General features: G+C 68.9%; 52 protein-coding genes and 2 pseudogenes (1 of these 54 running past the window's edge). 29 read left to right on the top strand and 25 right to left on the bottom strand.

Annotation, left to right across the window (positions count from 1 at the left end; translation table 11 throughout):
• Positions 1-207: 207 nt before the first annotated feature.
• Together ACH34W_RS09150 and ACH34W_RS09145 are read right to left on the bottom strand one after the other, a co-directional pair.
• Entirely contained in the window at positions 208-360 is a 153-nt protein-coding gene (locus ACH34W_RS09150; protein ID WP_395960314.1) for a hypothetical protein, read from the bottom strand.
• Positions 361-454: 94 nt separating this feature from the next.
• Positions 455-1324, bottom strand: coding sequence for a hypothetical protein (locus tag ACH34W_RS09145; RefSeq protein WP_395960313.1), 870 nt, complete (start codon positions 1322-1324; stop codon positions 455-457).
• 308 nt (positions 1325-1632) lie between these two features.
• On the opposite strand from ACH34W_RS09145, the gene ACH34W_RS09140 reads away from it, so the two are divergent.
• From ACH34W_RS09140 to ACH34W_RS09120, 5 genes are all read left to right on the top strand, one after another.
• Positions 1633-3219, top strand: a complete 1587-nt coding sequence (locus ACH34W_RS09140) for an amino acid adenylation domain-containing protein (RefSeq protein WP_395960312.1) — start codon at positions 1633-1635, stop codon at positions 3217-3219.
• Positions 3216-4544, top strand: coding sequence for a hypothetical protein (locus ACH34W_RS09135; RefSeq protein WP_395960311.1), 1329 nt, complete (start codon positions 3216-3218; stop codon positions 4542-4544). Before ACH34W_RS09140 ends, ACH34W_RS09135 begins: the two co-directional genes overlap by 4 nt.
• Before the next feature lie 17 nt (positions 4545-4561).
• The gene (locus tag ACH34W_RS09130) at positions 4562-5326 is read left to right on the top strand and encodes an enoyl-CoA hydratase-related protein (protein WP_395960310.1); all 765 of its coding nucleotides are present in this window, start codon (positions 4562-4564) and stop codon (positions 5324-5326) included.
• A gap of 116 nt (positions 5327-5442) precedes the next feature.
• Positions 5443-7332, top strand: coding sequence for a rhamnogalacturonan lyase (locus ACH34W_RS09125; RefSeq protein WP_395960309.1), 1890 nt, complete (start codon positions 5443-5445; stop codon positions 7330-7332).
• 46 nt (positions 7333-7378) lie between these two features.
• Positions 7379-8371, top strand: a complete 993-nt coding sequence (locus ACH34W_RS09120) for a polysaccharide lyase family 1 protein (protein ID WP_395960308.1) — start codon at positions 7379-7381, stop codon at positions 8369-8371.
• Between the two features lie 111 nt (positions 8372-8482).
• On the opposite strand, the gene ACH34W_RS09115 is transcribed toward ACH34W_RS09120, so the two are convergent.
• Positions 8483-8986: a winged helix-turn-helix transcriptional regulator gene (locus ACH34W_RS09115; protein ID WP_395960307.1), complete on the bottom strand. Its 504-nt coding sequence runs from the start codon at positions 8984-8986 to the stop codon at positions 8483-8485.
• Positions 8987-9075: 89 nt separating this feature from the next.
• On the opposite strand from ACH34W_RS09115, the gene ACH34W_RS09110 reads away from it, so the two are divergent.
• Positions 9076-10137, top strand: a complete 1062-nt coding sequence (locus tag ACH34W_RS09110) for an epoxyqueuosine reductase (protein WP_395960306.1) — start codon at positions 9076-9078, stop codon at positions 10135-10137.
• Between the two features lie 272 nt (positions 10138-10409).
• On the opposite strand, the gene ACH34W_RS09105 is transcribed toward ACH34W_RS09110, so the two are convergent.
• The 6 genes from ACH34W_RS09105 to ACH34W_RS09080 form a co-directional block, all read right to left on the bottom strand.
• On the bottom strand, positions 10410-11669 hold the full coding sequence (locus tag ACH34W_RS09105) for a phosphatidylserine/phosphatidylglycerophosphate/cardiolipin synthase family protein (protein ID WP_395960305.1): 1260 nt from the start codon (positions 11667-11669) through the stop codon (positions 10410-10412).
• A 262-nt stretch (positions 11670-11931) separates the two neighbouring features.
• Positions 11932-12624 carry a hypothetical protein gene (locus ACH34W_RS09100; RefSeq protein ID WP_395960304.1) on the bottom strand — a complete coding sequence of 231 codons (693 nt, stop codon included), beginning with the start codon at positions 12622-12624 and terminating at the stop codon, positions 11932-11934.
• 213 nt (positions 12625-12837) lie between these two features.
• Entirely contained in the window at positions 12838-13749 is a 912-nt protein-coding gene (locus ACH34W_RS09095; RefSeq protein ID WP_395960303.1) for an alpha/beta hydrolase, read from the bottom strand.
• A gap of 201 nt (positions 13750-13950) precedes the next feature.
• The gene (locus tag ACH34W_RS09090) at positions 13951-14859 is read right to left on the bottom strand and encodes an endo alpha-1,4 polygalactosaminidase (RefSeq protein ID WP_395960302.1); all 909 of its coding nucleotides are present in this window, start codon (positions 14857-14859) and stop codon (positions 13951-13953) included.
• A 284-nt stretch (positions 14860-15143) separates the two neighbouring features.
• Entirely contained in the window at positions 15144-16352 is a 1209-nt protein-coding gene (locus ACH34W_RS09085) for a hypothetical protein (RefSeq protein WP_395960301.1), read from the bottom strand.
• 227 nt (positions 16353-16579) lie between these two features.
• Positions 16580-17014: a TIGR03618 family F420-dependent PPOX class oxidoreductase gene (locus ACH34W_RS09080; protein ID WP_395960300.1), complete on the bottom strand. Its 435-nt coding sequence runs from the start codon at positions 17012-17014 to the stop codon at positions 16580-16582.
• A 50-nt stretch (positions 17015-17064) separates the two neighbouring features.
• Between ACH34W_RS09080 and ACH34W_RS09075 the strand changes: the two genes are divergently transcribed.
• On the top strand, positions 17065-17421 hold the full coding sequence (locus tag ACH34W_RS09075) for a winged helix-turn-helix transcriptional regulator (RefSeq protein WP_395960299.1): 357 nt from the start codon (positions 17065-17067) through the stop codon (positions 17419-17421).
• 117 nt (positions 17422-17538) lie between these two features.
• On the opposite strand, the gene ACH34W_RS09070 is transcribed toward ACH34W_RS09075, so the two are convergent.
• Positions 17539-17691, bottom strand: a complete 153-nt coding sequence (locus tag ACH34W_RS09070; RefSeq protein WP_395960298.1) for a winged helix-turn-helix transcriptional regulator — start codon at positions 17689-17691, stop codon at positions 17539-17541.
• A gap of 53 nt (positions 17692-17744) precedes the next feature.
• On the opposite strand from ACH34W_RS09070, the gene ACH34W_RS09065 reads away from it, so the two are divergent.
• A complete protein-coding gene (locus ACH34W_RS09065; protein WP_395960297.1) occupies positions 17745-17873 on the top strand; it encodes a hypothetical protein in 129 nt (42 codons plus the stop codon).
• A 141-nt stretch (positions 17874-18014) separates the two neighbouring features.
• Here ACH34W_RS09065 and ACH34W_RS09060 read toward each other — a convergent pair whose 3' ends face one another.
• Positions 18015-18848, bottom strand: coding sequence for an NAD(P)H-binding protein (locus ACH34W_RS09060; RefSeq protein WP_395960296.1), 834 nt, complete (start codon positions 18846-18848; stop codon positions 18015-18017).
• A 104-nt stretch (positions 18849-18952) separates the two neighbouring features.
• Between ACH34W_RS09060 and ACH34W_RS09055 the strand changes: the two genes are divergently transcribed.
• Positions 18953-19906: an AraC family transcriptional regulator gene (locus ACH34W_RS09055; protein WP_395960295.1), complete on the top strand. Its 954-nt coding sequence runs from the start codon at positions 18953-18955 to the stop codon at positions 19904-19906.
• A gap of 119 nt (positions 19907-20025) precedes the next feature.
• On the opposite strand, the pseudogene ACH34W_RS09050 reads toward ACH34W_RS09055, so the two are convergent.
• Together ACH34W_RS09050 and ACH34W_RS09045 are read right to left on the bottom strand one after the other, a co-directional pair.
• A pseudogene (locus tag ACH34W_RS09050) lies at positions 20026-20280 on the bottom strand (hypothetical protein); the annotation flags it as partial.
• A 114-nt stretch (positions 20281-20394) separates the two neighbouring features.
• On the bottom strand, positions 20395-20862 hold the full coding sequence (locus ACH34W_RS09045) for a CBS domain-containing protein (protein ID WP_395960294.1): 468 nt from the start codon (positions 20860-20862) through the stop codon (positions 20395-20397).
• Between the two features lie 125 nt (positions 20863-20987).
• On the opposite strand from ACH34W_RS09045, the gene ACH34W_RS09040 reads away from it, so the two are divergent.
• Positions 20988-22265: an ArsB/NhaD family transporter gene (locus tag ACH34W_RS09040; RefSeq protein WP_395960293.1), complete on the top strand. Its 1278-nt coding sequence runs from the start codon at positions 20988-20990 to the stop codon at positions 22263-22265.
• Positions 22266-22660: 395 nt separating this feature from the next.
• On the opposite strand, the gene ACH34W_RS09035 is transcribed toward ACH34W_RS09040, so the two are convergent.
• Genes ACH34W_RS09035 through ACH34W_RS09025 form a run of 3 tightly spaced genes read right to left on the bottom strand, consistent with a single transcriptional unit; the run spans position 22661 to position 24120 of the window.
• Complete coding sequence (locus ACH34W_RS09035) at positions 22661-23281, bottom strand: dihydrofolate reductase family protein (RefSeq protein ID WP_395960292.1); 621 nt, start codon at positions 23279-23281, stop codon at positions 22661-22663.
• Positions 23281-23775: an SRPBCC family protein gene (locus ACH34W_RS09030; protein ID WP_395960291.1), complete on the bottom strand. Its 495-nt coding sequence runs from the start codon at positions 23773-23775 to the stop codon at positions 23281-23283. The genes ACH34W_RS09035 and ACH34W_RS09030 overlap by 1 nt, the downstream gene beginning before the upstream one ends.
• A 3-nt stretch (positions 23776-23778) precedes the next feature.
• Complete coding sequence (locus ACH34W_RS09025; protein WP_395960290.1) at positions 23779-24120, bottom strand: ArsR/SmtB family transcription factor; 342 nt, start codon at positions 24118-24120, stop codon at positions 23779-23781.
• Between the two features lie 177 nt (positions 24121-24297).
• Here ACH34W_RS09025 and ACH34W_RS09020 point away from each other — a divergent pair, with 177 nt between their 5' ends.
• Positions 24298-25029 (top strand): DUF899 domain-containing protein, encoded by a 732-nt coding sequence (locus ACH34W_RS09020; protein ID WP_395960289.1) that lies wholly within the window; start codon positions 24298-24300, stop codon positions 25027-25029.
• Positions 25030-25154: 125 nt separating this feature from the next.
• Here the strand turns inward: ACH34W_RS09020 and ACH34W_RS09015 are convergent, their stop codons facing one another.
• Positions 25155-25667: a 2,4'-dihydroxyacetophenone dioxygenase family protein gene (locus ACH34W_RS09015; RefSeq protein WP_395960288.1), complete on the bottom strand. Its 513-nt coding sequence runs from the start codon at positions 25665-25667 to the stop codon at positions 25155-25157.
• Positions 25668-25797: 130 nt separating this feature from the next.
• On the opposite strand from ACH34W_RS09015, the gene ACH34W_RS09010 reads away from it, so the two are divergent.
• The 3 genes and pseudogenes from ACH34W_RS09010 to ACH34W_RS09000 all read left to right on the top strand — a co-directional run.
• Positions 25798-26889 (top strand): helix-turn-helix domain-containing protein, encoded by a 1092-nt coding sequence (locus tag ACH34W_RS09010; RefSeq protein ID WP_395960287.1) that lies wholly within the window; start codon positions 25798-25800, stop codon positions 26887-26889.
• Positions 26890-27031: 142 nt separating this feature from the next.
• Positions 27032-28414 (top strand): protein kinase, encoded by a 1383-nt coding sequence (locus ACH34W_RS09005; protein WP_395960286.1) that lies wholly within the window; start codon positions 27032-27034, stop codon positions 28412-28414.
• A 121-nt stretch (positions 28415-28535) separates the two neighbouring features.
• Positions 28536-28670 (top strand): annotated as a pseudogene (locus ACH34W_RS09000) (transposase); the annotation flags it as partial.
• Between the two features lie 305 nt (positions 28671-28975).
• On the opposite strand, the gene ACH34W_RS08995 reads toward ACH34W_RS09000, so the two are convergent.
• The gene (locus ACH34W_RS08995; protein WP_395960285.1) at positions 28976-29761 is read right to left on the bottom strand and encodes an expansin EXLX1 family cellulose-binding protein; all 786 of its coding nucleotides are present in this window, start codon (positions 29759-29761) and stop codon (positions 28976-28978) included.
• A 683-nt stretch (positions 29762-30444) separates the two neighbouring features.
• Between ACH34W_RS08995 and ACH34W_RS08990 the strand changes: the two genes are divergently transcribed.
• The 5 genes from ACH34W_RS08990 to ACH34W_RS08970 all read left to right on the top strand — a co-directional run bounded on the left by ACH34W_RS08990 (position 30445) and on the right by ACH34W_RS08970 (position 36105).
• A complete protein-coding gene (locus tag ACH34W_RS08990) occupies positions 30445-31269 on the top strand; it encodes an SAM-dependent methyltransferase (protein WP_395960284.1) in 825 nt (274 codons plus the stop codon).
• A gap of 898 nt (positions 31270-32167) precedes the next feature.
• A complete protein-coding gene (locus tag ACH34W_RS08985; RefSeq protein WP_395960283.1) occupies positions 32168-33211 on the top strand; it encodes a glycoside hydrolase family 6 protein in 1044 nt (347 codons plus the stop codon).
• Positions 33212-33465: 254 nt separating this feature from the next.
• Positions 33466-33975 (top strand): hypothetical protein, encoded by a 510-nt coding sequence (locus tag ACH34W_RS08980; protein ID WP_395960282.1) that lies wholly within the window; start codon positions 33466-33468, stop codon positions 33973-33975.
• 525 nt (positions 33976-34500) lie between these two features.
• A complete protein-coding gene (locus tag ACH34W_RS08975) occupies positions 34501-35097 on the top strand; it encodes a hypothetical protein (protein WP_395960281.1) in 597 nt (198 codons plus the stop codon).
• A 333-nt stretch (positions 35098-35430) separates the two neighbouring features.
• The gene (locus ACH34W_RS08970) at positions 35431-36105 is read left to right on the top strand and encodes an SUKH-4 family immunity protein (protein ID WP_395960280.1); all 675 of its coding nucleotides are present in this window, start codon (positions 35431-35433) and stop codon (positions 36103-36105) included.
• Between the two features lie 250 nt (positions 36106-36355).
• Here the strand turns inward: ACH34W_RS08970 and ACH34W_RS08965 are convergent, their stop codons facing one another.
• The 3 genes from ACH34W_RS08965 to ACH34W_RS08955 form a co-directional block, all read right to left on the bottom strand.
• Positions 36356-36511 (bottom strand): hypothetical protein, encoded by a 156-nt coding sequence (locus ACH34W_RS08965; RefSeq protein WP_395960279.1) that lies wholly within the window; start codon positions 36509-36511, stop codon positions 36356-36358.
• Between the two features lie 352 nt (positions 36512-36863).
• Positions 36864-37940, bottom strand: a complete 1077-nt coding sequence (locus ACH34W_RS08960; protein WP_395960278.1) for a phosphopantetheine-binding protein — start codon at positions 37938-37940, stop codon at positions 36864-36866.
• Between the two features lie 353 nt (positions 37941-38293).
• A complete protein-coding gene (locus ACH34W_RS08955; RefSeq protein ID WP_395960277.1) occupies positions 38294-39313 on the bottom strand; it encodes an ArsR/SmtB family transcription factor in 1020 nt (339 codons plus the stop codon).
• A gap of 354 nt (positions 39314-39667) precedes the next feature.
• On the opposite strand from ACH34W_RS08955, the gene ACH34W_RS08950 reads away from it, so the two are divergent.
• The 9 genes from ACH34W_RS08950 (at position 39668) to ACH34W_RS08910 (ending at position 51583) form a co-directional block, all read left to right on the top strand.
• Entirely contained in the window at positions 39668-42043 is a 2376-nt protein-coding gene (locus ACH34W_RS08950) for an ATP-binding protein (protein WP_395960276.1), read from the top strand.
• Positions 41974-42663, top strand: a complete 690-nt coding sequence (locus ACH34W_RS08945; RefSeq protein ID WP_395960275.1) for a response regulator — start codon at positions 41974-41976, stop codon at positions 42661-42663. The genes ACH34W_RS08950 and ACH34W_RS08945 overlap by 70 nt, the downstream gene beginning before the upstream one ends.
• Before the next feature lie 174 nt (positions 42664-42837).
• Positions 42838-42948, top strand: coding sequence for a keywimysin-related RiPP (locus tag ACH34W_RS08940; protein ID WP_395960274.1), 111 nt, complete (start codon positions 42838-42840; stop codon positions 42946-42948).
• A gap of 294 nt (positions 42949-43242) precedes the next feature.
• On the top strand, positions 43243-44937 hold the full coding sequence (locus ACH34W_RS08935; protein WP_395960273.1) for an asparagine synthase-related protein: 1695 nt from the start codon (positions 43243-43245) through the stop codon (positions 44935-44937).
• On the top strand, positions 44934-45368 hold the full coding sequence (locus ACH34W_RS08930; RefSeq protein ID WP_395960272.1) for a lasso peptide biosynthesis B2 protein: 435 nt from the start codon (positions 44934-44936) through the stop codon (positions 45366-45368). Before ACH34W_RS08935 ends, ACH34W_RS08930 begins: the two co-directional genes overlap by 4 nt.
• Positions 45365-46633 (top strand): cytochrome P450, encoded by a 1269-nt coding sequence (locus ACH34W_RS08925; protein WP_395960271.1) that lies wholly within the window; start codon positions 45365-45367, stop codon positions 46631-46633. The genes ACH34W_RS08930 and ACH34W_RS08925 overlap by 4 nt, the downstream gene beginning before the upstream one ends.
• Positions 46633-47532 carry a hypothetical protein gene (locus ACH34W_RS08920; protein ID WP_395960270.1) on the top strand — a complete coding sequence of 300 codons (900 nt, stop codon included), beginning with the start codon at positions 46633-46635 and terminating at the stop codon, positions 47530-47532. The genes ACH34W_RS08925 and ACH34W_RS08920 overlap by 1 nt, the downstream gene beginning before the upstream one ends.
• 45 nt (positions 47533-47577) lie before the next feature.
• Positions 47578-47838 carry a lasso peptide biosynthesis PqqD family chaperone gene (locus ACH34W_RS08915; RefSeq protein ID WP_395960269.1) on the top strand — a complete coding sequence of 87 codons (261 nt, stop codon included), beginning with the start codon at positions 47578-47580 and terminating at the stop codon, positions 47836-47838.
• Positions 47839-47848: 10 nt separating this feature from the next.
• Positions 47849-51583 (top strand): ABC transporter ATP-binding protein, encoded by a 3735-nt coding sequence (locus tag ACH34W_RS08910; protein ID WP_395960268.1) that lies wholly within the window; start codon positions 47849-47851, stop codon positions 51581-51583.
• A 13-nt stretch (positions 51584-51596) separates the two neighbouring features.
• Here the strand turns inward: ACH34W_RS08910 and ACH34W_RS08905 are convergent, their stop codons facing one another.
• From ACH34W_RS08905 to ACH34W_RS08890, 4 genes are read right to left on the bottom strand one after another with little or no spacing between them, the layout of a single operon-like run.
• Positions 51597-51881: a hypothetical protein gene (locus ACH34W_RS08905; RefSeq protein ID WP_395960267.1), complete on the bottom strand. Its 285-nt coding sequence runs from the start codon at positions 51879-51881 to the stop codon at positions 51597-51599.
• A gap of 59 nt (positions 51882-51940) precedes the next feature.
• Entirely contained in the window at positions 51941-53401 is a 1461-nt protein-coding gene (locus ACH34W_RS08900) for an AMP-binding protein (protein WP_395960266.1), read from the bottom strand.
• Positions 53398-55638 (bottom strand): CoA transferase, encoded by a 2241-nt coding sequence (locus tag ACH34W_RS08895; RefSeq protein ID WP_395960265.1) that lies wholly within the window; start codon positions 55636-55638, stop codon positions 53398-53400. The genes ACH34W_RS08900 and ACH34W_RS08895 overlap by 4 nt, the downstream gene beginning before the upstream one ends.
• Positions 55635-56501 (bottom strand): alpha/beta fold hydrolase, encoded by an 867-nt coding sequence (locus ACH34W_RS08890; protein ID WP_395960264.1) that lies wholly within the window; start codon positions 56499-56501, stop codon positions 55635-55637. Before ACH34W_RS08890 ends, ACH34W_RS08895 begins: the two co-directional genes overlap by 4 nt.
• Positions 56502-56628: 127 nt before the next feature.
• Here ACH34W_RS08890 and ACH34W_RS08885 point away from each other — a divergent pair, with 127 nt between their 5' ends.
• A protein-coding gene (locus ACH34W_RS08885; protein WP_395960263.1) for a class II aldolase/adducin family protein crosses the window boundary here: on the top strand, positions 56629-56643 show its 5' end (the start). 786 nt of this gene lie beyond the right edge of the window; the window shows 15 of its 801 coding nt (coding positions 1-15); its start codon is at positions 56629-56631; the stop codon falls past the right edge of the window.

Below are 56643 nucleotides of genomic sequence, written 5' to 3'. Positions count from 1 at the left end.
GACACCGCCGGTGAAAGGGACCACGGGCAACGTCATCCGCCACCATCCAGGAGTCGGTGGGCACGTGCCCGCCTTCGCTCGAATTGTGGCATGTGCCGATCGGTCCGGCGGGTCCGTGATGCCGTGCCTCTCTCCTGAGCAGGGGTATCTGAGGCGCGCTGTCCGCCTCCGGTCAGGAAGCCGACGAGGCGATCGAGTGCCGCCGGGTCACAGGGGCCGTTTTTCCAGCTCGATCTCGTCCCGAATCGGGATGCCGTAGGACCCGGTCAGGGGGATCTCGGGCTTCAGCCGCGTCCGTGCGTCGCTGACGGCGCCGGGGTGATGCCGAGAGCCGGGGCGGCGCGATGCCACCCCGGCCATGAATCCGACGGTGCCGATCAGGCACGGATGAGACGGTGCCGATCAGGCACGGATGAGACGGTGCCGATCAGGCACGGATCAGACGGTGCGGCTGTCAGGCGCAGATCGCCTGGATGGCGAGGCCGTCGGTGGGGACGCCGGTCAGCCGCAGGACCGTGGCGCGCAGATCGGCGCTCGGGTACAGGTCGCTCAGGAACACGGGCCCGTTCGGGCCGTCCCCGGTGGCCCCGCCGGCCGAGTGCACCTTCGTGGCGCCGGAGCACTCCTTGATCGCGTTCGTCCGGTTGTGGACCACCTCGCCTTCGGCGGCGCCTCCCACCGGCTTGGCGCAGACGGCATGCGAGACGACCTGCCAGCCGGCCGAGGAGGCGGTGCTTTCCAGCGCCGCCGCCGCACGGGCGATGTCCAGCGGACCGGACGCGCGGCTCATCTGCAGACCGGGGGAGACCCCGTAGGTCCCGCCGGTGACGCTCGCCCCGGCGCCGAGCACCCGCTTGCCGCTCGGGCAGGCGGCGACGATCTCCTTGTGGGACGTGGACGACCGCGTGGACGCCACCGAGACGATCTCATGGCCTTCGAGTTCGCTCTCCGGCGCGCACAGGGCGTATCCCTCCAGCGCCCACTTGCCCGCGACGCCGCCCGGCGGCTCTTCGGCGACCACCTCGAATCGGTCTGAGCCGGAGTCCGGGCTGATCGGTCGCAGGTTGCGGAGCCGGATCGCCTGTGCGGCAGGTCCGACGACACGGCCGCCGCCTCCGATGACCTTCATGCCCCGCGGGCACTCGGGCGTTCGCTCGCTGGATGTCTGCGAGTCGAGCTGGCCCATGGGATAGGTGATCCGGGTCAGCCCCCGCACTGCGGCATCGGCCGGTGCGGCGCCGGCAGCCTGCACACCTCCGGCGATCGCCACCGTGGCCATCACGGCCAGTACGGCGCCCCCGCGGTTCTTACGTTCGTTGCTCATGTCTCCCCGTTCGCCTGGTGAGTGGATTGCTGCCGCCCCCGACGGCGGAATCAGCGATGGACCCCAGACTCGCCAACAGTCCTTGCACCGTGCTGTCCTGCGGCTCTCACCGTGCTTTCACGGCGCTGTCACCGCGGAATGAACGGCGTGTTTTCACGATCTTTCAGCCGCGGTGAACCATGCCCGCGCGACGTACGTGGTGGGGGTAGGAGTGGTTGAAAAGTCTAGAAATAGTGCCTGGGAACGTTGTTAAAATCTGAACCTTTTGTTCTCATTGTGATCTCTGACACCCCATGTGAAGGAGAGTCATGAGAGATCACCAGGCACTCGCCGGCCCGAGCGGAATCCCCTGGTCAACCCCACTCCTCGACCACCTCTCCCCGGAGGACCGCCGGCTGTTCCGGCGGTTCGGACAGGGACCGGTGCGGCCCGTCCCGCACACGCGCATCCATCATGCGTTCGAACAGCAGGCCGCCGAGATCCCGCACGCCGTCGCCGTCGAGCACCGCGACGAGACGATCACCTACGGCGAGCTCGACCGGCGGGCGGGACGGCTGGCCGTCCTGCTGGCCCGGCACGGCGTCCGGCCCGGCGACAACGTCGGGCTGTTCGTGCGGCGCGGCGTCCCGATGGTGGTCGGACTGCTGGCCGCGCTGAAGGCGGGCGCCGCGTACGTGCCGCAGGACGTCGGCGTCGCCCCGGAGGCCCAGCTCCGCCACGTCATCGCCACGGCCGGGACCCGGGTGATCCTCACGCAGTCGGACGTCCGCGATCGTGTGCCCGTCCCCGAGGGGCACGTGTGCCTTCCCATCGACACCGTCGACACTGACACCACCGACCGTCCTGTCGACGGCGAGCTGCCGGAGCCGAGCCCCGACGACGGCTGCTACGTGCTGTTCACTTCCGGCACCACCGGACGGCCGAACGGCGTCAAGGTGACGCATCGCAACGTCTGCAACATCCTGCTCACCGCGCCGGGCGACCTCGGTATGCGGCCCGGGCAGCGGGTGGGGCAGATCCTCAACATCGCGTTCGACATGGCCGCGTGGGAGATCCTGGGCGCGCTGAGCCATGGCGCGACGGTCGTGATCCGCGGCAAGGACATCGCCGCGACCGTGGAGACCGTGCACGTGGTGATCGCGACACCCACCATCCTGGCCTCGGTCGACCCGGCCCGGTGCGGCGGGGTCGAGGTGGCGGCTGTGGCGGGGGAGCCGTGCCCGCGCGCGCTCGCCGACCGCTGGGCGTCCTTCTGCGTGTTCCACAACGCCTGCGGCCCCACCGAGACCACCATCGTCAACACCGTGCAGCGGCACGACCCGGCCGCGATCCGCCTGAGCATCGGCCGTCCCACGCCCAACAACACCGTCTACGTGCTCGACGAGCACCGGCGTCCGCTGCCGATCGGCGAGGTCGGCGAGATGTGGGCGGGAGGCGACTGCGTGTCCGCCGGGTATCTGCGCGATCCCGGGCTGAACGCCGAACGCTACGCCCCCGACCCGTTCCTCGGGGGCGGCCGGATGATGTTCCGCACCCGCGACCTCGGCCGCTGGGCCCCCGACGGGGAGCTGGAACACCTCGGCCGTACCGACGACCAGGTCAAGATCCGCGGGTTCCGGGTCGAGCTGGACTCGGTCTCGGCCGTCCTGGAGTCCGTGCCGGGATGCGGCCGCGCGGCCACGCTCAAGCTGGACGAGCGGACGCTCGTCTCGTTCGTCGCGCCCGCTCACATCGACCCGGAGGCGGCTCGCCGCGCGGTCGCCGACGCGCTGCCGTACTACTGCGTCCCGGCCGCCGTGCACCCGCTGCCGGAACTCCCGATGACCAGCCGGGGCAAGGTCGACAAGGGTGCGCTCGTGCGCCTGGCGACCGCGCGCGCGGAGGTCGCCTCATGACGACCACCCACGCCGATCTCGCAGTCGAACTACCGCCGCCTGCCTCGCCGCTGCGGCGCGCGTTCAAGCATCCGCGCCTGATGCACTACAACCGGCTCGCCGCCCTCGTGCTGGCGGCCAACCTCGTGCCGCTCGTGTACGGGCTGGGCGCGGGCGGCTGGTGGACGCGCGACGGCGTCGACCTGCGCGCCCTGTCGTACACGGCGCTGGCCGACTTCGCGCTCGCCGCGGTCGTCCGGCAGCAGTACCTCATCAACCTGTTCTTCCGCGTCGCCACGCTGCCGCCAACCAGCTGGCCGCTGAAGATCCGCTGGACGCTGGGCAAGGTGTACCACTTCGGCGGTATGCACGTCGGCGGCACTGTCGCGGGAACGCTCTGGTTCCTGGCCCTCGTCGGCGGGCTGACCTACCACGCCGCGCGTGACCTGGGCGGCGGCGCCACGGCGGGCACACTTGCCGTCTCCTACGCGCTCGTCGGGCTGCTCGCCGCCATGGTCGCCACGGCGCTGCCGCCGTTGCGCGCCAAGCACCACGACACGTTCGAACGGACGCACCGCTTCGCGGGCTGGGCCGTGCTCGCGCTGTTCTGGGCGCAGACGATCCTGTTCGCGCGGGCCTCCGGGCAGGACCTGGCGACGGCGCCGAGCGTGTGGGTCCTGGCCGTGATCACGTTCAGCATCGCGTTGCCGTGGCTGCGGCTGCGGCGGGTCCCGGTCGTCCTCGACCGTCCCTCGTCGCATGTGGTGCTGGCGCACTTCGACCACGGCGTGACCCCGTTCGCCGGGTCCTCGACCGCGGTCAGCCGGAACCCGCTTCTGGAATGGCACTCGTTCGCCAACGTTCCCTCGCCGGGCAGGTCGGGGTTCCGCCTCACCATTTCCCGGGCGGGTGACTGGACAGGGTCGTTCATCGACGACATGCCCTCCCACGTGTGGGTCAAGGGCATCACCACCGCGGGCGTCGCCAACATCGAGACCCTGTTCACGAAGGTCATCTATGTGGCCACCGGCAGCGGCATCGGGCCGTGCCTGCCGCACCTGCTCGCCCAGGAGGTGCCCGCCCGGCTGGTGTGGGCGGCACGGCGGCACCGCGAGACGTTCGGTGACGCGCTCATCGACGAGATCCTCGCCGTCCAGCCCGACGCGGTGCTGTGGGACACCGCCGACCGCGGCAAGCCCGACATGGTGCAGCTGGCCTACCAGGCGTACGAGGACTTCGGCGCCGAGGCCGTCATCTGCATCTCCAACAAGAAGCTCACCTGGCAGGTCGTGCACGGCCTTGAACGGCGCGGCATCCCCGCGTTCGGCGCGATCTGGGACTCCTGAGGAAGAGGTAGGGACACATGAACGTCAAGATCGAACGCGAGGGCCGGGTCGTCACCGCGCGCCTGCACCGTCCGGAGGTGCTCAACGCGCTGAACACCGCGCTCATGGAGGACCTGGTCGGCGCGCTGGCGCCGCTCGACCGCGACCCGGACGTCGGCTGCTTCGTCATCACCGGATCCGAGCGCGCGTTCGCGGCCGGGGCCGACATCAGAGAGATGGCGCCCAAGACGCCGATGGAACTGCTGGAAGAGGACTTCTTCGCCGGCTGGGAGGCGTTCGCCGCGCTGCGCACGCCCAAGCTCGCCGCGGTGGCGGGCCACGCGCTCGGCGGCGGCTGCGAGCTGGCGATGATGTGCGACGTGATCATCGCGGCGGACGACGCCCGGTTCGGCCAGCCCGAGATCCGCCTGGGCGTGATCCCCGGCATCGGCGGCACCCAGCGGCTCACCCGCCTGGTCGGCCGGGCCCGCGCGATGGACATGATCCTCACCGGCCGGACCATCGACGCCGCCGAGGCCGAACGCGCCGGGCTGGTGTCCCGTGTCGTGCCCGCCGGCCGGCTCCCGGCCGAGGCCGCCGAGACGGCCGCGACGATCGCCTCGTACAGCAAGCCAGCGGTCCTGGCCGCCCGCGAGGCGGTCAACCGCGCCGAGGAGACCTCCCTGCGGGAGGGCGTGCTGTTCGAGCGGCGGCTCTTCCACGCGCTGTTCGCAGGCGACGACCAGACCGAGGGCATGCGCGCCTTCCTGGAAAAGAGGGAGCCGCGTTTCACAGGTCGATGAGCGCGCTGTGAAATAAGCGGGAAAGCGGCAACCTCTTGATGGGCCGTGGCGACTAGGGGTGTGGAAAGCCCTTTCCGGCGGTGCGGGCACCGCCGGGCCCCCTCAAGGGAGAAGTCGTGACACGAGCCCCCCGCCGAGCCTCCCGCTCAGCCGCCGGACGGTACGCCCGGATCCGGGTCGAACCGCCGCTCAGATCGATCGCCCTGGCCGCGGCCGCGGCCACCGCGACCGCCGTCGTGGTCGTGGCCGGCCAGGGCGGCGACCGGCCGGTCACCGTCGACCGCCGCGCCGCCGTGGCCCGCCAGGTCGAGGACCTGAATCGCGGCCTGATCAGCGTGCGGTCCGGCACCGGCAACTATGTCGGCTGGCGCCTGCTCGGCACCGACGCCGCGGGCACCACCTTCAACCTCTATCGCGGCTCCACACGCGTCGCGTCGGTCACCGGCTCGACCAACTATTTCGACGCGGGCGCGCCTGCCGACGCCGCGTACACCGTGCGGCCGGTGGCGGGCGGCGCCGAGGGCGCGGCGTCCGAGCCGTCGCTGCGGTTCGGCGACGGCACCCTGGACGTGCCGATCCAGCCGCCGTCGTCCACCTACAACGCCAACGACGCCAGCGTCGGAGACCTCGACGGCGACGGACGGCAGGAGATCGTCCTCAAGTGGGACCCGGCCAACGCCAAGGACAACTCCCAGTCCGGCGTCACCGACCCGGTCTACATCGACGCCTACCGGCTCAACGGCACCCGCCTGTGGCGCATCAACCTGGGCCGCAACATCCGCGCGGGCGCCCACTACACCCAGTTCCAGGTGTACGACTACGACGGCGACGGCAAGGCCGAGGTGGCGATGAAGACCGCCGACGGCACCGTCGACGGCACCGGCAAGGTCATCGGCAACGCCTCGGCCGACCACCGCAACTCCGGTGGCTACATCCTGGCCGGTCCCGAGTTCCTCACCATGTTCAACGGCCAGACCGGCGCCGCCATGCAGACCGTCGACTACGTGCCGGCGCGCGGCAACGTCGGGTCGTGGGGCGACACGTACGGCAACCGCGTCGACCGCTTCCTCGCGGGCACCGCGTACCTGGACGGCTCGCGTCCCAGCCTGATCATGGCGCGCGGCTACTACACCCGCTCGGTCATCGCCGCGTGGGACTGGCGCGACGGCCGCTTCACGCGCCGCTGGACGTTCGACACCAGCAGCTCCACCAACGCCGGCAAGGGCTACGACGGGCAGGGCCTGACCGTCGGCGACGTCGACGGCGACGGCCGCGATGAGATCGTCTACGGCGCGATGGCCGTCGACGACAACGGCAACGGCCTGTGGACGACCAAGCTCGGCCATGGCGACGCCGCGCACCTCGGCGACTTCGACCCGGCCCGTCCCGGCCTGGAGTACTTCAAGGTCAGCGAGAGCTCCTCCAAGCCGTCGTCCTGGTACGCCGACGCCCGCACCGGCCAGGTCCTGTGGTCCACGCCCACAGGCGGGGACAACGGACGCGGCGTAGGCGGCGACATCTGGACCGGCCGGGTCGGCGGCGAGTTCTGGTCGGCCGCCGACGGCAACCTGCGCAGCGTCACCGGTAACAACGCCGGACGCAAGCCGTCGTCGATGAACTTCCTGGCCTGGTGGGACGCCGACCCGGTCCGCGAGCTGTTGGACCGCACCCAGATCGACAAGTACGGCCCCGACGGCGACACCCGCCTGCTCACCGGCTCGGGCGTGGCGTCCAACAACGGCACCAAGGCCACCCCGGCGCTGTCCGGCGACCTGTTCGGCGACTGGCGAGAGGAGGTGATCTGGCGCACCACCGACAACACCCGGCTGCGGATCCACACATCCCGCGCCGTGACCGACCGGAAGATCTACACCCTGCAGCACGACACGCAGTACCGCGTCGCCCTGGCCTGGCAGAACACGGGCTACAACCAGCCGCCCCACCCCAGCTTCTTCATCGGCGACCGCATGCCCACCCCCGCCCAGCCATCGGTCTATGTCCGTTAACGAGCAGGGTCCGATAGCGAGCAGGTCCGTTAAGAGGAGGAACCCCATGAACATGAAGAGGACGTTCATCGGTCTGGCCGCCGCGTCAGTCGTCGCCGCAGGCGTCACCGTCGTCGTCGGGTCGTACGGGTCGTACGAGACCAAGGTGTCCGCCCGCCCCGTCGCCGCCGCCGCACCGGAGAGCAGCCCCGTCGGCTACGCGAGCATGAACGGCGGCACCACCGGCGGCACGGGCGGCACCACCGTGACCGCCACCAACGCCTCCCAGTTCAACCAGTACGTCACCGGGACCGGCCGCTACGTCATCCAGGTCAACGGGAACATCTCGCTGTCCGGGATGCAGAAGATCGGCTCCAACAAGACGATCATCGGCGTGGGCACCAGCGGCCGCATCACCGGCGGCGGGCTCAACTTCGACGGCTCCCGCAACGTCATCGTCCGCAACCTGAGCTTCACCGGCGCGGGCGACGACGCCATCAACATCCAGGACAGCTCGGCCAACATCTGGATCGACCACAACGACCTGTCCAACGCCAACGATGGCCTGCTCGACATCAAGCGCGGCTCCGACTTCATCACCGTGTCCTGGAACCGCTTCCACGACCACGACAAGACCGCGCTGATCGGCCACTCCGACGGCAACGCCTCGCAGGACCGGGGCCACCTGCGCGTGACCTACGTGCACAACTGGTTCCAGGGCACCAACCAGCGTCACCCGCGGGTCCGCTTCGCGAACCCGGTGCACGTGGTGAACAACTACTACAGCAACATCGGCAGCTACGGCACCGCGTCCACCATGGGCGCGGGCGTGTTCGTCGACCGCAACTACTACGAGAACGTCCGCCGGCCCACCTCCATCCAGGAGGGCGACTCGGACGAGGGCAACATCCGGGAGTCCGGCAACCACCTGGTGGGTTCGGGCGCGATCGTCACCCGCAACCCCGGTTCCGTGGCGGCGGTCCCGTACTCCTACTCCGGCGAGCCGGGGACCAGCGTCAAGGGCACCGTCACCGCGGGCGCCGGAGTCGGCAAGCTCTGACGCTCCACGAGCAAGCTCTGAAGCCCTCATGAGCAAGCTCTGACGCCCTCACGAGAACGCCCCCTCGCCGCCGCACGGCGAGGGGGCGCGCCCTTTCCATGAGCGAGCGAGTCAGCCGCCATCCGTCTGGCTTGACGCCGAAGGTGATTGACTCGCCAGGCGTGCGCCGGGGCCGGGTTCGATCTGCACCTCTGATGCGCTCTTGATGGCGTGACCCGCTTCGCAGATGGGGACGAGGCGGACGTCGGCGCCGCATTCGGTGTGGCGGACGTGGACCGGTGGGCCGGATCCGTCGGCGAGGTGGCGGTCGCCCCAATCGATGATCGTCAGCAGGAGGGAGAGGAGCTCGCGGCCGCGGTCGGTGGGCTCGTACTCGTGGCGGCGGCGCGCCCCGGGCTCCTGGTAGGGGATGCGGACGAGGATGCCGGCGTCCACCAGGGCGGTCAGCCGCTGGGTGAGGACGTTGCGCGCGATGCCGAGGTGGCGTTGCAGGTCGGCGAAGCGGTGTACGCCGTTGAAGACGTCGCGGAGGATCAGCAGCGTCCACCGATCCCCGACGATCTCCAGGGTGCGGGCGATGGAGCAGGCTCGGCTGTCCAGATCAATCCACTCCATGATTCCGATTCTAGTCCCTTTGGGTTGCATTCCAGGACTCAGCATGCCTAGGTTCTGATTTACAACTCAGAGACGACGAGGGGTGTCTGATGCGGCTGGACGACCACCCGACCGTGCAGCGGGTCCGCGCGAGCCGGCGGGAACCCGTGGACGCGGCGATCAGCGCGGACCGGCTGAGGGAACTCTGCCTGGACGCCGGCGCCGACGACGTGGGCTTTGTGCCCATCGACGCGCCTGAGGCCGCGGGCGAACGCGAGCACGCCGTCAAAGCACTGCCCGGCGCGCAGACCTACATCGCGATCTGCCAGCGCATGAACCGCGACAACGTGCGCGCTCCCCAGCGCAGCCTGGCCAACACCGAGTTCCACCAGGCGAGCGACGAGATCGACCAGGTCGCCCGGCGCATCGCCCGCGCGCTACAGGACGCCGGGCACCGCGCCGTCTACCCTGCTGCGGGCTTCCCGCAGGAGATGGACGAGTTCCCCGGCAGGGCCTGGGTGGTCGCGCACAAGGTGATCGCCGAGGCGGCCGGGCTCGGCCGGATGGGCATTCACCGCAACGTCATCCATCCCCGCTTCGGCAACTTCATTCTGCTCGGCACCGTCATCACCGACGCCGTCGTCGACGCCCCCAGCGGCCCCATCGACTTCAACCCTTGCCTGGAGTGCAAGCTGTGCGTGGCCGCCTGCCCGGTCGGTGCCATCACCAAGGACGGCGGATTCGACTTCCAGGCCTGCTACACCCACAACTACCGGGAGTTCATGAGCGGGTTCACCGACTTCGTCGAGACGATCGCCGACAGCGACGACCGCGACGACTACCGTGCCCGCGTCACCCCCTCCGAGTCGGCCTCGATGTGGCAGAGCCTGAGCTACAAGCCCAGCTACAAGGCCGCCTACTGCATGGCTGCCTGCCCCGCCGGCGAGGACGTCATCGGCCCCTATCTCGCCGACCGCAAGGATCACCTCAACACCGTGGTCCGCCCGCTCCAGGACAAACAAGAACCGGTCTACGTGCTCCCCGACTCGGCCGCCGAGGAGCACGTCACGAAGCGTTTCCCGCACAAGACCGCGCGCCCCGTCTCCAACGGCCTCCCCGAGGAGGTCAACGCCGCACTCGAAGCCCTCGGCCCTCGTCCCAAGAACGCCTGATCTTCGGCAGCGCAAGTGCCCGTGCGGGAATCGGGGCCGACGGCCTGGCCGGGCTCATCGCGCCCACCGTGGCCTCTCTGTTCGATGCGGCAGGCATACGCTGACACAGCACCTTCTCGCGCAGTCGGGGGACCATCCGTCCCGCGACGGCCGGATCGCCGAGCTCGACTCCGAGAGCATGACCACGAGCGAACTGGGCACCGTTGGAAACCACTTCGCCCCGGGCAGACCACGGGGCGAGGTAGTTGATGGTTACGGCTCACATCGGTCGATCAGTCCAGGTCGGGCTCCGGCGGGGCGATTCTGTTACAACCCTCTGGACCGTGACGGTCGATGACCTCGGGTGAGTTCCGGCGCAGGTGCTCGAAGTTGTCGAGGAACTGGTCGTAGAGCGGCCTGTTGTTCAGGACTCTGATCACGTTCTCGTCGTTGTGCCGCAGGGATTTGCGGTTCAGGTTGGCGCTGCCGGTGAAGACGGCCGTGTTGTCGTCTCCCAGATATCTGCCCGCGATCAGGACGTCCTTTTGATGGACGCCGGGCCGGTCGCCGAGGCTGGCACCGCGGATTTCGACTTTTGGACTGCCATCGGCCGGGATCAGAATCTCGCAGGCGTTCTTGCCCATCCAGTTGACGATGATGGAGACGGTGCATCCGTCCTCTGCCAGTTTCCGCAGTGCGGTGGCCAGGGCCGTCCGGGAGAGTGACCATGCCGCGATCCTGATCGAGGTGCCGGGGCACCGCACGTCCCTGAGGTTGTTGACGAAGGGGTCGCCTTCTGCGCGGGGATAGTGATAGCTCGTGGTGTTTGTGAGGATGGAGGGCAGCGGCGGGCGTTGCGCGTAGTAATTCGGGTCCCTTCGCCGCTCGTTCCGCTGCGCGTTCAGGTCCTCGAAGTAGCCCTTGAACCGGGTATAGAGGTTCCGGTTGTTGACGACCGTGTATTGGCTGTTCCACATCTTCGCCATGAACGGACCCATGTTGCCCGAACCGTTGGAGACGACCCACCTGGCGCCGAGCGTGCTGGTGAAGAGGAAGAACTTGTTGTGCATGGTGCTATCGCGCTCATCGCTGTACCCGATGCAGGCCTGCCGGGCGCCGCTGGGGTTGGTCCCGGCGCAATGGTGTGCCCACGATTCGTCTCCACGGACCTCGTTGAGCGCTGCCGCCAGCTTCTCGTAGGGCTCTTCGTTGATGGTGGACTGGTCGACCAGGACCTGGACCTTGACGTTCCGCTCCCTGTACGCCCTGATCAGCGCGTCGACGACGGGAGCCACCACCGGCTCACTCGTAGACCCGTCGTCCGGCAGCCACTGGAACATGGCGACGCGGATCCGTGAGTTGCGCGCGGCACCGTTGATCAGTTCGGTCAGGTGGCGGAAGATCCTGACCTCTCCTTCGGCGGTGGTGGGATCGTTGAAGACCGCCTGTGTCCGCAGTGGTGCCTGCAGGGTGGACGGTTGCGCCTCGGCCGCGGGGGTGACTCCCATGAGAACGGTGACCGCGGTCAGCGCGGTGAGGATCCTCTTGATCACGTGTGTTCACTCCTTCATGGCCCCTGGCGCCGGAACGATGTCTGGCTGAGCGAGACGGGGGGCGGGACCACATCGGCGGGAACCAGCACACGTTGCCAGTTCTTACTGGGATGGTGGAACTCCATCTGCCGGGTGACAACAGCTCCAGCCTGGCCGACTCCGGCCCGCGCCCTTGCAACGGAGACCCAGTAGGCCCCGCCGGCTCAGTGGTAGCGCCGCTGGATGTGGCAGAGGTTCCTGAACTACACCCGCCCCAAACAGGTCATGTCCGTGCTCCGCTGACGAGGCCTGCGCGGGCAGCGAGCTCGAGGGCCGCGGTGATGTCCGGCTCCCAGCCGTTGCCCAGCCACTGAAAACTCTGAGCGGACAGGGCGCGCTCGCGTGCCTGGCTCACCATGCCCTCCAGAGCACCGTCCTGTGCCAGCCGCACTGTCTCGTCGAGGGCCGCCATCAGCTCGTCGTCCTCTTCGACCTCCTCGACCTCCTCGCCGCCCCACCGCTGCGCCACGGCATCGTGCGCGATATGCAGCACAAGGCGCTTCATGTCCGCGGTGAGGCCCACCGTGGAGGCCAGACCGTCATCGAGGACGTCGGCCGGGTAGTCGATGCGATGCCAGCCGGTGTCGTGCCAGTAGACGAACCCAAGCTCGGCACCGCGCTGCATGCTTGCGAGGCGTTCCAGCGGAAGCCAGCCCGGCGCATCCGCGAGCAGGTCCAGACCCGGCTCCTGGATCCGGGTCCTGCTCGCCTCGACATCGCAGCCGTACAAGACGGCCCGGCCACCCTCGATCAGCGACAGGGTCCATTCGTTGCCGCTGCCGTCATCATGCGTGACGCCGTTGGCGTGCACCGAGAAGAACGACGAGAAGACCTCCGACGGCATCGCGGCTTCAACCGCGGCCATCGTGGCGCCACGCGCCCACAGCTCCGCCGGAGCCGGCAGGTCTTCGGGCATTCCCGGCCTATGCACAGCTGCGCCAGCCCTTCGTCGGTGATCGGACCGGACTACAGTAAACCGACGCGGTTAACCGCCTCTCCTTCTGCAGTCCGCTCCCCGCCCGGATCGCGGTGCCCCCATGCGGGCGGCTCCGCGCCGCCCGCAGCAGTGGGATCATCGGATCACCTGGGTCCCGGCGCGACTCCGGCAACCGGGCTCACTCAGGGCGGATCATGCCCAGGCTCGTCGTAGAGCTGAGGCGGCGCGTTCCATGGCGTCCTTGGCGGCGGGGATGACCGCCGACATGGCGAAGAACGCGTGGATCTGACCGTCGTAGCGCACGTGCTCGACTGCGACACCGGCTTCGCGAAGCCGTTCGGCGTACGCCTCCCCTTCATCGCGCAGCGGGTCGTACTCGGCCGTGAACACCAGTGCGGGAGGGGAAGCGGCCATCGTGGCGGCGTCGGCGTGCAGCGGCGAGATGCGCGGATCGCGGCGATCTGCGTCCCCGCCGAGGTACAGGTCCGCGAACCACGTGATCGCCGCCTTGGTCAACAGCAGCCCCTCACCGTTCTCCTCGATCGAAGGATGCTGCTGGGCCAGGTCGGTGGCCGGATACACCAGGATCTGCAGAGCGAAGGTCCCCGGCAGTTCGTGGGCGAGCACGGCGCTGAGGGTGCCTCCGGCTGAGTCTCCGCCGACCGCCATCCGGGTGGGGGCGCCGCCCAGGGGCCCGATCTCGGTGGACACCCACTTGGCAACGGCGGTGACGTCCTCAATGGCGGCCGGGAAGGGATGTTCGGGTGCCAGACGGTAGTCGACGTTGACCACCAGGCAACCGGCGCTACGGCATAGGTCACGGGCCGTCGCGTCGGAGCCGGCGGCGCTGCCCAGCACCCATCCGCCGCCGTGGATCCAGATCAGGACCGGGTGAGGGCCGTCGCCTTGCGGCCAGTACAGCTTGACGGGAACCCCGTTGGCCACCGCGTCCTGGGTCCGGGCCACCGGTGCCGGCTCGCCCGCCAGGGCGGACAGCCCCGCGTACGCCTCGCGGGCGTCGGGCACCGGCAGTTCGTTGAGCGGGGGCACGCCAGGCTGCTGAATCATGTCGAGCACAGCCTGCGCCGGCGGGTCGATGGCCATCGTCTTCTCCTGTCCTAGCCTGCAGGCTCGCTGTTAGAGCCGCTGCCAGAGTCGCTTCAGACCTCCATGGGGGATAGGGGGAATCAACCCGTTCACATACCTGTCTCTGGCCTCGTCGGGCGTTCTCCCGCTGATCGAGTTCAGTGGCGAGCCAGCCTCACCGATGCTGTCGGTCAGGTTGCGAACGATCACGACGCTTGTTCAGGTGCGGCATCGTGTGCGATAGGCGGAGGTGGGCGGCTCGTTCTTAACGAGGCCGTCGAAGCCGTGCGTTCGATGGACGCGACAGGCCGCCACGGGATCGACTGAGCCTTTGTAGTCGACGGCGAAAACGGCCTTGCCCTGATCGATGAAGACGCCGAGCTCTGCGCACTCGTTGAACTCGGCGCATTCCTCAGGCAACGCCCAGTCGAACGCGTCGACCAGCACAGCGGCTGAACCGGGCTGGTCGTGGCCGTTCTTCATGCCCACCGACAGGCCCCTGGCGTGCGCCTGCGCGGCGACCTCGCGATACCAGGAGTGCTGGTCGGCCAGCGTGATCGCAAAGCCCGGGTCGTTGCCGAGCGGGTTGTTCTGATCCGGTTCCACCCCGTCGCAGCCCATCCTCTTGGCCAGGTCGAGCCGAGCCCAGATGGCCTCGGCGAAGGCCTTACGTGAGGCTGCGCGGATGTCGAGCCACCGCTCGCCGTCCCAGCCGGTATCCCAGCCGATCACCGAGCCGGGCTTGGGCGGACGGGGCCGGTTCGGCAGTGCGACCACCCGCTCCCGGTGTCCGGGAAACCTGTGAGCGTCAGGCCGGTAGTGCTCGTATGCCCCGGTGTCGACGTAACAGATCACGACCGGACGGGGCACCCGGGCGTGCAGCGATTCGACCATGCCGGCCAGCGGACCCGCCGGAACCTCGACCACCTCGCCGTCGGGGTACCGCAGCCGCGAGCCCGCCGGAGCCAGATCGAACAGGTCGAGGTCGTACATGGCGCGGCGCGCGGACAGGTCGTACGGCTGATCGATCTGCCAGTCCCAGTCCGCGACCTGCCCGGGTGCGGGCCTCCACCAGCCCGGCCCCGTTCGATGCGCTGGATCATCCTCTTGGGAGCACCCCACCGACACTGCGGCGACCAGAAGGAAACACCCGACAAAGCGCCGTAACACGTCGCCCCCTTCGAAACGGCTCGGTCACCGTGGGACGCGGGCGAACCTCATTCGGCTCCCTTGCAACGCGATTGGCGGCCGGCCTTTTGTTCCTCCTCACCCGACGGGCCGCTACCGACGCCGACCTGACCCGGGCAGTGAACGCCGCGCAGAGCGATGGCCCGGTCCCGGGTGAATCGCCCAGGACCGGGCCTCCGTTCAGCGAACATCTCCCTGCATCGTAGGAAGTCAGCTCACCAGCCCTAGATCACGGTGATGTTGAAATCGCGCCAGGCCGTACCGAAGTCCTGATAGATCAGGACAGAGCGCCCGCCGTTGCCAGCGATGATCCCCTTGGCCACCACTCCGTCGCCCCTGAGGCCGAAGACCGGCCCGCCGCTGTCACCGGGACGGGACGCCTCCAATCCGTCATTTTGATATGCGAGCAGCAGGTCGTCCTTGCACGTCCAGTCGCCATCGAAGTCATAGTCGCAGTAGGCGTAATTGAAGGCGTTTCCCTGAATGACGTTGCAGACGACACCACTGACGGATCCTGAGGTGCACAGGTAATCGCCGGTGTAGACCCAGTCCCAGGCGTGCACGACCTTGGAGAATTCCCCGGAGCCCACGCCGCCGTCGTAGACCCGGTTTCCGGCGTCGGTTGGAATCATGATGAGGTCATGCCAGTAAACCTCGTGGCTGGCACGACCGATGAGCGTGCCGGATGTATATCTGGCTGCCCGGTCCGGAGGGGTGTAGCAGTGGGCGGCGGTCAGCAGGAACTCGGTTCCGGCGCCGTTCTTGACGCCAAAACCCGACGTGCAATAGCGGTTCCCCTTGTCCGGGTTGGTAATGCGGGCCCCGCCATAGTACGGAGCAGTGTCCTCTAGCCGGCTGGTCGGCTTAGGAGCTTCTTTCCGTACGACCTTTACGGGGATGTTCATCTTGGGAAGATCTGCGGCGACCGTTCGGAGGTCGGCGGCGCTGCTTCCCACCTCGATGCTGCTGCCGTCCTGCCTGATCCCGACGCTGTGGACCGGGCCTCCTGGATGCTTCTTCATGTACTCGTAGATCGGCGTGATGGCGGCCCGCAGATCGGCCTGCGAGTGCGTGGCGGGTACGACACGCACCGGGGCGTGCCGGCCGGCGGTGCTCATGGCCGTCTTCATCGCAGCCGGAACATCACCCTTCCAGTGCAGCGCGACGCCGTTCTCCTCCAAGGCGATATCGGCGTATCCGGCGTACCCGCTCTTTTCAACCTTCCAGCGGAGCACACTGGCAGCCTTGGTCAACGGTTCCTGCGCGCGCATCTTCTTCAGTACGTCCGGATTGATATATCTGAAGAACCCGTCTTCCTCGACGACGGGCTTGCCATCGTAAAAAGTGGCCTGTGCGTGAGCGGTTGTAGCCATCGTTGCGAATACCAGAACGGCGATCGCCGTTCCCAGTATCCGGAAGCCGCGAGACCTCATCGATCCCCTATTCTGCCCGGGTGTTTTCCTGCACAACGCGGGAGCCGGGGTCAGTCAACAGGCCGGACGGGCCAATTGCCGAGAACCAGCGATCAGATTGGCAGAGTTCCAGCGAAGTTTGGCAGTCCTGACCTCGATCGTCGCCGTTCTGGAGCAGGGCCGCACCTTGTGGACGGCGCCGCTGGACGCGGAGCGACAGGCTGATTGGCGACGTGCCGTGGGAATGGTCAGGCTGTCCAGGGTCCTACCCCGGACACCCGGTCTACGCGGATCCGGCCCACAAGTGCCGTGCGGGAGTTGCGGTTGGCAAAGGGGTAGTCGGTGCCGAGGTAACGCTGGGACTGCTGATCCATGAAGTTGGTGAAGTGCTCGGGGATGTCGGGTCCTTCGAAGGTTACGGTGCCGCGAACGATCAGATGCTGCCGCAGTCCCTGAGGTGAATTGCGGTCGTCTTCGATCACCACTGTGACGCGCGGGTCTCGTCGCAGGTTGCGGACCTTGAGACGGTGGCCTTCTACGCCGAAGACCAAGTCGTCTCCGTCCCGGGTGATCCACATGAGACTGGTCTGGGGTGTTCCGTCGGCGTTGATGGTGACGAAGGTGGCGTACCGGTCGGTTTCGAACAGCCGATGAGTGCTCGCCGGAAGGCTCGGTGTGGTCATGGGCCCCACGCTAATGAGGCCCATGGGAACCGATCGGTACCCTGGGCGCCATGGGTGAGTTCAGTGGTCCTGGTGATGTCTTCCTGGCCGACTGCCCGGCGCGCCTGGCGGTCGAGGTGATTGCCGACAAGTGGTCGGTCGTCGTGCTGTACGCGCTCAGCCGGGGATCACGCCGGCACGGTGAACTGGTCGAGCTGATCGGCGGGATCTCCAAGAAGATGCTGACCCAGACGCTGCGACGCCTGCAGCAATACGGGCTGGTCGACCGCCAGGCCTACGCCGAGGTGCCACCGCGTGTCGAGTACGAGTTGACCGACCTGGGCCGGACTCTCATCGACCCGATCAACATGCTCACCCGCTGGGCGCAGGAGAACGGCGAGGATGTCCTCGCGGCGCAATACCCGTAGCCACAAGCCCGTCCGCCTCGCTTTGGACGTTCATCCCGTGGCACTTGGGCTTACCCGAGTAGTACGGCCGCTCGTCGGCTCAGAGCCAGGACGATCGGTTCTAGCTTCCGGCCCCACTCAGTCAGTTCGCCTATCTGCGGGCCTGTCGCTGACGCCAGTTTGCGGCGACGGATCACCCCCGTGATGTTCGAGTTCTCGAAGTCGATCGGCCAGCAGGTTCGAGCTGGCATTAGGCAGAGCATGCCGCAGCTCGGAGAACCGTTGGGGCACCAAGAGCAGCTCCCGGACGACCAGCAGTGCCCACCGCTGTTTTTCATAATTTCTTGTGGTCGAAGCCCGGCAGCATGCTGCTCGGCACGACCCGTCCGGCTGAGCTGCGGGCCTGGTACATCAAGGCGCTGGCGCCGGAGTTCACCGGCGAGGGCGCGATCATCAAGTGGAAGCACGCCTGAGACCAGACGTACTCGCGTGCACGGTCGGCGCCTCTCGCCGACCGTGGTCAACCGGGCCCACGCCCGCATCCGCACTCGCGCCGATCGACACGATCGCGTCGGAGCCGAAGGTGAGTTCGGCGTGCGCGATGCTGGGCTTGGTTACTTCCACGTGGTGGCGTTCTCGCGGGCGTAGGACTTCAGGGACCGTGCCGGGCGGCCGGTGATCTGTTCGACCGTATCGGTCACCACGGCGTAACCACCGTCGCGGATCAACTGGAACAGACCCAGTTGCCAGGTGATCGAGCGTTCGTCCCGACCGGCCTTCCGCAGGTCGCCGGCGAACTGGTGGCTGGTGAGGGCCGTGTAGCCCAGTTCCCGGCCGGCGGCTTCGCCCAGGATCTGCGTGACCTGCCGGTGGGTCAGAGCCTCGGGGCCGGTGATGGCGTGGACCTCTCCCGCGTGTCCCTCCTCGGTGAGTGCGGCGGCGGCCACTTCCGCGACATCACGGGTGTCGACGAAGCCCACCAAGGCGTCGGCGGCCGGGAGCGCGAGCTCGCCGTTCTCGCGTAGAGACGCCGCGAAGGCCTCGCCGAAGTTCTGCTGGAACCAGTTCGGCCGCAGGATGCTCCACTCCTTGCCTGAGGCACGCACGTCGGCCTCCCAGGCGGCCATCGGAATCGCGTCCGGCAGCCGGTCGACACCCAGCACCGACAGCAGCACGACCTTGCGTGCCTGAGCGGCGGCCAGCAGGTCGCCGACAAGGCCGGGCTCGTCGGGCTCGGCATACGGGCCGACTACGTACAAGCCGTCAATGCCCTGCAGCGCCGGAGCCCAGGTGGAGCGGTCGGCCCAGTCGAAGCGCACTGGCTCGACGCCGGCCGTCGCCGGTCCGGGGTTGCGGCTTGCCGCGCGAACGTGAATGCCGCGGGTCACCAGGGCCTCCACCATGGGCCGGCCGGTCTTGCCTGTCGCTCCGAGCACCAGAACGGTCATTGCGCTCCTCCTTCAGATCGGTCAGCTGGAGAGGAGGCTACGTCCGCAGATTCGGACGGTGAATGCCTGAAAGTCCGGGATTCATGTCTTAAACTCCGGAAGTTGTGGACGTTCTCTCCGACGCGCTCGCCGCGATGCGAACGGGCAGGACTCGTGCGGCCCGCACCGACGTACGGGCTCCGTGGGGTCTGCGCTTTCCGGCGTTCACCGGCACGACCTTTCACGTCGTTCTGCACGGCACCTGCTGGCTACTGGCCGATGGGTCCGCGCCCCTCGCACTGAGCCCAGGCGACGTGGTCTTCCTACGTGAAGGGCGCACGCACGCCCTTGCCGACCTCCCGCAAACGCCGCTGGCCGATTTCCTGCCCGAACGCCAAGACCCCGATTCTCCGATCGGCCGGGTCCGCGTCGACGGATCTGGAGCCCACTCGCTCCTGCTCTGCGGCGCGTACGAGCTCGATCGAACGCGGCCGCATCCGCTGATGAAAGAACTGCCCGAAATCCTGCACCTGCCCGCAAGGGGCGCAGAGCTCGGTCATCTCGTCGGCCTGCTCGCAACCGAGCTCGACCAGGATCGACCCGGCCGGGACGGCATCGTTCCCTCACTGGTCGACGCCATGTTGCTCTACATCTTGCGCACCTGGGCAGACGAGCGCGCCACCTCTCCAGGATGGGCGCGGGCCCTCGCCGACCAGGCGATCGGCCAGGCGCTGCGCGACATCCATGCCAGCCCGGCCCGCCCGTGGACCGTGCAAGAGCTGGCGGCACGAAGCGGCCTGTCCCGGTCGGTGTTCGCCCAGAGATTCACCGCGCTCGTGGGCGCACCGCCCATGGCGTACCTGACCTGGTGGCGAATGACCAGCGCCGGCCGCAAGCTCCGCGAATCCGACGCCCCGCTCCGGAACGTGGCCGAACAGGTCGGCTACACCTCCGAGTTCGCCTTCGCCAAGGCGTTCAAGCGCGAGTACGGCGTCGCGCCGGGGGTGTACCGCCGCACCGCGACGGCTGCTGCACCAAGCGTTCGCCGCCAGGAGTTCGTGCCATCGCCTGGGCGGTGACGCTGCCGACGAAGCTCCTTTCAACTCAAGGGGCGGGTCGCCTGCACGACGTGGTCGTCGGCCGTCACGGGAGCGAGGGCGTGGCGGCCCGCTGGTCCGTTCCCGGACGCGGACGAACTGGAGGCGCGGTCGATGGCGGTCTCGATGGCGGCCATCCGGGCGGCGAGCAAGCCGATGGCGCGGCCGACCGGGTCGTCGGCGTCGCCGCCCAGGGCCTGGGCTCGCAGGTAGGCGGCCTTCACCTCGGTCCAGCGTTCGGCCTGGGCGTGGGTCAGGCGGTCACGGAGTTCGGCGAGCTTGTTCATGTTGCGGTACGAGCCTTGGAGCTGAAACGGGGGCTCGGTGCGGGAGGCGTCGGATTGGGCGGCCGAGGCGTTTGCGAAAGGCTTTTAAAGTGCATTCGCGTATGCCCCGAAGGCCCGTTGTGGCCGCGAATATGCTCCCGGGCATAGGCCGCCGCGCGGTCAGGGCGACTGCGCGTGCCGTGGTCAGGAAGGGGGCAGGAGCTTGTCCAGCAGGTCGGCCACGGTGATCGCGCCGATCATCGGTGGGTTCTTGTTCTTGCCGCCTTTGGATTCCACGACGGCGACCAGCGGGCTGTGGGCGCCGGCCATCAGCGCGGCGATCTCGATGGCGGTGGCGTCGGCGTCGACCACCGGCAGCTGGCGGGGATCGTCGGGCAGCAGGTCTTTGACCTGGCGTCCGGCGAGTTTGGCGCACAGCTGGTCGGCGTGGCGTTCGCCGTAGACGTGCGCGAGGTTGGGGTCGTCCTGGACGTAGCGGGGGACGACGAATCGCAGGATCTGCGATCCGGGCAGGACCGCGACCGGGTGCTGGTCGGCGTCCACCACGATCAGACCGGGTAGCCGCCGCTCCACCAGCAGCCGGGTGGCGTCGGCGGCGTCGCTGTCCAGACCGACGATGGGGAACTCCTTGGCCAGTTCATGAGCGAGCACAGCCCGACGCTACCCCGCCGGAGTTGCGAGTGGCGCGGCGGTCACCGTTAGAGTGTCGTTAAGGTGAGCCGGGAAGCCTGGTCGGCAGCGTTATTCGTCGTTTCCGCTGCTTGGAGGCCCACCGGGTGGATGCTGTCGCCGCGATCGCCATCTTCGCCACCGCATACGTGCTGATCGCGTCGGAGAAGATCCACCGGACCGCGGTGGCTCTCGGCGGTGCGGCGCTGATGCTGCTGCTGCATGTCACCGATGCCGAGGCCGCGTTCTTCTCCGAGGAGACCGGGGTCGACTGGAACGTCATCTTCCTGCTGCTGGGCATGATGGTGATCGTGTCGGTGCTGCGGCAGACCGGGGTGTTCGAGTTCACGGCGATCTGGGCGGCCAAACGTTCACGTGGCAAGCCGTACCGGCTGATGGTGCTGCTGGTGGTGATCACCGCGGTGGCCTCGGCGTTGCTGGACAACGTCACCACCGTGCTGCTGATCGCCCCGGTGACCTTCTTGGTGTGCGAGCGGCTTGGTCTCAAGGTCGTGCCGTACCTGATCGCCGAGGTGATGGCCTCCAACATCGGCGGCGCGGCGACCCTGGTCGGCGACCCGCCCAACATCATCATCGCCAGCCGCGCCGACCTGTCCTTCAACGACTTCTTGGTGCACATGGCCCCGATGGTCGTGGTGCTGATGATCGTGTTCTGCCTGCTGTGCCGGTGGCTGTTCAGAGCCGCGTTCACCTACGACGCCGACCGGGTCGCCGAGGTGATGGAACTGGAGGAGAAGGAGGCCATCACCAACCGGCGGCTGCTGATCCAGGCGATGGCCGTGCTGGGCCTGGTGGTGGCCGCGTTCGTGTTGCACCCGGTGCTGCACTACGAACCCGCCATCGTGGCGCTGCTGGGCGCGGGGCTGCTGGTCGCCGCCACCAAGGTCACCACCGAGCAGGCGCTGGAAGAGGTCGAGTGGCCCACCCTGGTGTTCTTCGCCGGCCTGTTCGTCATGGTGGGCGGCCTGGTCAAGACCGGCGTCATCGGCGACATCTCCCAGGCCGCCGCCGAGGCCACCGAAGGCCGGCTGGGGTTTGCGACCATGTTGCTGCTGTGGGCCTCGGCGGGATTGTCGGCCATCGTCGACAACATCCCGTATGTGGCCACCATGAGCCCCATCGTGGGTGATCTGGCCACCCAGGCTGGCCCTGACGGGCAGGTGCTGTGGTGGGCGCTGGCCTTCGGCGCCGACCTGGGCGGCAACGCCACCGCCATCGGAGCCAGCGCCAACGTCGTGGTCCTGGGCATCGCGGCCCGCAACGGCCACCCCATCAGCTTCTGGACCTTCACCAAGTACGGCCTGATCGTCACCGTCATCACCATCGCCTTGACCGCCCCCTACCTGTGGCTGCGCTACCTGTAAAGGAAGGCGCCGCCGGATTGGTGATCGGTGTCGTAGGACACGGTGCCGCAAGCGGCCGCCCTCGGCGCAAGCGCCCGTGCGTGATTCTGTGGCTGGCGGGCGAAGAGCCCTGCGCCGATTCAGGACCGGGTGCTGTGCGGCTGCGTCACGGCCGACATGGCCGGGGGAGTGTGTCACCGCAGGTCACGGCGGCGGAATACCTGCCATCCGACGGTGAAAAGGGCGGCGGACACGACGACGGCCAGCCAGAGACCAGTGGGGTTGGGGCCATCGACCAGCCGCCTGACAGCAATCCTCCCGTCCGTCCAGCAGGTGGGCTGGTCATCCCGGCAGCAGAACCGTCTGCGCGCCAACCGCGTCGGGTGTTCGTCCGCCGTCCGCCGTCCGCCGTGTGCCTACCGCTCCCGGACGGCGTAGGTCAGGTGCGTCACCCGCTGCGTCGGCTCCGCGCGGACCTGCTCCAGGGCCACGCGGCCCGCGTCCACGCCCTCGAACAGGCGGATTCCGGTGCCGAACAGCACGGGTGAGAGCGCGACCGAGAACTCGTCGACCAGGCTGGCGTTCACGTACTCCAGGATCGTCGCGCCGCCGCCCGCGATGCGGACATCTCGGTCGCCGGCGGCCTCGCGGGCCTGGTCGAGCGCGGTCTCGATGCCGTCGTTGACGAAGTGGAAGGTGGTCCCACCCGGCCGCTCCCAGGGGTCACGCTTCTCGTGCGTCACCACGAAGACCGGCGTGTGGAACGGCGCCTCCTCCGGCCACATCTGCTCGCCGGCGTCGAACATGCGCTTGCCCATCACGCTCGCGCCGGTGCGCTCGAACGTCTCCCGCACGATGTCGTTGTCGCGCCCTTCCTCGCCGCCCCCGCCGAGCTTCAGGTTCTCCCGGAAGAACCGCTGCGGGAAGATCCACCGCTGCAGCTCCATCCACTGCCGCCCCATCAAGTCCTCGCTGGACTCGGGCGCGATGAAGCCGTCCAGCGACATCGACACGCTGAAGAACACTTTTCCGGCCATCAGTCCTCAACTCCCTTCGAAACGATCTCGGTGACATAGGCGGCCAGGTTGCCCAAGGTCTGCCGGCCGCCCTCGATCGCGTGGTACTTCTCGACCGCCTCGTCGCGCAGCTCCTTGGTGGGGAACACCGTGCGCATCTCGATCCGGGTCGCCGCGCCGTCGGGCTCGAACGTCAGGACCGACTCGAAGGCGTTCGGGTCGCCGCGCGACTCACCGTGCAGCAGCGCGATCCGCTCCGGCGGGGCGATCTCGGTCCAGGAGATCCACTCGGTGTAGTCCGTCCCGTCCGGTCCGTGCATCACGAAGTCCCACTCGCCGCCGACGCGGAACTCGAACGACTGCGTGGTGGTGGTGAACCCCTCCGGTCCCCACCACCGCGACAGGTGCCGGACCTCGGTGAACGCCTCGAACACCAGCTCCCGTGGGGCGTCGATGACCCGGGAGATCACGATCTCGCGGTCGGCCGTCGCGGACTGCGGTCCCGTCGCGCTCATCAGCTACTCCTCCTGCCTTGCCTGCTTCAGGTCCTGCACGTACGCGTCCAGCCGGTCGAAGCTCTCGTTCCAGAACCGCTCGAACCCGCCAGTCCACTCGTGGACCGGCCGCAGCCCGCGGGCGTCAAGGCCGTACAGGCGCTGCTTGCCCGCCTTGCGGTCACGCACCAGCCCGACCTCCCGGAGCACCCGCAGATGTTTGGACGCCCCCGGCTGGGTCATCCCCAGCTCCCGGGCCACCTCGGTCACCGGCCGCTCACCCGCCCGCAGCAGCACCAGGATCTCCCGCCGCTGCGGCTCGGCGATCGCGTTGAAGACGTCCGACGTCGTCGCTGCTCGTGCCATGACCATCATCATATTCCCATAACGGTATGCGTCAACCCGGAGTGATCAAGCAGGTCTTGCCAGATGACGATCGTGCCCCTTGTCAGCGTTCAACCGGCTGGACCCGAGCGCGATGATTTCCGCGGCTGTCTCTGGTCTACACATTCAAAGCAGATCCATCCGAGCCTGGGAGGAACCGTGACCGAGCAGACCACCAACGCCCTACCCCCGGTCGTCGACCGGCAGACCTGGCAGGCCGCGCTCGACGATCTGCGTTTGCGGGAGAAGGCCGCCACCCGTGAACTCGACGCCATCGCTGCGCAGCGCCGCAGACTGCCGATGGTCGAGCTCCCGGACTACACGCTGATCGGTCCGGACGGCCCGATCCGACTGGTCGACGTATTCGACGGGCGCTCCCAGCTCATCGTCTACAACCACATGTGGTCCGATGGCGCGGAGTGGCAGTGCGGCGGCTGTACAGGACTGACGTCGCAGTACGTCCGGCTAGGCCTCCTCGACAACTACGACGCCCGCTTCGTCATCGTCACCAACGGGCCCATCGAAGAAGCGCTGGCCTACAAAGCCAAAGTCGGCAACGCAATGGACTGGTACTCGTCGTCGGAAAGCCCGTTCGGCGCCGACGTGGGCGCGCCCCCCGGCGGGGGGTTCGCGGTGAACGTGTTCCTCCGCAACGGCGACACGGTCTACCGCACCTGGCACACCAACGGCCGCGGTACCGAACAGCTCAGCTACACCTTCGCGTTGATCGACGTCCTGCCGTGGGGCCGCCAGGAGGAATGGCAGGACTCACCCGACGGCTGGCCGAAATCGCCCACCTATTCCAAGTGGCTCGACTCTCCCGATGTCGCCCGGCTCTACGGCCCGGACGGAGACGCCGAGGCGAGGCCCGCGAGGTCTGCTGGTTCCTAGCGATGTGAACCGTGGAATTGAGGTGAGAGCGCGGCCCGTCGCCAGCAGCCCGTCGATGTCCTGGGCGTTCTCCACCTCGACGTGCCGCCGGACGAGGTCCATGCGGCGGGCGGCCAGGGTCGCCGTCACAGGTAGAGCCTTTCGTTGATCTTGATGCCGTGCTTCTCGCAGTGGGACTCGTAGTGGTCGATGAACCAGAACACGTCGACCACCTCGGTGACGCGATCCTCGTCGTCCAGGAACTCCAGCGGCCCGTTGAGCCAGAAGAACGTCTTCATGCCGTTCTCGGAGTAGAGGGTGTGGGTGCGTCCGGGGCTCTCGCGGACGAAGTCGCCCGCGCGTCCCACCCAGTCGTACTCCAGGTAGCGCCAGCTGCCCTCCAGGACGTAGCCGGAGACGGGGCCGCGGTGGCGGTGCCGTCCGAGCATGCCGCCGGCCTGCACCCACAGCACGTTGGCGGCGCTGCTGCTGCGCACGTCGAAGGTCAGATGCTTGATGAACACGTTGGGGACGAACGGCACCCACGGGGTGCTGTCATCGCTGATGTAGCCCTCCTCGAGGGCGTACTTGTCGCGCATCCGGTCGATCCGCGCCTCGTTGGCCACGGTCTGTGCCATGAGCTCTTCGGCGGTGGTCATATCCGCTCACCTCTTCCGTTTCAGGCCTCTTCGACGCTACGGCCGGGCCCGTGGCCAGGGGTTGACTGCCGCTGCACCGGTAATCGACCCTGAGCGCACCCGGTCACGGATCCGCAGCGAGGTGGCCACCATGACCCTTACCTTCTCCACCGCGACGATCGATGAACGCGAGCAGCTGGAGTACTGGCGCGAGGTCGTCTGCGCCACCTTCGTGCCGTTCGACCTGGAGACGCCGGAGCGGCGCGTCGTGGGCTTCCAGGGCGAGGTGTCGGCCGAGGCGCTGGACGGCATGTGGGTCGCGAAGGTCGTCTCCGAGGCGCATGCGGTGGACCGGCCGCCGCTGCTGGTCCGCCGGAGTTTCGAGGACGACTACCTGGTGAACCTGGCCGTCCGAGGCCGCATCACCGTGGCCCAGGACGGGCGTGAGGCGCTGCTGCGGCCGGGCGACCTCGCCGTCTACGACAGCGCCCGCCCCGCCCGCCCCTGCCGGATCGCCGGTCTCGACCCGTTCGAGCTGCTCGTGCTGAAGGTGCCCCGGACGCTGTTCGAGGCGCGCTGCCCCCTGCCCCGGAACGCGACGGCGACGCCGGTACGCGGCGATCACGGCGCGGGCGCGCTGCTGTCGACGTTCTTCCGCTCGCTGACCGTCCAGGTGCCCGGCCTGTCGCCGGACGTGCTGTCGCGGCTCGGCGGCATCTTGCTGGACCTGGTCGCCGCCGCGCTGGCCGAACGGCTCGACACCGGGCTCGACCTGCCGCGAGCGGCACATCTTGTCCGCGCCCGCCGTTACATCATCGACAACATCGCCGACCCGGACCTGTCGCCCGCCATGGTGGCCAATGCCCTCGGGGTGTCGGTCCGCTACCTGCACATGCTGTTCCGGGACGAGAACACCTCACCGTTCCGCTGGATTCTGGAGCAGCGTCTCGACCGGGCTGCGGGGCTGCTCGCCGATCCGCGCCAGGCCGGGCGGAGCGTGGCGAACATCGCGTTCACTGTCGGCTTCAAGGATGCTTCGCATTTCACCCGGACGTTCAAGAACCGTTACGGGCTGCGCCCCCGCGACTACCGTGCTGCTCCTGCCCGCCGAAATACGCTGAACGCAACTCGACCCGGCCGGGGCGGCGACAACGCGGCGAACCGCGACTCCCTCCAGACGATCCGTGGCGAAAAAGATGAGGAGCCACCCAAAAACACAATCCATGCGTCCCGCAGTCGCTAAATCGTGCGTCTCCCTGGAAATGACGCCGTGGCAAACCAAGGCCACTTACTGACTTATCTTCAGTTGTGGTTAAGACTGATGATCGCGCCGTACGGAACGGGCCGTATGGAAGGGTGAGCCGACCAGTCGAAGGAGGGCGTGCGTGAGCGAACGAGACCGCGGCGTGCCCGCAGGGGTACGGCCGCTGGGCCCCAAGGATCCCCGGAAGATCGGGCGCTATCGCCTGCTCGGCCGCCTGGGCGCGGGCGGAATGGGCGTCGTGTACCTCGGCCGGGGCTCCGGCGGGCGGCTCGTCGCCGTCAAGACCCTCACCCCCGGGCAGGAAGACGACACCGACGCGCGGCGGCGGTTCCGCGCGGAGGGGCTGTACGCGCAGCGGATCGCCTCGTTCTGCACCGCACGCGTGATCGAGGACGCCAGCGACCGCGACCGTCCCTACCTCGTCACCGAGTACGTCGCGGGCCCGCCGCTGTTGGAGGTCGTCCAGCGGGGCGGGCCCATGCCGCAGCGCAGCGTCGAGGCGATGGCCATCGGCGTCGCCGCCGCCCTGGTCGCCATCCACCAGGCCGGGCTGGTGCACCGCGATCTCAAACCCGCCAACGTCCTGCTGGCCCGGATGGGCCCCCGCGTCATCGACTTCGGTCTCGCCTCCGAAATGGACGTGGTCGGCGGCCCGACCAAGACCGGCATGGTGATGGGCAGTCCCGGCTGGATCGCGCCGGAGCGGCTGGCGGGCGGCCCGGCCACCCCTGCCAGCGACGTCTTCGGCTGGGGCTGCCTGGTCGCGTACGCGGCGACCGGACGGCACCCGTTCGGCGGCCGCGACGCCGCCGTGCTCACCGAGCGGATCATGAGCATGCCGCCGGAGCCGAACGGCCTGCCCGAGCCGCTGGGCGGGCTGGTGTCGGCCGCCCTGGCCAAGGAGCCCGCCGTGCGGCCGCGCGCCGTCGACCTGCTGAACACGCTGCTGGCCGCGCGGGCCGCCGCCGGTGACGACGGCATGGCGGCCGCCGCGGCGATCGCCGAACTGTGGGACCCGCCGCCCGAGCCGGACGGTGTTCCGGGCGGTGAGCCGCGCCGTCTGCCGCGCTTCCGCCCCGCGCTCGCCGCCATTGGCTCCACGGTGGCGGCCGTCCTGCTCATCGCCGTCGTCGGCGCCACCGAACTCGGCTCCGGCACCAAGGAGCCGCCCAGTTCGGATCGGCTGATCGTCAACGGTCCGTCCGGCGGCACGGCCCCATCGTCCCCGGCCTCCGGCTGGTCCACTGCCGAGACCGCCGGGGCACCTTCCTCCACCACGCCCAGCGCCAACAGGACCGGGCCACCGGACGGGCGATCTCCGCGGGTCGCCCCCAGCGCGTCACCGGGCGTCCCGGGCACGCCAACCGCCAGCCCTACGCCGACCGAGTCCGCAGAGCAACTGCCTCCAGGCCAGAAAAAGACACCCCCAGGCCATACCAAGAAACCGAAGAAAAAGGACCGAGGAGAAGAGGAAACCGCCCCGGAGCCCTACGCCGTCCAGTGACGGGAGTGGTGGCTCTCAGGAACTGTTCATCTCTTTGTGGTGCGAGACGGAGGCAGTTGCGTGCTGCCGGTGGTCGGGCGCCTGGCCATGTCGCCGACGTCCGCCTGGCTGCGCGGCCGGCTGGTTCGCGTTCCTGCGCGGCCTGGTCGCCCGTGGCCTGACCGGCGTTCAGCTGGTCATCTCCGATGGGCACCGTGGGCTGGTGGAGGCGATCGGATCCAGCCTGCCGGGCGCGGCGTGGCAGCGGTGCCCGACCCTGCGCTTGCCGAAAATCACGTCCATCCAAGTGAGAGCCTTATAGGAAGACGCAGGCAGAGGCGTTGTGGGGATGAACGATCTGGTGTGGGCGCAAGTGGTCCCGCTGCTGCCAGTGCCTGCCTCGCCGAGAGCTTTCCCAGCACTGCTCTCCTTCGAGCAGTGGTCGGGCGACACCGCGCCCGGCCGAAGCAAGGGTGGTGGTGACAGTGCCCTCCGCTTCCACCAACCGGCAGATCCTCGGCCGCCCGGTCCCTTGGCAGGGACCGGGCTCGGTTCAGTGCCGGGCAGGGACCGGGCTCGGGTTCAGTGCCGGGCGAACTGGGCCTTGGTCCGCTGGACGAGGTTGGCCTTGAGCTTGATGCCGCGGACGGTGAGTCGTTGGCCGTAGATGTCGGTGATGCGGATCGGTCCGCCGCATCCGGCGCCCTTAGCCGAGAGGAAGTAGTTGTAGTCGGTGCGGGACAGCTTTCTCCAGCGACCGGCGACGCGGACTTGGAGGAGGGCGACCGGATTGCGGTGGTCGATCACCTGGATGCCGCACCACCATCGGGTGGATCCGGTCTTGTAGCGGACGGCGATCTTGGCTGAGGTCTTCGGGCTGAGGAGCTTCCAGGTGATGGGGATGCGGCCGAGCCTGGGAGCGGCGAGTTTGGCGAAGGCCTGCGGGCTGAGGTCGAGCTGGCCCGGCGCGCAGGGGAGGGGGCATTCGTTGGTGATGCGGACGGTGATGGAGCGGCCGTTGGCTGCGCGGACGCGGATGTAGGCTCCGCAGGCCTTGGCCCTCTCGTAGTCGGTGTGGTTCATTGCCGCGATCATGACGGTCTTGCTCGGGCCGAACAGGCAGGCGCCGTTGCCGTCTCCGGCGTCGTAGAAGGTGGCGACTCCGCGATAGGCGACGCCGGGTTTGATCCGTCCCGCCAGCGGCGCCCTGTCGGCCGCGGCCCGAGCACCCGCCGCGGACAGGGGCGCTGCGGCAGTGGTCCGGGTCGCGGGGACCGTCATGACCAGGGAGGCCAGAACGACCACGACGACCGAGGCCGCCAGTGCGGCCAGCCTCAACGTGAATCTGTGTTGCTTTGTGATCTTCATTTCCACCCTGGATCGTGTGAACTGGCGCTTGTCCCTCTACTGTCTCTGCGGGCACGTGAAAGGTTGCCGTCGCGATCGGGTCTTGCGGCTCACCCGCCTCACGGCGCCCATCGGTCTGGTGCCGGGGGCATGCTTTCCGCAACGAATGCTCTGGCCACCCCGAACCGGCCGGTGCGCTCATCGACGTCCAGCAGGAGCACCACGGACCGCCCGCGCCCGCCCGTCGGTGCGCCGTCTGGAGACGGCCCTGCCACACCGCGAACGGCGCTCGCCGCGCCGGCCGGCGTGGCACTCACGCGACCGGACGACGGCGAAGCGATACGGCCCGCCGACGGCGGCGCCGGGCCGCGGTTGGTCGCGGACGCTACGATCACGGACGTTGACCAGGCTCGACGCTCTAGGAACCCCCTGCTCGACCACCCCCCAACACAGGCCGTAACCGGCTGGCAGCGCCATGATCAGGTTGGAATCATTCCATTGCACTGAAGGGCTGAGCGTGAGCACCGCCGGCATTGATCCGGAAGTCCGCACAGCGCTGGAACTAGACGAGGTGACCATGGCCTACGGCCCCCGCTCGCGCTCGAGGTCCACGGCTCTGCGATTCTGAGGGGTTGGAAAGAGTGCGTCATATACGATTGGGCCATTGATGTGCCTTTGGTTTTGGTCGTTCAAAGGGGATTTGTATGGCCGAGGAAGAGTGGGCGCCGAGTGGTATCGACATCACCACGCCCAGTGTGGCCCGGGTCTACGACTTCTTCCTCGGAGGCAAGGACAACTTCGCGGTCGACCGGCAGGTTGCGGAGATGGTTCTGACGGTGGCTCCGGATGCTCCGGAGGCCGGCAAGGCCAACCGGGAGTTCCTCGGACGGGTGGTGCGCTACCTGGTAGAGGAGGCCGGTATCCGGCAGTTCATCGACATCGGCTCCGGCTTGCCTACTGCGGGGAACGTCCACGAGATCGCCCAGGCCTCCGCTCCCGGGGCCAAGGTCGTCTACGTCGACAACGACCCGATCGTGTTGGTGCACGGGCGGGCACTGCTGGCCGCCGACGATTCCACCACCGTCATCCAGGCGGATCTGCGCAATCCGGAGGAGATCCTCGCCCACCCGGTGGTCGGGGAGCTCATCGACTTTGAGCAACCCGTCGGGCTGCTGCTGTTCGCGATCCTGCACCACCTTCGCGACGACGAAGAGCCCAGCGGCATCGCGGCCCGACTCATCCAGGCACTCCCGGCAGGAAGCCACGTGGTCATCTCGCACTTCCACAATCCCGGTGCCGAACGGCCGGAGGTCGCCGCGCAGGCCACCGCCGCCGAGAAGATCTTCAACGAGACGCTGGGCACCGGCCGCTGGCGGACCCGCGCCGAGATCCTTGCTTTCTTCGGCGACCTGGAACTGGTCGAGCCGGGCCTGGTACCACTACCGGAATGGCGCCCCGGGCCCGACGACCACGCCGAGCCGGGCATCACCTACTACACCTTCGTGGGTGCGGTCGGGCGAAAGAACTGATCTCCCGCGGGGCAGCGATCCGCCGGTTCACCTGCACTCCGGCGGCCGGTCCCTGCGTCGGCCGCAGCGCACCAGCGACGACGGCCTCGATGTCGACGGAGCGTCTAGTACTACACGCTTGGAGGGCGGCGATCGTCGCGCCGCGTCCACCGCGCCCTGGCAGCCGGAGTTCTTGAAGGGAGGCATGCCTTCCACCAGCACGCGGCGGCGCTGGAGCGAATCGTCGTGGTCGCTCGGATACCGGCAGAACGTCCACAACCAACAGCCACGCGAGGCGACCAAAGGCAGGATCCCTCCGCAAACGGGACCTGAGACGACTTGGCGAGGCGGCGTCCGGCGAGTTTGCCAGGCTCGCACGACCTCCCAGTCACCGAGCCCCCCATGGTCGGGGCCCGGTCAGGATGTCCGCCGGATAGTCCATCGCCACTGGAGGCACAGCTGCCGGAAACTGCACGGACGTGATCGCAACACGCGGCTCACCGGGCGATCACGCGGACCTGCCGGTGGACCCGCAGCACTGATCGCTTTGGGCCTGCCCCCGCTTCGGCTTGGGTGCAGGTCCGCCGGTGGTCAGGCAGTCCGCGCCCCGGAGTAACACCGCACAACAGCGGCTCGCAACGGCGGCACCGCGCAACCAGCACGCGTCCCCCGATTGGGCGGGAATGGAAGCGTGAAAGGGCTCTTGACCCGGGTTGAAGTGCGTGGATACCGTCGCGGAGACCGCCTGGAGAAAGTGCATTTAACACGCCCGCTTCCGTATGCTCCGCTGAAATATGACCAAAGGAGCCCGGGACGGCAACCTTTTGGTCGCGGTCCGGCGACTCAATGCCGGGGCCGCCATCCGAAGGGACAAAAGGACGCCGGCCATCGCGCCCCTGGCAAGGATCAGCCCCCCGCCATGACACCGGACAACGAAGGAACCCCCGTGCTGCCCGCTCTCCGCAGAAGGAACATCACCGCCGTCGCCGTGCTCACCGCGTCGACGGCCGCGCTGACCGGTGCCTACTTCACCGGGCAGCTACCGCAGGCCGCCACCAAGGTCGGCGCCGTCTCCTACGCCGCACCCGCGGCCAAGGCGATCGATGCGGCCAACCTGTATGTCGACCCGACGTCCAATCCCGCTCGCTGGGTCGCCGCCAACCCCGGTGACTCGCGGGCCGCACGTATCAAGACGGCCATCGCCGACCAGCCGATCGCCAAATGGTTCGGCAACTGGGACAGCGACGTCACCGCAGCGGTGTCCAGCTACGTCGGCAGGGCGCAGCAGACCGGCGCCATGCCGATGCTGGTGGCCTACAACGTCCCCGGCCGTGACTGCGGCAGCCACTCCGGCGGCGGCGCGGGCAGCCCGGAGGCCTACCGCACCTGGATCGGGCAGTTCGCCACTGCCATCGGCAGCCGTCAGGCGATCGTCGTGGTGGAACCCGACGCGGTCGCCCAACTCGACTGCCTACCGAACGACACCGAGCAGCAGACCCGACTCGACCTGCTGAAATACGGTGTGCAGCAACTCAAGGAGAAGGCCCCGAACGCCTGGGTCTACCTGGACGCCGCCAACGCCAAATGGATTCCCGCGGGCACCATGGCCCAGCGCCTGCAGGCCGCCGGGATCGCGAACGCACGCGGCTTCTCGGTCAACGTGTCGAACTACTACACCACCGCGGAGTCGGTCATCTACGCCAAGGCCGTCAACGCCGGGCTCCCCAGCGGCAAGACCTTCGTCGTCGACACCAGCCGCAACGGCAACGGCTCCAACGGCGAATGGTGCAACCCGGCCGGACGCAAACTCGGCACTCCACCACGCGAGGGAACCGACGCCGAGCTGGAACTGTGGGTGAAGGTCCCCGGCGACTCCGACGGCGACTGCGGGATCGGTGCCGGGATCCCCGCCGGCCAGTTCAGCCCCAACCTGGCCATCCGCCTCATCGACGGCACCCGATAGGGCGGTTCAGGGCCTGACCTGCGGTTTCGTGGTCGGAGCACCTGCTGGCTGCGCTGTCGCGGTTGCTGCCCCGGTCATCATGGAAGAGCCTCTTGGTGACGCCGGCGACGTTGCTGAGCCGTCGCCTGCCTACCCGCGCACACGTCCCGGTTGTCCCTTGACCCGGAAGGACATCCGGGATGCGGTACTGCGGTTGGCTCGTGAGAACCCGAGTTGGGGCTATCAGCAGTGAACTCGCCGGGGTCGGTGTGCGAGTGCCGCCCAGCACCGTGCGCGACATCCTCAAACGCGTTGGCCTCGATCCCGCTCTACGACGAAACAGCCCCACCTGGGCGCAGTTCCTGAAGGCGCAGGCCGAAGGGATCATCGCCTGTGATCTGTTCCACGTCGCCACGGTGTTGTTCAAGCGGGTCTACGTGTTCTTCATCGCGCACGCTACTCGGGTTGTGCACGTTGCAGGGGTCACGACGAATCCGACGGGTGCGTGGGTTGCTCAGCAGGCCCGGAATCTGGGCGAGCGGGGCGAACAGGTGCGGTTCCGACGCGAATGCACCGACCGGCTCCTGATCTACAACGAACGTCATCTACGCCGGGTGCTCACCGCCTACGAGGGCCATCACAACACCCACCGCCCGCACCGGGCACGAGATCGGCGGCCACCCCAACCGTCGCTGCGGTCGGCCCCCGCCGACCTGCGTCACGTCCAACTCAAACGTCGGCGAGCCGTTGACGGCATGATCAGCGAGTACCGGAACGCCGCATAACCGTACGGGAGGAACCGCAGGTCAGAGCCTCGGGACCGAGTTTCCGCACCCCACAGGACAGAGCAAAGATCGCGTCCCTCAACCGCCGTCATCGAAGCGAATCTTCGGCCGGTAACCTGCGGGCTCCTACCTTGCGGCTGGGGCCGATCCATCGCACTCGTGGCCTTCGGAGTCCGACAACCCGCAGTGGCTGACCCATCCGCGATGTAGCCGACCATTGATGTCGGTGAACACGTACGGAGTGAAGGTCGCAGCGTCGAGGCCATGGCAGGCGTCTTGTACGACGGAGTGGCGACCGGTGGTTCCGTGACCGGTCGGCTGCGGCGAGGTATCGGTGTTTGGTGGGTATTCCTTCGCAGTGCTGTGCCCGGTCGCAGGGTTCGTTGCCGAGTCTGGTCGACGACCGGTCGAGGTAGCCGTCGGGGTTGTCGTTGCTGCTTCGGGCGGTCTCGTGCAACTCGCTTAGCATGATCTATTGGGTGTTCTGCATGAAGTTGCAGGAGAGGTGTATCCCCCGGGGAGGGAATGATGCTGTTCAGGCGGGAGGTCCTTGAGGGGATCGCGGGCGGGCGGATCGACCGGGTGTTCCGGGTGTGGGCCCAGCCCCGGGTCCGCGCGGGGAGTACCCAGCGCACCTGGGCGGGGATTGTTGTCATCGACTCGGTCACGGCCGTCACTCCCGAGGAGATCACCGAGGAGGACGCTCTGCGTTCGGGCTTCACAAGCCGCGCGGCGCTGCTCACCGCTCTGTCCAAGAGCACCAAGGAGGGCGGTTACCACCGCGTCATGCTCCATCTGGGCGGACCCGATCCTCGCTCGGAGTTGGCCGGGAACGCCGACCTGACCGACCAGGAATTGGCCGATCTCAAAACCGCCCTGGACACCGTCGACATGCGCAGCCGCCGCGCCCCCTGGACCCGCGAGGTCTTGCGCCTTATCGAGGAACACCCCGGCCTGCGCGCTCTGGACCTGGCCGAACAACTGGGCCGCGACAAACTTCCTTTCAAGGCCGACGTCCGCCGCCTCAAAGCCCTCGGCCTCACCGAAGCCCTAGAGACCGGCTACCGCCTCTCCCCGCGAGGCAAGGCCCTCATGGACTACCTCCGGTCCACGACCGAATGATCTATCCCGGGTGCTGCTTCAGCCCTAACATCGTCTCTTGCACGGTGCGGGAACTTCACATGTCCCGATCGCGCCCCACCAGCGGTTCGTCGAGATGGCACAGGCCAGGCCCCGTCGACAGGGACCGCCTCGGATCTCTGACCCTGTCGGCTCCCGACGGCCGGGGCGCTCGATGCGATCTTGAGTCCCATCCGGACGCGTCGATGGAATGTGTTCTGCTACCGCGAGATCAGGAGATTCCTTGTGGCGCGGTGTCTCAGCCACGCCATGGCCGAAAGCCGCCCGCGGCATGCCCAGCTGGCCGCTACGATCCTCCCACTCGTTGGAGGTGTAGTGGGAAGTCTGCACGACCAGATGCTGGCCGTCAGTGAAGCGTCGCTTTCCTCCCTGATCCAGCCGCCGGTCCAAGTCCGGGCCGGTTCGGTCACCGATCAGTGGCTCTTGCCCGAGTCGGATCGCTTGGCTCTGCAGACCTGGGGGCTACCGGAGGGGCCTTTGCTGCGCCCGACGCCCCAAGCCGAGCCTCAGCCCACGCTTGCACCCAACATTGCCGGTGACCTGGAACGCCGGCTTCCTTCCGCGGACCAAAGGCTGTATCTGCTCGGCGTCTATGGCGCCTACTTCGATCCCAGCACTGCGATCCGAGTTGGAGCGGTCGCCGGCACCGGGCAGGTCATGGGCATACGCGAACGACCGGTGACCACAGCCGACATTCACGAGCAACTCCGTCCGTATCACCCGGGTCTTTACCACCCGGCTGTCTGCTACTTCAACAGTTCGGTGGCTGCCTTCGTGGAGGTAGCTTGGCGTTGGCGGGCAGCGGTCGAAGTGATCCGCGCACACCCCGGGCCGCCCCCCACGGCGCCTCTCGAAGAACACGAACAGCACGCCGCCGAACTTGAACGATCTTGCGCGGACTTCCTCGCCCGCATGACGGTGCTTGACCCCACGCTCGGCGACAGCGAGGCCGGCTCATTGTGGGTGGAAACCATTACCGACGACCTTTGACGCCTGCTGGCGGGTACTTAAACGCTCATGCCGCGTGGCGGAGGTGTTCCTGCCCGAGCCGCAGTAGTCCGCTGCGATCATCCGTGCCATGGATATCGCTGACCCTGTGCGGTAATCGGGGCCGACAGTAGCCCAAATTTCCTGCCTACAACGGCGGAGGTTCTGTTCCCTTCCTCCTCGTCTTCCATAGCCCAGATTTCATCGAGGCCCATCGCAGGGTGCGTACGCGAAGCCTCGGCTGGCTGATCCTTCATGCTTCCTTCAGGACCCTCGGCCCCGGATCGATGGCGGCGGAGCCGGTGAAGCAGTCGCCCACCCTGAGCGCGGAGAAGGCCGCTTTGCCACTGGTGACGATCTGTCCGGACCCGTCACGGTCGGGATCGAGCGGAAAGACCACGACGACCACGATCCCCGTCTGCGAGATGGTGAAGGCTTGAACCGCGCTGGGAGTTCGGTGATGTGTGGGCCGGTGGCCAGGTGGAGCCAGGGCTCGTGCAACCGGCCGCAGCGCGGTGCTATACCGGCCTTCCAGCCGGCTGCCCCGCGCAAGGAGCCCCTTGATCTCTTGGATGGGCCGACGCGAGGCGGCCGGTCGCCACCACCTCCACGACCAGCGCGGGCTGGGGGGAGTTCCTGCGGTTCGAGCCTCGGTTTCCCCAAGCTCAGCACGAATCTCGAGGCGGTGGACTGACCGCGGGATGCCTTGATGCCGGGCCGGCGTCACTGGGCCGATATATCCGCCTTCGCTGAGGCCTGGTTCAGGTCAGCGGGTCCGCCGGGCCCATTCCGCTGCCGTTCGCCCGCAGCACCGCAACGTCGTCCGCGAGTTGTCGCAGCGTCCGGTCGTACCGTCGGTAGAGCCAGGACGGCTCCATCACGAGGCCGTGCCGGTGGCGGAGGTAGCGGGCGAGTTGAATGATGCTCAGGGACTCGAATCCGAGCTCCCCGAGGGTCCGGTCCGCATGCGGTTCGATTTCAGGCGCGCCGCCTATTTCATCGACGCCTTCGAGGAACCACGCGAGTTCTTCGGCGGAGTCCTGCACAGCGGCGGCGTTGTGGTCCGGTCGCTGGTCGGAGTCACCGTCCAGGACGCTTCTCGCGGCGGACGCGAAATCAAGCAGAGCGGTTCGAATGCCAACTCGCTCCCGTCCGCAGATCGCCAGATATTCAACGCTGTCGTCGGTGGCACCGACCGGTCTGGTGGCGATGGCAAGCATCGCGGTGTGGAGGAGAACCAGTCCCTCCTCCACACGTTTTGCTGGTTCGAGCATGGATTGCGGCCCTTCGAGGGCGACCGAGGTGGCGGCGAGACGCACGGCGTTGATGAGCGGCTTGGTCTCATTGAGGCGAGTCGCTGCCCACTCGCGGTCCTCTTCTGCCCACCGCCTTCGCAACTCGGCGAACAAGGATCCAAGTTCGTCCCGCGCCTCCGCGCCCGCGTTAAGCAGGGCGCCGTAGGTGTCGCGCCTCAGTTGGCGTCGCCATTGGTCCTGTTGGCCCGCTGCCTGGATGGAGGCTTGCTGGCGCCCAGACCAGGCTGCGACAAAGGCAGCTGCCGTAGCGCCAAGCGACCCCACGGCCGTCCCGATGACCGCAACCCACGCCGGGTTCATGGTTTCAGCGTAGGTAGTTCCGCAAGCAACCGCTCGCCTTTCTTGCGCAGCGCCGCCCGCACACCTCACCCCGATCAGCGCGATCACGCCGAGCGTCGCACCCAGCAGGACGACGTCCAGGACCGCCATCATCACGATCGCCGCCACGAAGGCGACCGCGGAGACCACCGCCTGTGTGCTGACCGCCCGCAGCAGCGTGATGTCCGAGGTGACCCGGGACATCAGATCGCCTGGCGGGATCCGCTCCCACTCCGCGATCCGCAGCTGCAGCAGCCGCCCGACAAGGGTGCGCCGCGCGGCCAGGACCCGTGGAGCAGTGCGTTCCCGATTTGCTCCCGATCGTGGGTGTGACGCGGTCGGAAATACAAGATCCCCAGGTCGGGCGCATCGAACATGATGCGGGCACCGATCCCGTCCATGAACTCGCGCGGTGTCACTCCGCGCACCGGCGTCGACCCAGGCGTGGTCGGCGGCAACGGCCTGAGGCCGTCCGGCATCCGATGACATCACGCCACTACCTTCAGCACACGGGCCTGCAGGCGAGGACGCCTGGCAGGTTGGAGCTCACGCATGAATCAGCGCATCGGGATGGGCGTTCGGGCGGGAAGCCCTCCGTTGAGGAGGGCGGTTCCCAGCGGGGTGAGCTGGTGGACGACGTGACGACCGCTGCGGATGCTGATGATGAGCCCCGCGTCGCGGAGCACGGTGGTGTGCTTGCTGGCGGTCGCCGGCGAGGTGGCGGTCAGGCGGGCGATCTCACCGGTGACGTACTGCCGTTTGGCGAGAATCTCCAGGATGGCGGCGCGGGTGTGGCCGAGCAGGGCTCCCAGGTTCTGGTCACTGAGGGCGCCGGGGATGCGGGCAGTCAGCCACCCGGCCGGGCCGCCCACCGGGTAAACGAGTATCGGTGGCAGCGCCGGATCGGCAAGAGAGATCGGCACGCGCCAGCAGAACATCGACGGCGCCAGCAACAGACCTCGCCCGTTCAAACGAAGGTCGCGGTCCACCGGATAGTTGGCCTCCAGGACGGGTGGTCGCCAGCGCATGGTCTCGAAGCCGTCGAGCAGCCGCTCAGCGCCGTGGCTCGATAACGCGTGGGCACGTGTCGCCTGGTCGGCACGGACGTGTGCCTGAACGCGATCCCAGTGCGGACTGAGCGCGACGGTGTGAAAGATGCGAAGCGCATCGGTCAGATCACGCAGTTTCTCGGTGTCGCCGGCAGCCAGCGCGGCGAAATCCGGTGGCACCGGGCCGGATTCCGCCAGCCTGGCCAGCTCGTTCCTGAGCCGGCGGCGGGGCGTTGCCGCCACGGCATCGATCCCCGGCTCCAGGCCCAGGCCCGACTCGGGCGGGGTAAGGAAATCCGGTACGTAGCCGGTCGGTGGCATCAGCGGGGCCAGCAGACGCACGGCATGCAGGAGCCGCTCGTCTCGTTGGATCTGGGCGCGGACCTGGCGCCGCCAGGCGGTGAGATCTAAGCCCCCCGTCGAGGTGCGCAGCTTCTGCAGGGCGAGCATCGTCTCCCATAGTGGGTCCGCGGCGGCGGTGATGCGGATGCGCAGCAGATCATCAGGTGTGAAATGGATTCGCAGCACGATTCCCCGTTGATCGTCATTGATCGCGAACCGGCGGCCCACCCCACGTCCTGTGGGTGCGCGCCGATGGTCTCTCACAAGACCGAACGACCTTTCCTTATGGACACGCCACTCTCTTGGTAGACCGGCCACGACGCGGAATCGTTCCCGAGTCGGGCGCAGGTCCGGTCCCGGCCCAGGCCCGGCGACCATGGCCGCCATCGGCCACTCTTTCCTCTGAGGGAAATCGTCAGCTCAGCGGTCACGACTTCGTGGACAGCATGTGCGGGTGTGCGCACGGAGCGACCGTGCCGGTGCGCGGCCCTCGCAACACCCGGGTCGCGGTCTCCCCACCGGTAAGGGCACGGCTGCCGCATGAACACCCTTCCTACGGGGGCGGAAGGGCCTGCCGAGCGTGAGCTGCGGCTGTTCGGCTACAGCCACGTGGCCTTTGCACGTGCAGCGGCGGTCGTGGTCTCCGGTCTGGTGGGACTGTCGGCGGTTCCCGAAGACGCTCTCGCCGTCACCGTCGTGGTCGTGTCGATCGCCGTCGGGTGGACCGGCGTGTACTTCTGGGCGCTCACCCGCCGGGGGGCCGCCGCAAGGTGGCTGCTGCCCGCGGATCTGGTCGTCATGGCCGGCGTGTGCCTCACGCAGTCCCTGACCGTGTCACCGGAAGAATTACAGGCGGGAGGGGGCTGGGTACGGACCGCGGCCTCGGTCTCCGTGTTGACCTACCAGTGGCATACGAGGGCGGTGCCAGGAGGCCTGGCGGCGGCGTTCGTCGCCATCGCCTACGTGGCGGGGGCGACGTGGTCCAGCCCGGGGACCTGGGACTCGATGGCGCCGAAGGGCCCGTGGATCGTCGCGGAGGCGGCGCTGGCCCGGACGCTCAACCGGCTCGTGCGGCGTGAGGCGCGGCGTGCGGACAGGTTGCTGGCTGGCAGCGAGCGGACACGGCGGGAGACGGCGGTCGCGGCGGCGCGGCGCACGGAGGAACGCGAGTATCTGGCGTCTCTCCACGACACGGCTGCGGCCACGCTGCTCATGGTCGGCCTGGGGACCGCCGATGAGCGACGGTCATGGCTGTCCGAGCAGGCGGAGCGCGACCTGAAAGTCCTGACCGGCCAGAACGATGTCACTGTGCGCGATATCAATCTCACCGAAATGCTGGCTGCCGTCGCGGCGCGTAGCGGGCTCGTCGTTGACGTGGAGACGAATCCGTCGCCCGCGGTGCCGCCACTGGCGGGCGTGGCCATCTGCAGGTGCGTCCAGGAGGCACTGACGAACGTCGAGCGGCACGCCGGAGTGGACAGGGCGACCGTCCGGGTCGAGAACACCGGTGACGGGACCGTCGTCGAGGTCGTGGACGAGGGTCGCGGGTTCACGCCGGAGGGGACGGCGTCCCGAGGCCGCGGCATCACCGATTCGATCGTCGGGCGGATGGCGCGGGCCGGTGGGCGGGCGGCGGTGATCTCGCGGCCGGGCCACGGGACGCGCGTACGGTTGGAATGGTCGGGCACCGGGGTCGAGTCTCCTGCCGGGGGCTGCCGGGTGCCCGAGCCGGCAGTGTGGACGCAGTTCGGCTCCGTCACCGCGGGCCGCATGCTCCGCCGGCTGCGGCTGGCCGTCCTGGGCATCATCACTGCGACGCTCCTGGCCGTGGAACTTCCGAACTTGGCCATGTACGTCGGCGGGCATTCCTGGCCGGCCGTGCACGTGGCCGCCTACGTGACTTTCGCGGCAGTGGCCCTCTGCTGTGGTGTGCTGGTGCTGCGGGACGCGTCACTGGACCGGTGGCGCTGGCCGTTGCTGTCGGTGGTGTTCGCGGCGGGAACGGCGGCGACCCTGACGGTTCCGTCCGCGCACGTGACGACCTGGCAGCACTGGGCGTACGGCAACGTCGGGTGGTTCGCGGTGCTGTTGCTGGGTCATCGTCCGGTGCCGTTCGTGGCCGTGCTCTCGGCCGATTTCGCGGTGACGCTCGCCAAGCTCGCCGGTGAGTTCGATCAGCGTTCGCCCATCGACGCGGTGACGGCCAGCCTCATCATCTGGGCGAGCCAGATCATCGTCGCGATGGCCGCCGGCAGGCTGCGTCGCGTCGTCGACGCCGCAATGGCGACGGCCGCCGAGGACGAACGGCTGCGCATCGAGGACGCGGTCGGCGAGCAGCTGCACCGGGACCGGCGGTCCCGGTACGCGGCGCTGGCGAACACCGTCGTGCCGCTGCTGGCCGGGCTGGCGTCCGGCGTCCACGACCCGGGTGATGAGCGGGTGCGGCGGGCCTGCTCGGTGGAGGCGGCCCGGATGCGGCGCCTGTTCGCCGAACGCGACGAGGTCGCAGATCCGCTCATCCATGAGTTGCAGGCGTGCGTCGACGTGGCGGAGCGTCGCGGGGTGGCGGTCTCCTTCGCGACGCGGGGCAGCGGGTCCAGGATGCCGTCCGAGGTGCGTCGCGCTCTGACCGAGCCGGCATTGACCGTGCTGACGACGGCGGCCTCCACCGCGCGGGTCTCGGTGGTGGCCTCCGGCACCGAGGTGACCGTCAGCGTGCTGGCCGACCTGCCGCGATCAGACCTGCCGCGATCAGACCTGCCGCGATCGGACCTGCCGCGGAGCACCTTGGGCACCGTCACCGTCACGACACGAAACATCGAGGACAGGCTATGGATGGAGGCCACATGGAGACCGGATCAGAGACCGGATCAGAGACCGGTCAGGAGACGGGACATTCCATCACCGCGACGGTGATCGATGACCACCCGGTCGTGATCAGCGGGGTCCGTGCCTGGTGTGGGTCGGCGGACCCGCCCATTGACGTGGCGGCCGCCGGGCCGGACGTCGGGGTGGCCTGGAGCGGCCCCGGGCGATCGACGGACGTGGTCGTCCTCGATCTCCAGCTCGGCGACGCCCCCGCCTACCGCGATCTCGAACGGCTGGTGGACGACGGGCGCCAGGTCATCGTCTACACGATGCGCGACGACGCGGAGACGGCGCTGACCTGTATGGACATCGGGGCATTCACCTTTCTGGCCAAAGCGGAGGGACCGTCGCACCTCGTTGCGGCCATGCGGGCCGCCGCCGAGAACCGGCCGTACACCCCGCCCGCGCTGGGTGGGGCCCTCGGGACCGACACCCGTTCGCAGCGCCCGAGGCTGTCGCCCCGGGAGTCGGAGGTCCTCGTCGAGTGGTTCCGGTGCGAGTCCAAGGACATGGTCGCGCAGAAGCTCAACGTGACGGTGCGGTCGGTGAGCACCTACATCGACAGGGTCCGGATCAAGTACGCCAACGCCGGTCGCCCGGCGCCGACCAAGGCGGCCCTCGTCGCCCGCGCGATCCAGGACGGCCTGGTCCAGCTCGACGACCTCTGAATTTGATGGATGACCTGCAATGACAAAGATGGCCGATAAATGTGGGTCGAACGACCGACAGTGCACCGCCAACCCTTCTCATAGAGTTCGAATCGACGGGACGCCGATCGATTCGGATCGGATTCCGCCAGGCAATTTTCGCATGATCTGATCAGGAACCGGGAGGTGAATGTGATGCGCGCTTACGAGCGTCCGACGCTGGTCATGGCCGGCAGCTTCCAGGCCAAGACCCGGCGCAAGCCGGGCCCGTGGTGGGAGTGGATCGGCCCGAACTACCTCGACTGATCCACGAGGAAATGATCTGCGAGCCAGTCGCTGATCACCTTCGGTGGCGTGCAACGCCCGGCGGCGTTGCACGCCACTTCCAAACCGGTCCCGGGACGGCGGCGACCGCCCGCGGACGCAGAGGAGAACGTTGTGTTGCACACCGGAATTCCATGGTTTGTCGTTCTTCCTGACACGGACTCTGCCATTGTCGTTGCGCGAAAGCTGCACGATGAATTCCCGGTGCTGAATGAGCTTGCACACACGTCCGGCCGGCCATGGCTGTTGGGTGAATGGAAGACCGGAGAAATCTCGGTGGCGCGGACCGCGGACAATGTGGTCGCACTGATCGGCGAGCACTCCGTCACCGAAACCTGGCTCGCTGCGAGGCTCGCCGGGACGAGCGACGTGCGCGGCCTCGATGATCTCTACGCGCGAGTCCCGGGCTGCGTCCACCTGATTGCCTCGTTCGGCGGCGTGACGAGGGTGCAGGGCAACGCGTCGGGCGTGCGGCGGGTATTCCATTGTGCTGTTGACGGCGTGCCGGTCGCCAGTGACCAGGCGAGCGTGCTGGCCTCGCTCACCGGCGCGTCGGTAGATCCGGCGCGGCTCACCACCCGGCTGCTGTTCACGTCCCCACCCTGGCCGCTTGGTTGGGAATCGATCTGGAATACCGTACGGGCGGTCTGGCCGGGGCACTACGCCCTGTTCGACAGGCGCGGAACCGTACAAGAAGTGCGGTGGTGGGCCCCGCCCGCCGCGGAGTCCTCGCTTGCCGAAGCCGCCCGGATCCTGCGCGAGGCGCTGCGCGAGGCCGTACGCGTACGCGTCACACCGGGGAGCACCGTGGCCGCGCATCTGAGCGGGCTCGATTCCAGCTCGCTGGTGTCGCTCGCCGCTCATGAGGAGGCCCGGGTGGTGGCGCTGACCGCAGCTCAACCGGACGTACTGGACGAAGACGTGGAGTGGGCGCGGCGTACGGTGAACGCTCTGGCCAAGGCTGGACGGTCGGTGGAACACGACGTGCTCGCGGCCGACGACGTCCCGCTCGTCTATGACGGCATCCTGTCGGCGCGGGACTTCTTCGACGAACCGTTCCTCATGCAGCACAACCGCGAGCCCTTCCGCTGCATCCTGCGGCGGGGTGAGGTGCACTCCCCTGGAGCGCACCTGGTCGGCTTCGGCGGAGACGAAATGTGCAGCCCCGCCTACCAGTGGCTGCCTCTGTTGCTACGGCGGCATCCGCGCCAGGGTCTGCGCTGCCTGCGTGCCGTCACCGCCAAGTACAGATGGTCGTGGCCCGCCGTGGCGCACAGCATTCTGACCGCGTCGACCTATCCGGCGTGGTTGCGCAAGGCGGCGGCGAAGCTGCCCAATTACGACCTCGATCTCAGGCAGCCGGAGTTCGGCTGGGGGACGTTTCCGGCGCTCCCCACATGGCTGCGAGCCGACGCGGTAGAGCTCGCCCGGACCGAACTGCGTGCAGCCGCCGAACGGAACCCGGTCCTGCATGATGACCGTGGTGTTCACGTCACGCTCGCCTCGATGTTCTCCGGCGCGCAGGTGACCCGCGGGTTCCAGCAGATTTCAGCCGCCGAGGGAATCGTGACGAGCGCGCCCTTCTTCGACGACCAGGTGATGAACGCCGCCTTCACCGTCCGGCTGGCCGACCGCTACGACCCCGGCCGGTACAAGCCCCTCCTGGTCGAGGCCATGCGCGGGATCGTCCCTGCCACCACGCTGACGAGAACGACGAAGTCGAGCACCCCCGCGAACGCCATCATCGGGAGCAGGAGACACCGCGACCAGATCGTCGGGCTGGCCGAGGACAGCCGGCTCGCTCGGATGGGCATCGTCGATCTGGACGAGCTGCGCAAGGTCTGTTATGGCCCGATCGAGGTCGAGAAGTTCTCGCTGCGGCTGGAGCCGACCCTCTCCTGCGAGATCTGGCTGCGCAATCAGGAGCGCGGCGCAAGGACGGGCGACCGCGCCGACCGGAGGACGGCATGACCAATCCGCAGATCATCGTCACCGACCCCGGCTCACTCTCCTTCCGGGATCGCACCCTCACCAGGGCGGCCGTCTTCGTGGCCCGAAGGCTGGAGAAGCGGTCCCCGCGCCGGATCCAGCAGGTCTTGCGCTTGCTGCGCAAGGGAGCCCGGCCGGCCGGTTACACAGAGGCGAGCCTGGCCCGTTCGATGGTCGTCAGGACGAGCCTGGCGTGCAGTGGAGCGGACGGATGCCTGCCCCGCTCCCTGGCCACGGTGGTCCTGTGCCGCATGCGAGGAACATGGCCCACCTGGTGCGCGGGGCCCCGGGTGATGCCTCCCTTCGGCGCGCATGCGTGGGTTCAGGCCGAGGGCCGGGACGTGGACGAAGGTCTCCCGGACGGCTACATGCGGATCATGCTCCAGGTGCCGCCCGCGGGGAGGAACCCGTGACCGAGGCGACGGCCGAAGCCCCCAGGATTCCGATGCGGCGGGACTGCCCATACCACCCGCCCGCCCCATACGCGCGGCTTCGCGAGCAGGGGCCGCTGGCCCGGGTGACGCTGGCCGACGGCCGCACGGCATGGCTGGTGACCGGGTACGCGGAAGTCCGCATGCTGCTGGCCGATCGGCGAATGTCCGCCGACCCGACCACGCCCGGCTATCCCGAGCTCGACAACGTACCCGACGAGCTCAGAAGCAGCCCGGAGGACTTCCGGGAGACACAGACCTTCGTCCAGATGGACATGCCCGCACAGGGCCTCCACCGCCGCATGGTGCTCTCGCACTTCGGTGCCAGACGTGTCGCGGCCCTGCGCCCGGTCGTGCAGGAGGCCGCCGACGCTTTGGTGGACCGGATGCTGCACGTGGGGCCCCCGGCCGATCTGGTCCCCGCCTTCGCCGCACCTCTCCCAGCAGCCGTGCTCACGGAGATGCTCGGCGTACCGGCCACGGACAGGGAGGCGTTCCGTACCCGGCTGGCGCAGGGCGAGCGAGGCATCGCCGGGCTGGCCCCCTCTCTGGACGGGCTGATACGGAGCGACCCGAAGGAAGGGATCATCGGCACTCTGGCCGCGCGCGTGCGCGGCGGGGAGCTGACCCACCGGCAGGCGCTCGCCACCACGATGATGCTGCTGGTCGCGGGGCACGAGACCACGGAGAACATGATCGCACTGGGTGCCCTGGCGCTGCTGCGGCATCCCGGCCAGCTGGAGGCAGTGCGCGACGACCCGTCCCTCATGCCCGGTGCGGTCGAGGAGCTGCTCCGGTACGTGTCGACCGCGGACGTGCTTCCCAGAGTGGCGACCGCCGAGATCGACGTGGCCGGGATGCGGATCGCCCCCGGAACCCCCGTGATCCTCTCGCTCGCCGCGGCGAACCGGGACGGTGGTGTGTTCGCCGTCCCGGACACCGTGGACGTCTTGCGCGATGAGCGCGGCGTCTCGCGCGATGAGCGCGGCGTCTCGCGGGGCGGGCGCCATGTCGCCTTCGGCCATGGTCCGCACCAGTGCCTGGGCAACAACCTCGCCCGCCTGGAGCTGACGGTTGCGCTGTCCACCCTTTTCCGCCGCGTTCCCACCCTTCGGCTGGCGGTCCCGGCCACGGACCTGGACGTCAAGCCTGCACTCAGCCTGCAAGGGGTCACCGGACTGCCGGTCGACTGGGGAGTCTGTCGCCCGCTGACCGGCAGCCCACCGAACGAGAAAGGACACGGGTGATGCCCACCATCCTCCGCGCGTACGTGCCGATGATGATGTCCAAGAAGATGGCGGTGCTCGACCTGGCGTCCCAATCCATGGTGGCCAAGGTGGACGTGGGGGCCACCCCCTTCGGCGTCACCGTGGCGCCGGATGGGCAACTGGTCTATGTCGCGAACTTCAACGACGACACTGTCTCGGTCATCGACGCGGCCGCCTGCGCCGTCGTCGCGACGATTCCCGCTGGTCAGAGCCCTGGAGGTCTCGCGGTCACCCCTGATGGCGCCCAGATCTACGTCACCAACTACAACGGAGACGACGTATCGGTGATCGACGCCAGGAGCGGGACCGTGACGGGCGCGATCCAGGTCGGAAGGAATCCCGGCTCGCCCGCGATCAGCCCGGATGGCGGACGTGTCTATGTGACCAACTACCACGGCGGCGCCCTGTCGGTCATCAACACGGCCACCGGCACGGTCATCGCGACGATTCCCACCGGTGAACGGCCCAACGGAGTCGCTGTGTCGCCCGACGGCGGACGCGTGTACGTGACCAACTCAGCCCCCGACGCCAGCAGTGTCTCTGTCATCGACCCCCGAACCTGCGCCGTCGTCGAGACGCGAGCCACGGAATCCGGTCCTTTCGGGATCGCGATCGGCCCGGACGGCGAACGCTGTTACGTCACGAGCTACTACACGAGGAACGTCGTCGTCATGAGCGCCGCCGGCAACGCTCCCGTCCGGGTCGGCCGCAACCCGGAGAACATCACCCTCACGCCGGACGGCCGCAGCGTTCTCGTCACCAATCGGGAGAGCGACAGCGTCTCGGTCATCGACACGGCCACCGACGCGGTGACCGCGACCATTCCCCTGGACGGCAACCCAGGCGGAATCGCCGTGGGCGCCGTCAGCACCCTCTAGCCGTCGGAACCGCTCAGCCGTCAGTCAGCATCTCATGGAGCCGTGATGTACCAACTCGGGCAGAACATATCGAAGGTCGAGACCGACTACGGGATCGTGCTCCTCGACGAGGCGCGCGGCGAGTACTTCAACCTGAATCCCAGCGGCGTGATCGTGCTGGAAACGGTGCTGGCGTCCGGTGACCCGGCCCGCGCGGTTACCGCGCTGCTGGAGCAGTACTCGGTCGAACGCGACGTGGCCGAGGCCGACGTGGCGGACGTGCTCGGCGCGCTCGTCTCGGCGGGCGTGCTCAAATCCGCTACGTGACCCCGACGACGTGACGACCGACGACGTGACGACCGGCCACGTGACGACCGGCCACGTGACGACCGCCTCGGCCACGGCGTCGTCGTCCGGCTGGCTCCGATGGCTCCTGGGGCGGTGCCTGCGGCATCCGTTCGCCGTGCTGCTCGCCATCGCGTCCTCGCTGCTGATCATCGCGCTGGGCGCGATCGGCCCGTTGCTCGCGCGGTGGATCGTGGACGACGCGGTGACCGGTGGCACCGGCCACCTCGACGTCTTCGTCTGCGCGTTCCTTGGACTGGCGGTCCTGCGCTTCGCCGGATCGTTCATCACGCAGTACACCACCGAACGGCTGGCCCTCGACGTACAGCACGACCTGCGACGCGCCCTCTTCGAATCGGTGCAGCGGCTCGACGGCGCCCGCCATGACCGGCTGCGCACCGGTCAGGTGGTGTCGCGGGCCATCGTCGACCTGCAGGCCGTGCAGCGCTTCGTCGCGGAGACCCCGCTGATCGTCGGCACCCTCGCCATGGGGGTCTTCGCACTGGCGGCGATGGTGTACCTGTCGGTCCCGCTGACTCTGGTCACACTGGTGGTGATCATTCTGTTGGGCGTGGTCACCGCACACGCCGGGCGGAGGCTGACGCCCGCGACACGGTCGGCCCGGGAGCGTGCCGCGGACATCGCCCAGCGCGTCTCGGAGGGCGTCGCCGGAGTCCGCGTGGTCAAGGGCTTCGGGCAGGAGGAACGCGAGGTCGACCGGCTGCGAGAGGCGGCGCGCTGCCTGTTCGCCGAACAGGTCAGGGTGGCCATGCTCAAAGCGCGTCCGATGGTCCTGATGGTCGGGCTGCCTGGTCTCGCCCAGGTCGCCTTGCTCGGCCTCGGGGGCTGGCTGGCCATGAACGGCCGGATCAGCCTGGGCACCTTCCTGGCCTTCTCCAGCTACAGCGGTTCCCTGGTCGGCCCGGCCGGGGCCGCCACCCAGCTGGTCCTCAACGCCCAGCTGAGCCGGACCGCCGTGGAACGCATCCGGGATCTGGTCGATGCCCAGCCCCTGGTCAAGGAGGCGGCCGACGCCCTCGATCTTCCGGACGGACCGCTCGCCGTGGCCCTGGAGCGGGTGCGGTTCGGCTACCGGCGCGACGAGCCGGTGCTCAAGGACGTTTCGCTCGCCATCCGGCCGGGGGAGACGCTCGCGGTGGTCGGCGCCACCGGCTCCGGCAAGTCCACTCTGTCCCTGTTGCTGCCACGGTTCTACGATGTTCACGCCGGGGCGATACGCCTCGGCTCTCCCGGCGCCGAGGCCGACCTCCGGGAACTACGGCTGAGCAGCCTCCGTACCGCCCTCGGCATCGTGTTCGAGGAGGCGGTCCTGCTCACCGGGACGGTACGGGCCAACATCGCCTACGGCCGTCCCGACGCCACCGACGAGGAGGTCGAGGCGGCCGCCCGGACGGCGGCGGCGCACGGCTTCATCGTGGCACTCCCGGACGGTTACGACACCATCGTCGGGGAACGGGGGTTCACCCTCTCCGGCGGACAGCGGCAGCGCATCGCGCTGGCCCGCGCGCTGCTCGGCGATCCCAGGCTGCTCATCCTGGACGATGCCACCTCGGCCGTGGACGGTGAGACCGAGGCGGCCGTGCACGCGGCGTTGAAGAAGGGGAGTGGCCGGCGCACCACCCTCCTCATCGCCCACCGGCGCTCCAGCCTCGACCTCGCCGACCGGATCGCCGTTCTGGACGAGGGCAGGGTGGCGGACGTCGGCACGATCCGGGAACTGGAGTCCCGCTGCCCCCTCTTCACCGCGCTGCTGTCCGGGTCAGGTGAAGACATCGAGCACCCCGCTCCCCGCGCGCGGGCGACCGGCCCCCTGTGGCCCGCCGACGATACCCAGGGGTCCGCCGATCTCCGGCAGCCCGCGTCTTCTCCGTCCGCCGATGCGATGCCGCGGTCGTCGGCCGCTCTGGAGCCGGGTGGGCTCCCCCGTGCCGACGCCGTGCCGCGGCTGCCCGCCGACCTGGAGCCGAGCGCCCCGGATCCGATGTTCCGGCTCGGTCACCTGCTCAAGCCGATCCGCCGGCCCCTGGTCGTGGCCACGGTGCTGGTCGGCCTCAACGCCCTGGCTGTCATCGCGCTGCCCACGTTGATCCGGTACGGCGTCGACGACGGGGTCCGCGCGGCCTCCGGCCAGGTGCTCTGGATCGCGACCGGGCTGGCGGCGTTCATCGTGCTCGGCCACGGCCTGGTCGCCGGGGCCCAGACGGTGGTCACCACCCGGGCCGGCGAGACCATGCTCTATATGCTGCGAGTGCGGCTCTTCGCGCATCTGCAAAGACTCGGCCTGGACTACTACGAGCGCCACCAGTCCGGGCAGATCATGACCAGGATGACCGCGGATGTCGATGCCCTGTCCGCGTTCGTGACGAACGGACTGACCACCGCCGTCGTCGAGACGCTCCTGCTGGCCGGGGTCGCCGTGACGCTCCTGCTCACCGATGCCTCCCTGGCGCTCGTGGCCTTCGCCGTGCTGCCACCCGTGATCATCGCCACGGCCGTCTTCCGCCGGATGTCGGCCGGCGCCTACGCCGAGGCCCGGGAGCGGGTCGGCGAGGTCAACGCCGACCTCCAGGAGAACGCCGCCGCGGTACGCGTTGCCCAGGCGCACGGCGGGGAGAAACGGTCGGCGCGCCGGTTCTCCCAGCGGAGCGACGCCTACCGGCGCTCCGGACTCAGGGCCCAGCGCTATCTGGCCGTTTACTTCCCGTTCGTCACGCTGCTGTTCGACGTCGCGTACGCGGCGGTGCTCGGGGTCGGCGCGTATCGGGTGGCCGCCGGGAACTTGACCGTGGGCGTGCTCATGGCGTTCCTGCTCTACCTCACGCTGCTCTACTCTCCGATTCAGCAGCTGTCCAGCGTGTTCGACGCCTACCAGCAGGCGGCGGTAGGGCTGCGGCGTAGCGGCGAGCTGCTGCGCACTCCCACCTCGGTGGCCGCCCCATCCCGCCCCATCCCTGTGCCCGGGCGCTTGCGCGGTGAGGTGGAGCTGGTGAACGTCGGCTTCACCTATCCCGGCGCCGGCGGACCTGTGCTGCGCGACGTCTCGCTGCGCATCGCGCCAGGCGAGACCGTCGCCCTGGTGGGCGCCACGGGAGCCGGCAAGTCCACCCTGCTCAAGCTGCTCGGCCGCTTCTACGACGCCTCCACCGGGCGGATCGTCGTGGACGGTGTCGACGTGCGCGACTACGCACCCGGCGAATACCGTCGCCGCCTCGGCGTCGTCCCGCAGGAACCGCACCTGTTCAGCGGAGACGTGGCGAGCAACATCGGCTATGCCCGGCCGGACGCCGAGCCCGCCGCCATCCAGGAGGCGGCCCGCCGGGTCAACGCCCTGGGCATGATCGCTTCACTTCCGATGGGCTTCCGGCAGCCGGTGGGCGAACACGGCCGGGGACTCTCCGCCGGTCAACGGCAGCTCGTCGCGCTCGCCCGGGCCGAGCTGGCGGACCCGGACATCCTGCTCCTCGACGAGGCCACCGCCGCCCTCGATCCCGCCACCGAGGCCGCGGTGCTCACGGCGCGCGACCGGCTCACTGAACGGCGCACCACCGTGGTCGTGACGCATCGCCTCGCCACCGCCGCGCGAGCCGACCGAATCGTCGTCCTGGAGGCCGGCCGGATCGTCGAGATCGGCACCCATGATCAGCTCCTGCGAGCCGGCGGCCACTACGCGCTCCTGTGGGCCCTCGGCTCCACGGACGCGGCCTAGTACGCCGCGGGTGTCAGGTGTCGCGCTCGGCGGTCAGCTGGAGCGCCACATCGATGATCATGTCTTCTTGACCGCCTACGTATCCGGCCTCGCCGACCTTCTGGAGGATGGCATGGGCGGGGACGCCGTAACGTTCGGCGGCGCGTTCGGCGTGCAGCAGGAAGCTGGAGTAGACACCGGCGTACCCTCGGGTGATCGCGGACCGGTCGGCGAACGGGAGCCGAGGCAGGAACGGCTGGACGACGTCCTGCGCGGCGGCCATCACGCCCTGGACGTCGACGCCGGTGCTGATTTCCATGCGCCACCGCGACGGTACCCGCCCGCAGCACTGAAGTTCCCCTAGGCGCTGAGCTCAAATTAGTACCGGTGCCAGGTCGCGGGGGTGACGCCGCGGTCGCGGAGGGCCGCCTTGCGGATCTTGCCGGTTTCGGTGCGGGGGAGGTCCCGCATGATCTCGATGTGCCGCGGGACGGCGAACGGCGGTAGCTCGCGCTCGCAGTGCCGGACGAGGTCGGCGGGGTCGAGCGAGTGGCCCGGGCGGAGCAGGACGGCGACCATGACCTCGTCCTCGGCCAGCTCGGAGGGGACGGGGAAGGCGGCGGCCTCGGCGACCGACGGGTGGGTGCGGACGACGGCCTCGACCTCGTGTGAGGAGATGTTCTCCCCGCGCCGCCTGATGACGTCCTTGATCCGGTCGACGAAGCGGTACCAGCCGTCCGGCTCGCGGACGACGCGGTCGCCGGTCCGCCGCCACGAGTCCGGCGGTTCGTCCGGGTCGCCGAGGTAGCCGGTGGCGAAGGCGAGGTGCCGGTGGCTGCGGACAACGAGTTCGCCCGGCGTGCCGTCCGGGACCGGGGCGAGGTGCTCGTCGACGACCTTGGCGGAGTACCCGTCCCGGACGGTGCCCATGAAGCCGGGTCGGGCGTCGTCGACGGAGGTTCCGATGACCATGTTGGTCTCGGTCGATCCGAAGCCGTCGACGAGCGTGACGCCGAAGCGTTCCCGGAACGGCTCCCAGAGCGGGGCGGGGGTGGCGGGGGCGAGGGCGCGCCAGGCGCGGTGGGCGCGGTCCTGCGGGGACGGGGGCTGGGCCATCAGCATGGGGACCATGGCGCCGAGAAGGTAGACGGCGGTGCCGCCCGCTTCGGCGACGTGCGTCCAGTAGCGGGAGGCGGAGAAGCGCGGGCCGAGCGCGCAGGAGGCTCCGGTGACCATGGCCTGGGCGAGCGCGTTGAGGGCGTTGGTGTGGAACAGCGGCAGGCAGGTGTAGAGGACGTCGTCGCGGGCCAACTGGAGTGCGTCGGCGACGTTGCAGCCCCACCAGCCGAACTGGGCCTGCGGGCAGCGCACCCCGCGCGAGTAGCCCGTGGTGCCGGAGGTGAAGAGGATGGCCGCGGTGTCCTCGGGGCGGACTGGTGCGGGCGGGATCGGTCCGGCCACGTCATGGTCGAGGATCCAGTGTCCTCCCTTGAAGTCGGTGACGCGCGAGGCGTGTTCCGGGTCGGTGACGAGGAACGCCGGTTCGGCAACGGCCAGCGCGTGCCGGAGCCCGTGGCCGCGCAGCCCGGTGTTGAGCGGCACGAGGACCGCCCCGAGCCAGGCGCAGCCGAGGAAGAGGTCGACGAAGCCCATGCTGTTCGCCGCCATGATCGCGACCCGGTCGCCGCGCCGGACGCCGCGGGCGGCGAGCGCCCCGGCGGCGCGGGCGGCGACCTCGGCCGTCTGCCGGTAGGTGCGTGTTATCCCGTCCGCGTGCAGGAAGGGGCGCTCGCCGAACCGCTCCACCGCGGCCGTGAGGAGGGCCGGGATGGTGGTCAACGAAGGACCCCGGCGTCGTGGAGATGCCGGATCCGTTCCTCGGACAGGCCGGCGATCTCGCGCAGGACAGTGTCGGTGTCGGCGCCCAGCACGGGCGCGGTGCGGCGGATCCCGCCGGGCGTGCGGCTCATGCGGACCGGCGTGCCCTCGTGCAGGAAGGCGCCCGCGACCGGGTGCTCGGCCCGGACGTAGAAGCCGCGGGCCCGCAGTTGGGGGTCGTGCTCGACCAGGTCTTGGCCGTTCTGCACGGCTCCGGCGGCGATCCCGTGCTCCTGCAGGTGTTCGGCGGCGGCGTCGGCGGGCATGGTGCGGGCCCAGGTGGCGAGCGCCTCATCGAGGTCGCCGGCGCCGAGCAGGGCGGCGAGCGTCGCCCGTTCGGCGTCGGAGCGGACGCTGACGGCCAGCCACCGGTCGGGCCCCAGGCACCGGTACACGCCCTGCGGGCTCCAGGACGGGTGGGAGTTGCCGCGCGGCTCCGGCGGGACCGGCGCGATCACGCTGGTGCCCATGTGGGCGGCCATCGCCTCCAGTTGGGAGAGGTCGATGTGCTGCCCGCGCCCGGTCCGGTCGCGGTGCTCCAGCGCGGCGACGGTGGCCAGCGCGGCATGCAGCCCGGCGACGATGTCACCGTGGCCGTAGATCACGCCGACCACGTCGTCGGACGACCACCCGGTCATCCCGGTCAGCCCGGAACTCGCGGAGACGGTGTCGGCGTACGAGACCCACCCGTTGCGCGGGCCGGTGTGGCCCATGCCCGACATGCTCACGTAGACGATGTCCGGCCTGAGCTCGCGGAGCGCGTCGTAGCCGAGGCGCATCTTCTTCATGACCGTGGAGCTGAAGTTCTCCACCACGACGTCGCTGGCGGCGATCAACTCGCGCAGCACGGTCAGGCCCTCGTCCGAGCGGAGGCCGAGCGCGACGCTGCGCTTGTTGCGGTTGACCTCGTTGAAGTAGCCGTTGGCGTTCGGGTCGGTGTGCGAGCCCCGCGACAGGTGCATGAACGGCGCGAACCGGGTGGGGTCAGGACGGGTCTCCGACTCCACCTTGATCACTTCGGCACCGTGGTCTGCCAGCACCTTTGTGCAGTACGGCCCCGCGAGCACCCAGGTCAGGTCCAGCACGCGCACCCCGGTCAGCGCGGGCACGTCCGACCATGGCCCGCCGGCCTGGCCGGGTTCGCGGGAGGCATCGAGCAGCCCTTGGTCGGCGCCCGGCTCGGCGACCTTGAGGGACGCGACGCGGCGTCCTTCGGGGAAGGCGAACGGGAAGCCGAGGTCGGTCCGTTCCTCGTCGCCGGACCGTACCCGGAGAAAGAAGTCGCGGGCGAGGAGCTGCGGGTTGGCGGGCATCTCCTCGGGGCGTTCCACGGCCGCCCACGGCAGCTTTCTGGCCTGGGCGGCCTCGGCGAAGGCGGCCTTGGGCCACTTGGCCGCGAATTGCTGGACGATCTCGAACACATGTTCCTGGTGCGCCTTGCGTTCGACGGGATCCTGCCAGCGCGGCTCGTCGAGGTCGGCCTGCGCGTTCTCCTCGACCAGCCACGCGAGCAGGCCGTCCCACATGCGGGGGCTGCCGCCCAGCCCGCCGCCGAGGTGGCCGTCGGCGGCGCGGAACAGCCCGTGCGGCACCAGCGGGTGTACCCGTCCGGGACGCGGTGGCACCCGGTCGGTGTGCAGGTAGGCCAGGGTGCCCGCCTCCAGGCTCGCGGCGACGCACTCCTGGGCGGAGATGTCGATGAGCTGCCCGCGGCGTGCCCGCAGGCCCAGCTGGACGGCGATCGCGGCGTGCACGCCCGCCAGCTGCTCAGCCTGGTTCTCCGGGAGCGTGAGCGGCGGGCCGTCCGGGTCGCCGACCTGCGCGAGCATGCCGCCCAGGGCCGCCACCACCAGGTCGCCGCCCTGCCAGCCGGCGCGGGGGCCGTCGGATCCGAACGGCGTGACCCGGACGTGCACCAGATGATCGAGGCCGGCGGCTCCGTCAGGGGTGCCGTCGAGCAGGACGTCGGCGGTCTCCAGCAGCCGCCGCAACCCGGCCGCGTCGCCGGGGTCGAGGACGACCGAGCGCTTGCCCGCGTGCCAGTGGGCGAACGACCAGCCGTCCAGCTCCTGCCGGGCCGGGTCGCCCTCCGGCGGTTCGACCAGGACCACCTCGTGCCCGAGCCCCACCAGCAGCCTGCCCGCGAAGCGGGTGAACGGACTGGACAGCTCGACGACGCGCACGGCCGCCTCGGTCATCCGTGCTCCTGGTTCAGGAAGCCGGTCACGACGCTGTGGTAGTCGGCTGGACGCTCCTCCTGGAGGTGGTGGGAGGCGCGGTCCATCACGTGCAGGTTGCCCTTGGGGATCATGCGGGCGAGCATAAGCGGGTAGTCGGGGGTGAGGAACGCGTCGTACATGCCCCACATGAACAGCGTCGGCGCCTGGACGATGGGGAGCACGTCCGCGAGTTCCTGCCACTCGCCGCGCGGATCGTCCGAGGCCCCGGCCAGGGCGACCTCCTCGGGGTCGATGCTCTGCTCGTACCGCATGGTCACCGTGGCGTCGGGGATGGCGTCGGCGTCGTACCACTCCAGCCGCGCGATCAGCTCGCGCATCTTCTCCCAGGACGGGCCGGTGCCGCCGAAGTAGATGTCGCGGGCCTTGCGGCCGCGGTGCCCGTTCTCCGGCAGCGGCGCGAGCGGGCCGTGCCAGACGGGCTGGCTGCCGGTGATGACCAGCGACCGCACCCGCTCGGGGTAGCGGGCCGCGAGGTTGAGGGCGATCGTCCCGCCCCAGGAGTTGCAGACGAAGTCGGCGCGGTCGATGCCCAGGGCGTCCATGAGCGCGACCGTCTTGGCGGCGTGGAAGTCCCACATGGGGCCCTTGATCACGGTCTTCTCGGACTTGCCGTACTGCAGGATGTCGACCAGCAGGACCCGTCGGTCGGCGGCGAACAGCGGCGCCACCTGCCCGAAGTCGGACCACCCGGTGCAGCCCGGCCCGCCGCCGTGCAGGAAGATCGTGGGGCTGCCCTGGCCCAGCTCGATGTAGTGGTAGGTGACGCCGTCCGCCTTCGCGAACTTGCCCTCCGGCGCCGGCCGGATCTGCATGAGGTCCATGATCGGATGGTGCCGGGGCGAGGCGGTCCGTTCCAAGCGCTCCGGTCCGCTGAGCGGGCCGTGCCGATGGTCCGCCCCCCGCCGCCGCGCCTAGCCTTCGCGGTTGGAGCTGGAGAGGGAGGCACACATGACTGTCACCGAC

Source organism: Actinomadura sp. 6N118, assembly GCF_044326415.1.
Taxonomy (GTDB): Bacteria; Actinomycetota; Actinomycetes; order Streptosporangiales; family Streptosporangiaceae; genus Spirillospora.
Note: the sequence above shows the minus strand (reverse complement) of the source record. Positions and strands in the feature narration are given on the sequence as shown.

Coding starts and splice junctions, on each gene's coding strand:
- ACH34W_RS08990 (WP_395960284.1), top strand. CDS start 30,445: ATGGCCGAGGAAGAGTGGGCGCCGAGTGGTATCGACATCACCACGCCC.
- ACH34W_RS09110 (WP_395960306.1), top strand. CDS start 9,076: ATGCGGCTGGACGACCACCCGACCGTGCAGCGGGTCCGCGCGAGCCGG.
- ACH34W_RS08895 (WP_395960265.1), bottom strand. CDS start 55,638: ATGACCGAGGCGGCCGTGCGCGTCGTCGAGCTGTCCAGTCCGTTCACC.
- ACH34W_RS08945 (WP_395960275.1), top strand. CDS start 41,974: ATGGAGACCGGATCAGAGACCGGATCAGAGACCGGTCAGGAGACGGGA.
- ACH34W_RS09010 (WP_395960287.1), top strand. CDS start 25,798: ATGACCCTTACCTTCTCCACCGCGACGATCGATGAACGCGAGCAGCTG.
- ACH34W_RS09060 (WP_395960296.1), bottom strand. CDS start 18,848: ATGACCGTTCTGGTGCTCGGAGCGACAGGCAAGACCGGCCGGCCCATG.
- ACH34W_RS08975 (WP_395960281.1), top strand. CDS start 34,501: ATGATGCTGTTCAGGCGGGAGGTCCTTGAGGGGATCGCGGGCGGGCGG.
- ACH34W_RS09140 (WP_395960312.1), top strand. CDS start 1,633: ATGAGAGATCACCAGGCACTCGCCGGCCCGAGCGGAATCCCCTGGTCA.
- ACH34W_RS09035 (WP_395960292.1), bottom strand. CDS start 23,281: ATGGCCGGAAAAGTGTTCTTCAGCGTGTCGATGTCGCTGGACGGCTTC.
- ACH34W_RS08940 (WP_395960274.1), top strand. CDS start 42,838: ATGCGCGCTTACGAGCGTCCGACGCTGGTCATGGCCGGCAGCTTCCAG.
- ACH34W_RS09145 (WP_395960313.1), bottom strand. CDS start 1,324: ATGAGCAACGAACGTAAGAACCGCGGGGGCGCCGTACTGGCCGTGATG.
- ACH34W_RS09120 (WP_395960308.1), top strand. CDS start 7,379: ATGAACATGAAGAGGACGTTCATCGGTCTGGCCGCCGCGTCAGTCGTC.
- ACH34W_RS08890 (WP_395960264.1), bottom strand. CDS start 56,501: ATGGACCTCATGCAGATCCGGCCGGCGCCGGAGGGCAAGTTCGCGAAG.
- ACH34W_RS08985 (WP_395960283.1), top strand. CDS start 32,168: ATGACACCGGACAACGAAGGAACCCCCGTGCTGCCCGCTCTCCGCAGA.
- ACH34W_RS09130 (WP_395960310.1), top strand. CDS start 4,562: ATGAACGTCAAGATCGAACGCGAGGGCCGGGTCGTCACCGCGCGCCTG.
- ACH34W_RS08950 (WP_395960276.1), top strand. CDS start 39,668: ATGAACACCCTTCCTACGGGGGCGGAAGGGCCTGCCGAGCGTGAGCTG.
- ACH34W_RS09025 (WP_395960290.1), bottom strand. CDS start 24,120: ATGGCACGAGCAGCGACGACGTCGGACGTCTTCAACGCGATCGCCGAG.
- ACH34W_RS08905 (WP_395960267.1), bottom strand. CDS start 51,881: ATGGAAATCAGCACCGGCGTCGACGTCCAGGGCGTGATGGCCGCCGCG.
- ACH34W_RS08915 (WP_395960269.1), top strand. CDS start 47,578: ATGTACCAACTCGGGCAGAACATATCGAAGGTCGAGACCGACTACGGG.
- ACH34W_RS08930 (WP_395960272.1), top strand. CDS start 44,934: ATGACCAATCCGCAGATCATCGTCACCGACCCCGGCTCACTCTCCTTC.
- ACH34W_RS09135 (WP_395960311.1), top strand. CDS start 3,216: ATGACGACCACCCACGCCGATCTCGCAGTCGAACTACCGCCGCCTGCC.
- ACH34W_RS09080 (WP_395960300.1), bottom strand. CDS start 17,014: ATGACCACACCGAGCCTTCCGGCGAGCACTCATCGGCTGTTCGAAACC.
- ACH34W_RS09095 (WP_395960303.1), bottom strand. CDS start 13,749: ATGGCCATCGACCCGCCGGCGCAGGCTGTGCTCGACATGATTCAGCAG.
- ACH34W_RS09030 (WP_395960291.1), bottom strand. CDS start 23,775: ATGAGCGCGACGGGACCGCAGTCCGCGACGGCCGACCGCGAGATCGTG.
- ACH34W_RS09115 (WP_395960307.1), bottom strand. CDS start 8,986: ATGGAGTGGATTGATCTGGACAGCCGAGCCTGCTCCATCGCCCGCACC.
- ACH34W_RS09100 (WP_395960304.1), bottom strand. CDS start 12,624: ATGCCCGAAGACCTGCCGGCTCCGGCGGAGCTGTGGGCGCGTGGCGCC.
- ACH34W_RS09075 (WP_395960299.1), top strand. CDS start 17,065: ATGGGTGAGTTCAGTGGTCCTGGTGATGTCTTCCTGGCCGACTGCCCG.
- ACH34W_RS08960 (WP_395960278.1), bottom strand. CDS start 37,940: ATGTCCCGGGTCACCTCGGACATCACGCTGCTGCGGGCGGTCAGCACA.
- ACH34W_RS09150 (WP_395960314.1), bottom strand. CDS start 360: ATGGCCGGGGTGGCATCGCGCCGCCCCGGCTCTCGGCATCACCCCGGC.
- ACH34W_RS09085 (WP_395960301.1), bottom strand. CDS start 16,352: ATGAGGTCTCGCGGCTTCCGGATACTGGGAACGGCGATCGCCGTTCTG.
- ACH34W_RS08995 (WP_395960285.1), bottom strand. CDS start 29,761: ATGAAGATCACAAAGCAACACAGATTCACGTTGAGGCTGGCCGCACTG.
- ACH34W_RS08920 (WP_395960270.1), top strand. CDS start 46,633: ATGCCCACCATCCTCCGCGCGTACGTGCCGATGATGATGTCCAAGAAG.
- ACH34W_RS09015 (WP_395960288.1), bottom strand. CDS start 25,667: ATGACCACCGCCGAAGAGCTCATGGCACAGACCGTGGCCAACGAGGCG.